Origin of the sequence: Microbacterium sp. NPDC078814 (assembly GCF_040702645.1) — a bacterium.
Taxonomy (GTDB): domain Bacteria; phylum Actinomycetota; class Actinomycetes; order Actinomycetales; family Microbacteriaceae; genus Microbacterium.
On the sequence record NZ_JBFBLT010000006.1, the window covers coordinates 226,006 to 281,890 of the forward strand.

The window sequence follows — 55,885 nt, forward strand, 5'->3', positions numbered from 1 at the left end:
CACGGAGGTCGAACGGGATCACGGTCGCCGGGCCCTCGACGGCGAGCTCCCGCAGCGCACGACGCGCACGGACGAGAGCCGCGTCCCGGGTGTCCGCGTGCACGATGAGCTTCGCGATCATCGAGTCGAACGCGGGCTGCACGGTGTCTCCGGCCTCGATGCCGCTGTCCCACCGCACGCCGGGTCCCCCGGGGATGCGCAGGCCGTCCACCCGTCCGGGGCTGGGCAGGAACCCGCGGCCGGGGTCTTCGGCGTTGATGCGGAACTCGAACGCATGCCCGGTCGGCGCCGGGGTCTCGGTGAAGGACGGCCCCTCGCCGAACGCGATGCGGAACTGCTCGCGGACGAGGTCGGTCCCGGTCACCTCCTCGGTCACGGGGTGCTCGACCTGCAGCCGGGTGTTCACCTCGAGGAACGAGATCGTGCCGTCCGCGGCGAGGAGGAACTCGACCGTGCCGGCGCCGCGGTACTGCACCTCGGCACAGATCGCCCGTGCCGCGTCGTGGAACGCCGTCCGCTGCGCCGCCGTGAGACCGGGCGCAGGAGCCTCCTCGATGAGCTTCTGGTTGCGGCGCTGCATCGAGCAGTCGCGGTCGCCCACGACGACCACGCCGCCGCGCCCGTCGCCGAGCACCTGCACCTCGATGTGCCGCGGACTCTCCAGGAAGCGCTCCACGAAGCACTCCCCGCGGCCGAACGCGGCGGTCGCCTCGCGGGTGGCCGCGTCGAACGCGTCGGCGACCTCCGACAGCTCGCGGACGACCTTGAGCCCTCGGCCTCCGCCGCCGAATGCGGCCTTGATCGCGATGGGCAGACCGTGCTCCTCGGCGAACGCCACCGCCTCCTGCGGCCCGGACAGCGGCTGATCCGTGCCCGCGGCGAGCGGGGCGCCGACGCGCTGCGCGATCCGGCGCGCGGTCATCTTGTCGCCGAGCGCGTCGATGCTCTCCGGCGAAGGCCCGATCCAGACGAGTCCGGCGTCTTCGACGGCCCGCGCGAAGGCGGCACTCTCGGACAGGAAGCCGTAGCCGGGGTGCACGGCGTCGGCGCCGCTGCGGCGAGCCGCGTCGATCAGCGCCTCGATGGACAGGTACGTCGTCGCCGCGGTGTCGCCGTCGAGGCCGATCGCCTCGTCCGCGAGCCGCACGTGCAGGGCATCCGCGTCCTGATCGGCGTAGACGGCGACCGACGTGTAGCCCGCCTCGGCGCACGCGCGGATCACGCGGACCGCGATCTCGCCGCGGTTGGCGATCAGCACAGAGGTCATGAGGTCTCCTTGACGGTGAAGCGCACCCGCACGCCCGGCGGGAGCTGAGCGGCGAGGTCGAGGCTGCAGTCGGTGAGGGCACCGATGATGGGATAGCCGCCCGTGAGCGGATGATCGGGGAGGAAGAGCACGGGCTGGCCGTTCGGCGGCACCTGGATGGCCCCGGTCACGGCGCCTTCGCTCGACAGCTCGCCGCCGACCGCGCGTTCCAGGGGCACGTCGCCGTGCAGGCGGATGCCCACGCGGTCGGAGCGCGGCGTGACCGTCCACTCCTGCCCGGTGAGCGCGTCGAGGCCGGCAGCGGTGAACCAGTCGTCGCGGGGCCCGAGCGTGATCTCCAGCGTGGCCAGCTCCCCGGCTGCGGGAAGGGCGCGCGGCACCGGATCCGGCTCCACGGCGGCCACAGCGGCAGCCCCGATCGGAAGGAGATCGCCGGCGGCCAACGGCGCGGGACCCAGCCCGGCGAGCGTGTCGGTCGCGCAGCTGTCGAGCGCCGCAGCCGGAGCGAAGCCGCCGCGGACGGCGATCACGGACCGGAGACCGCGCTCGGGATGGCCCAGCGTGAGCTCGTCGCCGTCGACGGTCGCGAACGGCACGCCGGGGAGGAGCGTGCGCTCGATGCCGTCGGCGTCGGTGAGCGTGAGCGAGCCCGTGGCTCCGGTGACGGCGGCCACACCTGCGCCGTGGAAGCGCAGCACGGCCCCACCGACGCTCTCCAGCACAGCCGCCGCCGGCGTGTTGCCCACGGCCCGGTTCGCCGCGTGCATCGCGACCCGATCGGCGACGCCGGAGGCCGAGACGCCCAGCGCCGCGAAACCGGGGCGTCCCGCGTCCTGCACGAGGAGCTGCAGCGACGGTCGCACGACCTCGACCGCCGGACCGTCCCCGCGACGGGCGACCCGCGTCGCGTCGGCCGATGCCGGCGACGCCGCGACCGACTCCCGCTCCGCACGCACGAAGCGCACGCGGCGGCCCGGCACGAGCAGAGCCGGCGGGTCGCGGTCGATGTCCCACATCTCCAGGGCGGTCCGGCCGATGAGCTGCCAGCCACCGGGGCTCTCCCGCGGATACACGCCGCTGAACGCCCCGGCGAGGGCGACGGAACCGGCGGGCACCCGGGTGCGGGGCGACGACCGCCGCGGCACGTCGAAGAGGGGGTCGCCGCTCACGGCATAGCCGAAGCCGGGAGCGAAGCCGGAGAAGGCCACGCGCCAGTCGGCGGCGAGGTGACGGGCCACCAGTTCCTCCGCCGAGACGTCGAGGAGCGCGGCCGCCTCGTCCAGATCCTCCCCGTCGTAGCGGACCGGGATGGTGACCTCGCCCGCGTCGGGCAGCGCCGCCGCGTCGACCTCGGTCGCGGCGAGCGCCTCGGCGAGCGCGGCGGCCGAGGTGCGGTGCGGGTCGAAGCGCACGAGCACGGTGCGGGCGCCGGGGATGCGCTCCCGAACGCCGGGCACGTCGCTCCATGCGAGGTTCAGCCGCATGGCCTGCTCGAGGTCGTCCGCCTCGACGAGCAGCGCGCTGTCGGAGGCCGTGAGGATGCGCATCAGACCCGGTACTCCGCATCCGGCACATCGGTGACGAACATGTAGCCCGGGGCGTGGGTGACGGCGAACGGCGGCTTCGACGCCATGATCGCCGCCTGCGGGGTCACGCCGCACGCCCAGAACACGGGGATCTCGCCGGGGCGGATCTCGGGGGCGTCGCCGAAGTCGGGCACCATCACGTCGACGATACCGAGCGATGCCGGGTCGCCGATGTGCACGGGCGCACCGTGCACGGCCGGGGTGCGCCCGGAGATCTGCACGGCATCGGCCACGCGGTCCGCGGGGATCGGACGCATGGAGACCACCATCTCGCCGCGCAGCCGTCCGGCCGGGGTGCAGTCCACCGCCGTGCGGTACATCGGCACGTTGCGTCCGAGCTCCTGATGACGGATCGGGATCCCGGCCTCGACGAGCCCCGTCTCGAACGTGAAGCTGCAGCCGATGAGGAAGGCGACGAGGTCGGGATGCTCGTCCCACGCCGCCATCGCGTCGGACACCTCCTCCACGAGCTCGCCGTCCCGCCAGATGCGGTACCGCCCGATGTCGGTCCGGATGTCGCTGCCCGGCGCGAGCCGCGACTCCACCGCCCCCTGCTCGATCACCTCGAGGACGGGGCAGGGCTTCGGGTTGCGCTGCGCGTAGAGCAGGGTCTCGAAGGCCCAGTCCGCGGGCACCGCGATGAGGTTCGCCTGGGTCAGCCCCGGGGCGACGCCGCTGGTCGGCGCGGAGTGGCCGGCGCGGTGCGCCGCACGGGCGGCCCGGGCGTCGGCGAGCTGGGCGGGAGTCGCGAGCACGGCCATGTCAGACTCCGGCGAACGGGGCGATCGTGATGCCCTCCGCCTGCAGCAGGCGCTTCGTCTCCGCCGCCATCGCGACCGAGCCCGGGCTGTCGCCGTGCACGCAGATCGACTGCGCGAACACGGCCACGTCGGTGCCGTCGATCGCCCGGATCACGCCGTCCGCGGCCAGGCGCACCATCCGCTCGGCCACCGCGGTGGGTTCGTGCAGCACGGCCCCCTCCTCGGTGCGGGAGACGAGCTGACCGTCCGGCTGGTAGGCGCGATCGGCGAAGGCCTCCGCGGCGACCGCGAGTCCTGCTCGTTCGGCGACGTCGAGCACGACGCCGCCGGCGAGGCCGAGCAGCACGAGCGAGGGGTCGATCGCCTTGATGGCCGCCACGACGTCCTTCGACTGCCGCTCGTCGCGGGCGATGGTGTTGTAGAGCGCCCCGTGCGGCTTGACGTAGGAGACCCGCCCGCCGACCGCCGCGGTGAGCCCGAGGAGCGCACCGAGCTGGTACTCCACGTGCGCCTGCAGCGTGGCCGAGTCGATGTCGACCTTCGTGCGCCCGAAGTTCTCGTAGTCGCGGTACCCGGGGTGGGCGCCGATCACGACGCCCCCGGCGACGGCCGCGGCCAGGGTCTCGCGGATCCCCTCCGGACTGCCCGCGTGGAACCCGCACGACACGTTCGCGCTCGTGACGATCTCGAGCATGCTCGCGTCGTCGCTGACGATCCGGTCGGGGACGTTCTCGCCGAGGTCCGAGTTCAGGTCGATGGTCGCCATGTCACGCTCCGATTCCGAGGAAGGCGAAGATGGGGCCGATCGAGACGGCGCCCATGTACCAGGTGAGCGCGGTCACGACGGTGCCCGCGATGAGCAGCCACATCGGGTACTTCCGGTCGCCGAGCAGGTCGCGGCGGAACCAGCCGATGTACATGAACACCGTCAGCCCGATGGGGAGGATCAGGCCGTTGAAGCCGCCGACGAAGACGAGGATCGCGGCCGGGGCCGTGCCGATCGCCAGGTAGACCGCCAGCGACACGACGATGAACGCGACGGTGGCGAGCTGCAGCGGCCAGCCCCCGCGGAGCTTGGCGGTGAAGGTCGAGAGGAAGGTCGCCGAGGTGTACGCGGCGCCGATGACCGAGCTGATCGCGGCGGCCCAGAAGATCGCGCCGAAGATCCGCAGACCGGCGTCGCCGAGCACCGCACCGAATGCCTGCCCTGCCGGGTTGGCGGCCTGCGAGGAGAGGTCGAGCGCCACGCCGGAGGCCACCACGCCGAGGATCGCGAGGAAGAGCACGTAGCGCATGATGCCGGTCACGAGGATGCCGTTGGCGGCGGCGCGCATGACGGGCTTCGCGTACTGCGGGCCCACGTGGCCGGAGTCGAGGTAGCGGTGAGCGCCGGAGTAGGTGATGTAGCCGCCGACCGTGCCGCCGACGATCGTCGTGATGGTGGCGAAGTTGAGCTGGTCGGGCACGAAGGTCTGGCGCAGGGCGTCGCCGATGGGCGGCTGGGCGATGAGGGCGACGACGAGGGTCATCACGATCATGCCGACGCCGAGGATGATGAGGACGACGTCCATCACCTTGCCGGCCTTCTTCACGAGGAAGATGATGATCGCGAGGGCCGCCGTGAGCGTGCCGCCGAGCTTCGGATCGATGCCGAGGAGGGCGTTCAGGCCCAGGCCGCCGCCGGCGATGTTGCCGATGTTGAACGCGAGCCCGCCGATGACGACGAGGACGGCGATGACGTGGCCGGAGAAGGGGATGGCGCTGTTGGCGAGCTCGCCGGCCCGCTTGCCGGACGAGGTGATCATGCGCCAGATGTTCAGCTGCACCGCGATGTCGACGAGGATCGACACGAGGATGGCGAACGCGAACGCGGCTCCCATCTGGGCGGTGAACGTCGCGGTCTGGGTGATGAAGCCCGGACCGATGGCGCTCGTGGCCATGAGGAAGATGGCGCCGATGACGGCACTGCGGCCGGCGCGCTTCTTCGCGTGGGCGGCGCGGGCTTCGTCCTCGGGGGTGAGGGCGGGGGCGGACTGCTCGGACATAGGGGGGTCCCATCGTCGTTGGTGGGTGTCGGGTGACCCCCAGTGTAGAACGGACAGAACCTGATTGTTCAACAATCATGTTTCCGTCGTGCTACAGCGCGATTGCTTTTCGGTAATGATCGGCGTGATGCCGCCCTACGATGAAGGCATGAACCAGCAGGGCCCGCTCGCCGACGTGCTCCGTCAGCGCATCATCGACGGCGACGTCGCCCCGGGCTCCCGGCTGTCGGAGTCGTCTCTGGCCGAGAGCTTCGACGTGTCGCGCAACACCCTGCGCGAGGCGTTCCGGGTGCTCGCGGAACAGGGGCTCGTCGCGCACATCCCGCACCGCGGCGTCTCGGTCGCCTCTCCCACGATCGCCGACGTCATCGACATCTACCGCGCCCGCCGCGTCATCGAGTGCACGGCTCTGCGGCAGTCCGAGCCCGAGCATCCCGCCGTCCAGCGCATGACCGACGCGGTCGCCGCGGCCGAGGCCGCCGTCGCCGGCGTCTCGGCCGACGACGCGTCCGCCTGGCGCGCGGTCGGCAGCGCGAACATGGCGTTCCACGTCGCGCTCGTCGATCTCGCCGACAGTCCGCGTCTCGCCCGCACCTACCGGAACGTCGCGGCGGAGCTGCGCCTCGCGTTCCTGAAGATCGACGACCCCCGCGCGCTGCACGAGCCGTTCGTCCGGAAGAACCGCGCCGTCCTCGACACGTTCCTGACCCGGGGCGCCGAGGCCGGGGCCGCCGAGTTGGAGCGGTACCTCGTGCAGTCGGAGCGGGTCGTGCTCGGCGCGTTCGCGCGGATGCACCTCGACTGATCCGGGTCCGCGGCTCAGGACGCGTCGGTCCGCAGCGCCGCCGTGGCCCGGGGTCGGGGTTCGCCCTGGGGCGAGGCCGGCAGCCCAGGCAGCGCGGCGGTCGGCTCGGGCAGACCGTACCGGCGGTGCAGCCAGCGCCGCGCGTCCTCGAGCGGATACGTGTCGCCGAAGACGCAGTACTTCACGAACACCCCCTCCAGGGTGCTGCGGAGCATGACCTCCTCCAGCGCCGGATCCTCGGCGCCTCGGGCACGGAACATCGCACGCACGGCATCCTCGGCAGCCGTCGCGCCGTCCGCGTATCGCTGCTCCGACTCCGCGAACAGCCGATGCGTCAGCGGCTGCTGCTGCATGGCGAGCACCGCACGCTGCAGGGGCATCGCGAAGGCCGTCGCGCCGATCGCCCCGTCGATGATCGCGGCGAGCATCTCGTCGGGCGTGCCCTCGACCTGCGCGAACCCCAGCACCGTCTCGAACCACCGGTCGATCACCGCGGCGACGAGCTGGTCCTTGCCGCCGAAGTGGTAGTTCACCAACCCCTGGGCGACGCCGGCGCGACGCGTGATCTCGGCGATGCCCGCCCCGGCGACGCCGCGTTCGCTGAAGACCTCGATCGCCGCCTGGAGGATGTTCTCGCGTGCGCGCTCCCGCGCCGCACGGTTCTGCGCATCCGATCGCGCCATGCGGTGTCCACCTCCCGGGTCGTCCGGCGGAATTCCCTCACGGGCCGTCTCGGGATAGATTAATCACTGAATGCTCGTTCAACCTATGGAGGGTGCGAGCACTCGCGGCGCGGGGGTTCGCCGCAGCGGGCCACGGACGCGTCTTCCGCCGATGGAGGGGGTGGCGGAGACGCGTCCGTGGTCATCCTCGACCTCCGGCCTACGACGAGGGACCGACGACCAGGCCCGGGCGTCGACCGCCGGTGCCGACGTCCGGCCGAGCCACGGCGGCACCTTCGACGGCGACGGATGCGGCCGATTCCTGACCTGAGTGCAGAAAGCGGGCGACGGGCCGTGTCGCGCCTTGACCCCGTCGAAATCGCGCGGTTAGCGTGAGCGGGCTTCGGCCCCTCGGTGGCAGCGATGCTCACCGTTCCGGCCGGAGTCCGCTCGCTCACCGGGCGCGCGGCACCGCTCAGATCGAAGAGGATCTTCCATGCGATTCACCAGAAAACTCGCGCTCGCCGCCACCGCGGCGGCCGCGCTCAGCCTCAGCGCGGTCATCCCCGCCACGGCCGCGTCCCCCGACGACTCCGCGCCCTCGTACCAGGAGTTCGCGGCGTCGACCTATCGGGACATCGACGGCGCCTACGTCGTCAACGGCGATGAGGTGATCTCGAACAAGAAGGAGCTGCGCGCGTTCTACGACCGGCTGATCGGCCCGGAGACCCGCACCGACGGCCTCATCGTCAACACGGTCAACAACATCGACGACAAGTGGTCCGCCTCCCAGGTCGCCAACCTCACCTACTGCGTGAGCACGAAGTTCGGCAGCCGTCACGCCGACGTCGTCCGGGCGATGGAGGGCGGCGCCGCACTCTGGGAGTCCGCGTCCTCGAAGATCGACTTCCGCTACGTGAGCAGCGCCGACGCCAACTGCACCACGCGGAACAACGCCGTCGTCTTCTCCGTCGAGCCGGTGGCCACGACGCAGTACATCGCCCGCGCCTTCTTCCCCAGCACGCCGGCCCGGCAGCAGAACGTCCTCATCGACGACTCGATCTGGAGCGCCGGAGCGTGGACCCCGACCAACGTGCTCGGCCATGAGCTCGGCCACGTCCTCGGCTTCCGCCACGAGCACACCCGCCCGGAGGCGGGCACCTGCTTCGAGGACAACAACTGGCGTCCGCTCACGCCGTACGACTCGTCGTCGATCATGCACTACCCGCAGTGCAACGGCAGCTCGGCCGATCTGTCGATGACCAGCGTCGACCGCAGCGGCGTCGTCTCGCTCTACGGGAACTGACGCCCTCGTCGGACCCGTTCCGGCACCACCGAGGCCCGGTCGTTCCGCGACCGGGCCTCACCCGTGTCCGCGGTCGGTGCGGCTCAGGCGGAGCCGCGGACGACGAGCTCGGTCGGCAGGATGGTCGTCCGAGGCGGATCCTCGCCGGCAAGCCGGGAGAGCAGCACCTGCGTCATCGCCTCGCCCTGGGCGTACATGGGCTGGCGCATGGTCGTCAGGGGCGGGTCGGTGCTGAGGGCCACCGAGGAGTCGTCGAAGCCGACGAGCGCGATGTCCTCCGGCACCCGCACCCCGGCGGCGCGGAGGGCCATGAGCGCCCCGCGGGCCATGAGGTCGCTGGCGACGAAGATCGCGTCCGGCCGCCCTTCCGCGAGCAGACGGCGGGCGGCATCGGCTCCGCTCGCCTCGCTGTAGTCGCCCTCCTCCTCCGCGAAGGGGGTCAGCCCCGCGGCGGCGAGCGCGGCGCGGAACCCCTGCACGCGGTCGGTCGACGACGGCATCGTGAGCGGACCGGAGATCGTGGCGATGCGGGTGCGTCCGATGTCGACGAGGCGCTGCGTGGCCGCCCGTGCCCCGGCGACGTTGTCGACGTCGACCACGTAGTCGCCTTCGGCCCGGCGCACCGGACGGCCGCCGTAGACGACGGGGACCGCGTCGGCGATCCGGTCGACGAACGCGTCACTCGTGTGGTGCGACACGATGAGCGCGCCGTCGACGCCGCCGTTGCGCACGAAGCTCGTCATCTTGTCGCCGGGGTCGTCGCTCGCGATCAGCAGGTTCAGGAGGTAGTCGGAGCTGCGGAGCGCGCCGGTGATGCCGGCCACGATCGCCGCGAAGAACGGGTCGCCGAAGAAGCGGGTCGTGTCCTCGGGGACGATGAGGGCGATCGCGTGCGTCTGCCGGGAGGCGAGCGAGCGCGCGGCACGGTTCGGAACGTAGTTGAGCTCGTCGATCGCGGCGCGCACGGCGGCGAGCGCTTCCGGGCTGACCGCGGTCGACCCGTTGACCACCCGCGACACGGTCGACCGGGACACGCCGGCGGCCGCTGCGACCTCCTCGATGGTCGCGCGGGGCGACATCATCGCTTGCTCTCTTCCATCGCCCCATTCTCATCCACCCGGAGCCAGGCCGTGAAAATCCTCGCTTCGAGTCGCCCGATTGGTCCCATTTCGGCCGCAGATGGGACCAATCGGGCGATTCGAACGGGTCAGAGGGACCGGGCGGCGATGATCCGGGCGTACTCGCGGCCGGAGTCCTTGACCGTCCGCTCCTGGGTGTCGTAGTCCACGCGGACGATCCCGAAGCGCTTGTCGTAGCCCCAGGCCCACTCGAAGTTGTCGAACAGGGACCAGTAGAAGTAGCCGCGGACGTCCACGCCGCTGTCCCTGGCGTCCAGCACGGCGTCGAGGTGCGCGCGCAGGAACGCGGTGCGGTCGGCGTCGGGCACCCGCGTCTCCCCGTCCTCCCCCACGACGGTGTCGTCGTAGGCCGCGCCGTTCTCCGTCACCGAGAGCACCACACCCGCGGGCTCGGCGTACTCGGTCCAGAGCCGCTGCAGGAGTCGCGTGAGTCCCTCCGGCTGGACCTCCCAGCCCTGGGCGGTCCGCGGCAGTCCGCGCTCGACCGCGTGGATGCTCTCGTGCGAGGGATACGGGCTCCGCGTCACGTGCGCCGTCTCCGGGCCGCTGGACACCGCCGCGTCGTCGGGCCCCGTGCCGGACACGAGGTCGCCGTGGTAGTAGTTCACACCCTGGGTGTCGATGCGCTGGGCGATCGTGTCGAGGTCGCCCTCGTGCACCGCCGCCTCGAACCGCGCCACGGCCTCGGGGTCCACCGCGCGGATGTCCTCCACGGTGTCGGCGGGGTAGGCACCGCGGTAGATGGGGTCGAGGAACCACCGGTTGAACTGGCCGTCCAGCCGCCGCGCCGCGTCGACATCCGCGGGGTTCTGCGGGTCGGCGGGGTCGGCCACCGTGTGGTTCAGCGTGATGCCGAGGTTGAGGGAGGCGTCGCGGCCGCGGAGCTCCCGCACCGTCGCACCGTGCGCGAGCAGCAGGTGGTGCGAGGCCAGCAGCCCCTCGGCGACGCTCGTGTGCCCTGGCGCGTGCTCGCCCCCGGTGTAGGAGAGGAAGGACGAGCACCACGGCTCGTTCAGGGTCGTCCACACGTTCACGCGGTCGCCGAGGGCGTCGTGCATGGTGCCCGCGTACTCCAGGAAGCGCTCGACGGAGTCGCGGTTCGTCCAGCCGCCGACCTCCTGCAGGGCCTGCGGCATGTCCCAGTGGTACAGCGTGAGCCAGGGCAGGATGTCGGCCGCGAGGAGCTCGTCGACGAGGCGGCTGTAGAAGTCGACCCCCGCCTGGTTGACCGCGCCGCCGTCGGGGCGCACGCGCGACCACGAGGTGGAGAAGCGGTACGTCTGGAGGCCGAGCTGCTTCATCAGCGCCACGTCCTGCGGATACCGGTGGTAGTGGTCGCACGCCACATCCCCGTCGTCGCCGCCGACCACGGCCCCCGGCACCCGGCAGAAGGCGTCCCAGATGGAGGCCGTCCGTCCGTCCTCGAAGGCGGCGCCCTCGATCTGGTAGGCCGCGGTCGCCGCGCCGAAGAGGAAGTCCGAGGGGAAGGCACGCGTCATAGGGGTCATCCTTTCACCGCGCCCGCCATGATGCCACTGACCAGCTGCCGCCCCGCGATCACGAAGAGCACGAGGAGCGGAAGGGTCGCGAGCACCGCGCCGGTGAGCACGATCGAGTAGTCGATGTAATAGCCGGACTGCAGCTGGCTGAGCGCCGTCTGCAGCGTCGGGTTCTGGGGGGAGAGCACGATCAGGGGCCAGAGGTAGTCGGTCCAGGCGGTCATGAACGTGAACAGTCCGAGGATCGCCATGGCCGGCCGCGCCGCGGGCACCCCGACGGTGAGGAAGGTGCGGAACTGGTTCGCGCCGTCGACCCTGGCGGCCTCGATGAGCTCGTCCGGGATCACGTCCACGAGGTACTGCCGCATGAAGAACACCCCGAACGCCGTGACGAGGGTCGGCACGATCACCGCACCGATCGTCCCCGTCCAGCCGAGTTCGCGCATCAGCATGAACAGCGGGATGATGCCGAGCTGCGTGGGGATGGCCATGGTCGCGATCACGAACACCATGAGGCCGTCCCGCCCGCGGAAGCGGAGCTTCGCGAACGCGTAGCCGGCGAGCGTCGAGAACGTGACGACGGAGATCGTGATGATCGTCGAGATGAGGAGCGAGTTGCCGAGGGCGAGCCAGAACGGGATCGCATCGAACACCTTCGCCGCGTTCGTGAGGAAGTTGCCGCCGGGGATGAGGGGCAGGGTCTCGCCGCGGGTCGCGTTCGTCCCGCTTGCGACGACGAACGACCACCACAGCGGGTAGGCGCCGCCGATGACGAAGGCCGCGAGGAGCCCGTAGGTGAGGAAGCCCGGGCGGCTGCCGAGGCCGGCGCTCCCGCTCGCGGTGCCGCGCCGGCGGCGGATGCGCTCCGGCACGCTGAGGGCCTGGGTGGCGGTCATCGCGCCTCCTCCTTCCCGGTCGGGCGGATGCGGCGTCGGGCCGCGCGGTTCTTCGGGGCGTCTCCGGTGGCGATGCGCCGGGAGATCAGGAAGTTGATGAGGCCGATCGCGACGATCAGCAGGAAGAGCAGGATCGCGACGGCCGAGGCCTCACCGAGGTTGCGGCGGAAGAACGCCAGCTCCCAGAGGAACAGCACGGTGGTCTGGAACTGCCGGTCGCTGCCGCCGATGCCGCCCGCGGTGGAGACGTCGAACAGCCGCGGTTCGGCGAAGATCTGCAGGCCGCCGATGGTCGCCGTGATGATGACGAAGATCAGCGTGGGACGGATGGTGGGGATCGTGATGGCGAAGAACCGCCGCACCGCCCCGGCACCGTCGAGTGCGGCCGATTCGTAGAGGTCGCGCGGCACGGCCTGCATCGCGGCGAGGAGGATGAGGGCGTTGTAGCCGGTCCAGCGGAAGTTCACCATGACGGCGATCGCGATGTGCGACAGGACCGTGTCGTGCTTCCACTGCTGATCGGCGATGCCGACGAGGTTGAGGAGATTGTTGGCCAGCCCGTCCGCCTCGTTGAAGATGCTGGAGAAGATGATCGCCACGGCGACCGGGGTGACCACGAACGGGATGAGGACGCTCATCCGCCAGAACGTCGGCGTCCGCAGTCCGCGGTCCAGCAGGTAGGCGATCACCAGAGCGACGGCGAGCTGCGGGATGGCGGAGAGCAGGAAGATGCTCAGCGTGTTCCGGATGGAGTTCCAGAACATGCCGTCGCCGAGGATCGCCGCGAAGTTGCCGAAGCCGACGAACGGTCCCTCGCCCTTCAGCAGGTCCCACTCGTGGACCGCGACCCACACCGTGTACAGCAGCGGGAAGAGGCCGATGAGCCCGAAGAGGAGGAAGAACGGGGAGATGTAGAAGTACGGCGAGGCGCGGTGGTCGAAACGGGAGACGCGGGTGCGCCAGGAGCGTCGCGGCGGCGCGTCGGTCGCTGCGGGGGCGGCGGCCTGCGGCTCCGCCGGCGGGGCGGTGAGGGTCATGGGCGTGTCCTTAGCCGGGCTTCGACAGGCTCAGCCACCCGGTCTTCTGGGTCGCTGAGCCTGTCGAAGCGAGATGATCAGCCGACGAGGTCGTTCAGGAGGCCGATCGCCTGGTCCCAGGCGCCCTGCGTGTCGGTCTCGCCGCGGTCGAGCGCGCTGAGCGCCGGGCCGAAGACGTTCTCCTGGATCACCGAGTCATCGGCGCCCTTGAACTGCGCGACGACGCCCTTGGCACGTTCGGCGAGGATGGCACCGGTCGGCGCGTCGTTGAAGAACTCGTTGGGCGTGGCCTCCTCGGCGAGGGACTCCTGCGCCTTGATGGTCGAGGGGAAGTTGCCCGCGGCGGCGGACTGCTTCACCTGCTGCTCGGGCTGCGTCAGCCAGTCGGCGAGCTCGGCCGCGGCCTCCTTGTGCTCCGACGACTCCGGGATCGAGAGGAACGCGCCGCCCCAGTTGGCCGCGCCGCCGGGGAACACATCGGCGAAGTCCCAGCCGGTCGACGCGTCGCCGCCGCCGGCCTCGACCTGTCCCTGCACGACGCCGAGCATCCAGCCCGGGCAGACGAAGGTGGCGAAGGTGCCGTCGACGAACGACTTGCCGCCGTTCCAGTCCCATGCGGTCTGTGCCGCGGACTGGCCGCCCTCGGTCGCGGCGCCGAGGAGCTCGAAGCGCTCCTGGAGCTCGTCGTTGCCCTCGACGTTGAGCTCGCCGTCGGCGGTGTAGTAGCCCTCGTCGAGCTGGTTCACCATGGCGTTCCAGACGAAGCCGGAGTGGTCGTACCAGGCCTTGCCGGTCTTGGCCGTGTAGTCGGCGCCGACCTGGAAGTAGTTCTCCCAGTCGCCGTTGAGCAGCTCGGCGACCGACTCGCGGTCGCTGGGCAGGCCGGCGGCCTCGAACGCGGCGCCGTTGTAGCAGATGCCGCTCGGGCCGATGTCTGTGCCGTAGCCGATGACGCGGCCCTCGGCGTCGGTCGCCTGGCCGTACTTCCAGTCGACCCAGTCGTCCTTGCGGTCCTCGATGCCGTAGTCGCGCAGGTCGACGAAGGTGTCCGAGACGTCCATGATGGCGCCGAGCCAGCCCTCCTCGATCGCGACGATGTCGCTGAGGCCGGAGCCGGCGGCGATCTTGGTGAAGGCGTCGGTACGGGCGTTGCCACCGGTGTCGATGTTGGTCGCCTCGATCGTCACGTTCGGGTGCGCCTTCTCGTACTCCTTGTAGAGGTCGTCGTAGCCGAAGGTGCCGAAGGTGGTGACGGTCAGTGTGACCTTCTCGTCGGCGCTGCCGCCGGTGTCGCCGTCGCCGCCGGTGCTGCCGGAGCAGCCGGCCAGGGCGAGAGCGGAGACGGATGCCGCGGCGGCTGTCGCCAGGATCCGGGTGCGGGCACGTGAGTTCACGGTTCACTCCTTTGTGGGTTCGTGCGGGTGGTGGTGCGTAGGGGCTCGTGGGAGCGCTCCCACAAGGTTGTCGTGAACTCTATGGGAGCGCTCCCATGATGTCAAGAGCGCCGTCTGCAGGCCCCTCCCGCGCAACCGGCGTACCCTTGTCCGGTGCCCGAAGCCACCCTCTCCCCTGCCCTCGCCCGCGCCGAATCCCTGATCCGCAGCATCCCGGACTACCCGGAGCCCGGCATCATCTTCCGCGACATCACGCCGCTCCTCGCCGACGCCGAGGCCCTCCGCGTGACGACCGAGGCGATCATCGAGCCCTTCGCGGGGCAGTTCGACGTGGTGGCCGGCATCGAGGCGCGGGGCTTCATCCTCGCCGGGGCCGCCGCCATCGCCGCGGGGGTCGGGCTGATCCCGATCCGCAAGGCCGGCAAGCTCCCCCGCCCCGCCGCCTCCGTCGACTACGCCCTCGAATACGGCACGGCGACCATCGAGATGCACGACGACCTCCCCGCCGGATCCCGCGTCCTCCTCATCGACGACGTGCTCGCCACCGGAGGGACGCTGGCCGCCGGCCGGCAGCTCGTGGAGCGTCTCGGCAGCCACGTCGCCGGCATCTCGGTGCTCTTCGAGATCGACGGCCTCGGCGGCCGCGACACGATCGGCGACCTCCACACCGTCTTCCACTCCTGACCCGAGACCCCGGGTTCCCGCCGACGCCCCGGCGTAGCGGCGCGCGCAGGACGGGGTCTGGGCGAGAGCCCGGGGTCTCAGCGGAGCATCGGCGAGCGGTAGACTGAACCCGCCCGTCCGCCCGCGACTCTTGGAGCCGTCATGCCCACCATCGTCGTCGACGTCATGCCCAAGCCCGAACTGCTCGACCCGCAGGGGAAGGCCGTCTCCGGCGCCTTCGCCCGCCTGGGCGTCGAGGGCTTCACCGACGTCCGCATCGGCAAGCGCTTCGAGCTCACCGTCGAGGGCGAGGTCACCGACGAGGTCCTCGCCGAGGCCCGCCGTATCGCCGACGAGGTGCTCTCGAACGCCGTGATCGAAGACGTCGTGGGCGTCGAGGTGGCGGAGTGACCGTCCGCATCGGCGTCGTCACCTTCCCCGGCTCGCTGGACGACGTCGACGCGCAGCGCGCCGTCCGCATCGCCGGAGCCGAGCCGGTCGCCCTGTGGCACGGCTCGCACGACCTCGAGGGCGTCGACGCCCTCGTCCTCCCCGGCGGGTTCAGCTACGGCGACTATCTCCGCGCCGGAGCCATCGCCGCCCTCTCGCCCATCATGAGCGAGGTCAAGGACGCCGCCGCGAAGGGCATGCCCGTCCTCGGCATCTGCAACGGCTTCCAGATGCTCGTCGAGGCGCACCTGCTGCCCGGCGGCCTGATCCGCAACAACCACCAGCACTTCGTGCGCCGCGACCAGAAGCTCACGGTCGAGAACGCCGACACCGCCTGGACCAACGCCTTCCGCACCGGCCAGGAGATCGTCATCCCGCTGAAGAACGCGGACGGCGGCTACATCGCCGACGAGCAGACGCTCGACCGCATCGAGGGCGAGGGTCTCGTGGCGTTCCGCTACGCCGGCGTGAACCCGAACGGCTCGCTGCGCGACATCGCGGGGCTGACGAACGAGGCCGGCAATGTCGTGGGCCTGATGCCGCACCCCGAGCACGCCACCGAGCCCGGTTTCGGTCCGGACACCGCTGTCGCGATGCGCAGCGGCGTGGACGGCCTCGACTTCTTCACGAGCGCGATCGCCGCCGTCGCCCGCGTCGCCGCCTGATACCTCCCTCGACCCACCCCTCTGCGCGCGTCCCACCCCGTTGCGGGCGCGCGGAAGGGGCCGGGTCGACCGCAGAAGGCCGGGTCGACAGGCGGGTCAGGGGAGGCGGAACGGGTTGTCGCCCACGGCCGCGAGCAGGTACCAGGCCGTCGTGCCGGTGTGCAGGCTCGCGTAGTAGAGGTCGCCGAAGCCGGAGTCGAGTCCGTCCGTCGAGGTCGCCACGATGCCCTTGCCGTCGCCGTTCGCCGCGTCGCGCTGCACCAGCCGGATGTCGGCCAGCAGCTCCTCCGCGCGATCCTGGTCGCCGGCGGCCCCCCGCTCCTGCAGCGCGAGCGCGAGGTGCCCGCTGCCCTCGAACCAGACCTTCGACACGTCCGCGTCGCTGATCGACGGGCCCCGGTACGGGCCGTCCTGGGCTACGAGGTGCGCGAGCGTCCAGTCGACGGCCGAGCCGTATCGGGCGTCCCCGGTGCCCAGCAGGCTCCACGTCTGGGCGTCGAGCGGGACGGGACGGGTGTTGACCGTGGTGCCGTCGAGCAGCGTCCCGGTGTCCACGTGCCCGTCGACGCTCTGCATCGCCGCGACGAATCCGGCCGCCACCGCCGCCCGCTCCGCCCACACCCCGTCGCCCGTGAGCTGGCCGAGCTGCGTGAAGAAGCCGGCGATGTCGCTGTTGTGCTCGGTGGACTTCCACTCCAGCGGCACCCCGGCATCGGTCTGCCCGCCGGTGTAGCCGTAGGGTGCCCGCGTCATGTCGGCGGTGTTGTCCTGGATCCACTCCGCGATGCGCACCGCGCCGTCGAGATACCGTGTCTCCCCGGTGGCATGGAAGAGGCGGGTGAGCGCCATGCCCACCCAGGCCTGGTTGCCGGTGAAGGTGCCGGGCCCGGTGATCTCCATCCGGCCCTGACGGATGCCGTGCGGCTCGTACGAGGTGCGGACGCGGCCGTCGCCGACGGGGTCGTTCTCCTGCACGAAGAGGAGGGTGTCGGCGACGGCTCGGGCGCGGCGCAGGTCGTCCGGCAGACCGCGGGCGGTGTAGGCGATCACGACGAGGGCGTCGTCGTACACGAAGGAGGGCGTGAAGTCCCACGACGGCGTGGTGAAGAACCCGCCCTCGTAGCTGCGGGGCAGGCAGCGGCCCTCGCCGTCGCAGAACTCGTCGACCCGCGCGTCGAGGAACTCGTACGCGAACGCGACCGAAGCCGCGGGGTCGTTCACCGGGTCCGCCGGGGGCTGCGCGCGGGCACCGAACGCGTCGGACACGGCGGGGGCGGCGCCGACGAGCACGGCACCGACGACGAGCGCGGCGACGACCGCCCAGGGCGCGGATCGGCGGGCGGAAGCGGACATCACGACCTCTCGACGGCAGGACCCCCGGGGGACATGCCGCGAGCGACAGGGGGGATGCTCGCAACCCTGTCATGACAGGAGGCACCGGGGGAAGTGTCTTTCGGCCACATGCGCGTGTACCAAAGCGACCGGATGCATGCAAGGCGTTTGCCGCGTCCGGGGCACGGCGCGCACGATGGTCCTCCCGTCCCCGACCTCCCGGAAAGGACACCCCATGTCCCGCGACCAGTACACCTTCACCAACCCGGTTGAGCTCTACGCCGGCATCCAGCCGCAGAAGCAGCACATGCGCGAGCCCGGTCTCGACGCCGACCTCACTCCGAAGGCCGACCTCGGCGAGGAGTCGTACCGCGGCACCGGACGGCTGACCGGGCGCAAGGCACTCATCACCGGCGGCGACTCGGGCATCGGCGCGGCCACCGCGATCGCGTTCGCCCGCGAGGGCGCCGACGTCGCGATCTCCTACCTCCCGGAAGAGGAGGAGGACGCGAGCCGCATCGCCGGCATCCTCCGCGAGGCGGGAGCCACCGTCGCCACGATCCCCGGCGACCTGCGCGACCCGGAGTACTGCCGCACCCTGGTGGCCGAGGCCGTCGCGGCGCTCGGCGGGCTCGACATCCTCGTCAACAACGGCGGCAAGCAGGTCTTCCAGGAGTCCCTCACCGATGTGACGGACGAGCAGTTCGACGACACGTTCAAGACCAATGTGTACGCGATGTTCTGGATCACGAAGGCCGCCCTCCCACACCTCCCCGCCGGCTCGACGATCATCAACACGACCTCTATCCAGGCCTACTCGCCGTCGGACATCCTCGTCGACTACGCCTCGACGAAGTCGACCATCAATGCGTTCACGAAGGGCCTCGCCCAGCAGCTCGCGCCGAAGGGCATCCGCGTGAACGCCGTGGCTCCGGGACCGATCTGGACCCCGCTGCAGCCGAGTGACGGGCAGCCGCAGGAGAAGATCGCGCAGTTCGGCCAGGACACTCCGCTCGGCCGGATGGGTCAGCCCGCCGAGCTCGCTCCCGCCTACGTCTTCCTCGCCTCCCCGGAGTCGAGCTACGTGCTCGGCGAGACCCTGAACGTCAACGGCGGCATGCCGACGCCCTGACCCTCATCCCCTCATCCCCCGTCGACCCACCCCCTTCCGTTCCTCCCGGCCCCTTCCGCCCGTTCGCAAGGGGGTGGGTCGGACGGAAAGGGGTGGGTCGGCGGATGGGGGGAGAGAGGCCTCCGAACCGTTTCGATACCTGTGGTGGCGGGACTGTAAGCGTTTGCAGTAGCCTGATCGCATGGCACAGCTCGAACAGATCGCAGCCCCCGGTTCCGAGTGGTGGCGCAGCGCCGTCATCTACCAGATCTACCCCCGCTCCTTCGCGGACGCGTCGGGCGACGGCATCGGCGACCTGCCGGGCATCACGAGCCGCCTCGACGCCCTGCAGGAGCTCGGCGTCGACGCGATCTGGCTCAGCCCTTTCATGACGAGCCCGCAGCGCGACGCCGGCTACGACGTGGCCGACTACCGCGACGTCGACCCATTGTTCGGCACGCTGGCCGACTTCGACGAGATGCTGGCATCCGCCCACGCCCGCGGCATCCGGGTGATCGTCGACCTCGTGCCCAACCACTCCTCCGACCAGCACCCCTGGTTCCAGGAGGCGCTCAAGGCGGCGCCGGGCAGCCCGGAGCGCGCGCGCTACATCTTCCGCGACGGCCGCGGCGAGAACGGCGAGCTGCCTCCGAACAACTGGGAGTCGGTGTTCGGCGGCGGCATGTGGCAGCGCGTGACGGAGGCCGACGGCACGCCCGGCCAGTGGTATCTGCACATCTTCGACGCGACGCAGCCGGACTTCGACTGGAACAACGAGGAGGTGCAGGAGGAGTTCCGCTCGATCCTGCGCTTCTGGCTCGACCGCGGCGTCGACGGCTTCCGTGTCGACGTGGCCCACGGCATGATCAAGACCGAGGGCCTGCCGGATTACACGCCGCCGACCGACGCCGACTCCATGGGCGGCGGCGAGTCGAACGTGCCGTACTGGGGCCAGGACGGCGTGCACGAGATCTACCGCGACTGGCACAAGGTGCTCGCCGAGTACGACGGCGACCGCGCCCTGTGCGGCGAGGCCTGGATGCCGACGCTGAAGGAGACCGCCCTCTGGGTGCGTCCGGACGAGATGCACCAGACCTTCAACTTCCCGTACCTGATGACGGCGTGGGACGCGAAGGCGCTCGGCGACGTGATCCGCGAGTCGCTGGACGCGTTCGGCGCGGTCGGCGCCCCGAGCACCTGGGTGCTGTCCAACCACGACGTCGTCCGGCACGCCACGCGCCTCGCCCTCACGATCGACAACCCGCAGGGCGAGGGCATCGGCCCGAACACCCCGGACAAGCCCGACACCGCCATCGGCCTCGCCCGCGCCCGCGCCGCCACCACGCTGATGCTCGCGCTGCCCGGCTCGGCCTACCTGTACCAGGGCGAGGAGCTCGGCCTGCCCGAGGCCATGGAGATCCCGGACGAGTACCGCCAGGATCCGACCTGGTTCCGCACGAACGGCGAGCGCTACGGCCGCGACGGCTGCCGCGTGCCGCTGCCGTGGGAGGCGGAGGCTCCCGCCTTCGGCTTCAACGACACCGGCCTCTCGTGGCTCCCGCAGCCCGCGGACTGGGCGGCCTACGCCCGGGACGTCGAGGAGGTCGACCCGGCGTCGACCCTCGCCCTGTACAAGCGCCTTCTCGCCGGCCGTCGCGAGTTCGGATTCGGCACCGGGTCACTGGTGTGGGAGGACGCCGGTCCCGATGCCGTCGCCTTCCGTCGCGGCGAGGTGCACGTGCTGGCGAACCTCGGCACGGCTCCGCTCGACCTCCCGGAGGGCGCGGTCGTCCTGCTCCGCAGCCAGCCGTTCGACGGCCCCGAGGTCCCCGTCGACACCGCCGTCTGGTACACCAAGGCCTGACACCCGCTGCGCCCGTGACGCGCTCCACCCGGGGCGTGTCACGGGCGTCTCCGATCCGAAGGACAGACGATGGCGAGCATCGACGAGGTCGCCCGGCTCGCCGGCGTCTCCACCGCGACGGTCTCCCGCGCGCTGAGCGGCCGCGGGCACGTGTCCGAGTCGGCGCGCGAGCGCGTGCAGGCGGCTGCCGCCTCCCTCGGGTACGTCGTGTCCTCCCGCGCCTCGAGCCTCGCGTCGGGGCGTACGCGCAACATCGGGGTCGTCGTGCCGTTCCTCGACCGCTGGTTCTTCAGCACCGTGCTGTCGGGGGTGTCCGCCGCGCTCATGCGCGCCGGCTACGACATCACGCTCTACAACATCACCGCCGACAAAGACGTGCGCCGGCACGTCTTCGACACGTTCCTGCGCCGCCAGCGCGTGGACGCCGTGATCGCCGTGTCCATCGAGCTGGACGACGACGAGACCCAGCAGCTCCTCGATCTCGGACTCCCCGTGATCGCGATCGGCGGCCCGAACCCGAAGCTCGACACCCTCACGGTCGACGACGTCGCCGTGGCCCAGCTCGCGACGGAGCACCTGCTCGGGCTCGGGCACACGGAGATCGCCCACATCGGCGCGAACCCCGAGTTCGACATCGACTTCCACATCCCCACGAACCGCCGTCTCGGCTTCGAGAGGGCGCTGGCGAGGGCCGGCGTCCCCCTGAACCCCGCGTACCTGGAGCCCGCCGACTTCACGGTCGAGGGCGGCTACCGCGCCGCGAAGCAGCTCCTCGGGCGCCCGGGGCCGCGCCCCACCGCGGTGTTCGCTGCCTCGGACGAGATGGCGATCGGGGCGCTCCTCGCCGCCCGCGACCTCGGCTTCGCGGTGCCGGGCGACCTGTCCATCGTGGGCATCGACGGCCATGAGCTCGGCGAGTTCTTCCGCCTCACCACGGTCGACCAGTTCCCGCTCGGCCAGGGCGAGCGGGCGGCCGACGCGGTCCTCGCGAAGCTCACCGACCCCGATGCCGTGCGGCCGCCCGCCGCCCTTCCGTACGAGCTCAACGTCCGCGGCACGACCGCCCGGCTCGTCTGAGCCGGGCGGCGTTCACAACTCAGGAGTACGGCGCGCGGAGACCGCGGTTCCGGCCCTGACGGGCGTAGGTGCGCCGGTTCTCCTGAGTTGTGAACGCGTCGAGCTCAGCACTCTGCGGTCGCGTCCTGCCAGGTCCGGTAACCGCCGTCGAGATTGCGCACCGCGCGCCCGTGCTGCCGCAGCAGCCGGGTGGCGATGTGACCCCGAAGGCCGACCTGGCAGTGCACCACCAGAGGCCCCTCCGGCAGCTCGTCGAGGCGGTCGCGCAGCTCGTCCAGCGGGATGTTCCTGGCGCCGGGGATGGCGCCGTTCGTATGCTCGGCCGCGGTACGGACGTCGATGAGGGTCGATCCCGCCCGCAGAGCGCCGTCGAGCTCGTGCCACTGGAGGGTCGGCGTGGTGCCGTTGCGGGTGTTCTCGGCCACGTAGCCCAGGATGTTCACGGCATCCTTCGCGGAGCCGAACTGCGGAGCATACGCGAGCTCCAGGTGCGCGAGACCGGAGGCGGTGACGCCCGCCTGCAGCGCCGTCGCGATGACGTCGATCCGCTTGTCCACGCCGTCACGGCCGACGATCTGCGCGCCGAGGATGCGGTCGGTGACAGGGTCGGCGAGGAGCTTCATCGACAGGGTCTCCGCGCCCGGGTAGTAGCCGGCGTGCGATCCGGGGTGCACGTGGACGGCGAAGAACGCGCGGCCCGCGGCACGGAGCTGCTTCTCGCTCCAGCCGGTCTTCGCGGCGGCGAGGCCGAACACCTGCACGATGCCGGTGCCGAGGGCGGGGCGCGCCGACTCCTCCCGACCCGCGATGACGTCGGCCACCATGCGGCCGTGGCGGTTGGCGAGACCGGCCATTGTCACCAGCGCCGCACCGCCGCCGATGAGGTCGGTCTTCTCGACGCCGTCGCCGACCGCGAAGACGTCCGGGGCACTGGTGCGGCACGCCTCGTCGACCGCGATGCCGCCGGTCTCGCCGAGACGGATCCCGGCGGCGCGGGCGAGTCCGACCTCGGGCACGACCCCGGAGGCATCGACGAGGAACTCCGCGGGGAGGGTGGCACCGTCGCTCAGGGTCACGGAATCCGCGGCCGTGGCCACGACCTCGACGCCGAGTCGCACGTCGACCCCGCGGCGCCGGACCTCGGCCGCGAGCGGGGAGGCCATCTCCGGATCCAGCGGGGCGAGCAGCTGGGCACCGCGTTGCACCAGGGTGACCGCGGCGCCCCGGGCGACGAGGTTCTCCACCGCTTCGAGCCCCGTGTATCCGCCGCCCACCACGACCACCGGCAGCCCGGGGCGGAGGGCTGCGTCGATCGCATCGGCATCGGCCACGGTCCGCAGGCTCCGCGCGGGGAGGGCTCCGGTCGGCTCGTCGCCGCGGGGCCGGGCACCGGTGGCGAGCACGAGGCGATCGTACGGGTGGGCGCTCCGACGGCCGCTGTCGAGATCGACGACCTCGACCCTCTTGCGCGCGGTGTCGATGCCGACGACGTCGTGACGGACGCGGACGTCGAGCCGGAAGCGGCGGTGCAGCGACTCCGGGGTCTGCAGGAGGAGGGCGTCGCGCTCCTCGATCACGCCGCCCACGTAGTAGGGCAGGCCGCAGTTGGCATACGAGACTTCGGGCCCGCGCTCGAAGACGACGATCTGCGCGGACTCCTCGAGCCGCCGGAGCCGGGTCGCCGCCGACATGCCGCCGGCGACGCCACCGACGATGACGACGCGGAGCGGCACGCTCATCGGCCGAACAGCCGGGACAGGAGACCGCCCTTGGCCTCGTCCTTCGGGTGGCCCGCGCACCAGTCCGACGCCGGCACGGTGCGGCGGACGGCGTCGACGTGCTGGCCGCACCCCGCCCAGGTGGTCTTCCCGCAGGTACGGCAACGGACTGCTCGACACATGTGTTCTCTCCTCACTCGATACCCCGGTGGGTATCCAGACACTATACCCCCGGGGGTATAGTGGAGCGCACAGCCGGCCTTCAGGGAGAGACCATGACCACCGTCGACACCGACACGCAGCGCAAGATCGCCAACCGCCTCAAGCGCGCCCAGGGACAGCTCGGCGCCGTGATCGCCGCGGTCGAGAGCGGCGGCGACTGCCGGGCCGTCGTCACGCAGCTGGCCGCCGTGACCTCCGCGTTGGACAAGGCCGGGTTCCAGATCATCGCCTCCGCCATGAAGACCTGCCTGGAGGACCCCGCGCAGGACGACGCCGTCCCCCTCCCCGACCTGGAGAAGCTCTTCCTCACCCTCGCCTGAACGCGACCCGGCCCCTTGCGGCCACCCCGGCCCGTTGCGGACGATCGCAACGGGCCGGGGCGCACGCAAGGGGCCGGGTCGGCGAAGGGGGATCAGGGGACGAGGAGACCCGTGGCCGCGGTGCGCGCCGTCTCGAAGCGGCGCTGCACGTCGGGCCAGTTCACGAGGTTCCAGAACGCCTTGACGTAGTCCGCCCGCACGTTGAGGTAGTCGAGGTAGTAGGCGTGCTCCCACACGTCGAGCTGCAGCAGCGGGATGACGCCGAGCGGCGCGTTGCCCTGCTGGTCGAAGAGCTGGAAGATCACCGGGCGAGCGCCCACCGAGTCCCAGGCGAGCACGGCCCAGCCGGACCCCTGCACGCCGAGGGCCGTCGCGGTGAAGTGCGCGCGGAAACCGTCGATCGAGCCGAACGAGTCCGCGAGGGCCGCCGAGAGCTCGCCCTCCGGAGCCCCGCCGCCCTCGGGCGAGAGGTTCTGCCAGAACACGGAGTGGTTGATGTGGCCGCCGAGGTTGAACGCGAGGTCCTTCTCGAGCTTGTTCACCGCTCCGAGGTCGCCGCTGTCGCGGGCCGCCGCGAGCTGCTCCAGCGCCGTGTTCGCGCCGGTCACGTAGGCCTGGTGGTGCTTGGAGTGGTGCAGCTCCATGATCTTGCCGGAGATGTGCGGCTCCAGCGCCGAGCAGTCGTAGGGCAGCTCGGGGAGCGTGTACGGAGTGGACATGGGGGTTCCTTTCGTGACGGGGTCAGAGGGCAGTGTCGTGGGACAGGGCGTGGAATCGGCGGTCGATGTAGACGAGCGGGCGGGCGGGACGGCCGGTGAGCACCTCGAGCACCTCGGCGATCACCACGGTCGACGAACCGACGGGCACGGTCTGGATCGCCCGGCAGCGCAGGGCGACACGGGCCTCCGCCAGGTGCGGCTCGCCGGTCGGCAGCGTCGTCCAGCCCTGCTCGGGCGTGAAGCGCTCGGAGCCGCTCACCGCGAAGCTCTGGGCGAGCGCGGAGTGCTCGTCGTCGATCAGGTGCACGACGAAGGTCTCGGCGCCGAGGATGGCCCCGGCGCTCCCGGTCGCCCTGGTCACCGAGAACACGATCGCCGCCGGGTCGACCGCGACCGACGACACGCTCGACGCCGTGAGGCCGACGGGGCCGTCCGGACCCTGCGCCGTGATGATGGCGACACCGGCGGGGTGGGTGCGGAACGCCGCCTTGAGCCCCTCCCCGACCGGCGTGGGCACCGGAGCGGCGGGGTGCGGGGTGGTGTGCGGGTCGGGGGTCATCGGGTGCTCTCCTCGAGAGGGATGGGGGTGGGGGTCGCGTGGGCGCGCATGGCCGCGCGGTCGACGAGCTTCGTGCGCTCCCGGCCGCGGACGGCTCCGGCGCGGCGCTCGGCCTCGTCGATGCGCAACCAACCCTCCCAGTCCACCACGTCGGGGAGGTCCAGGGGCGGGTCACGGTCGATGCGGGCGGACGGCGTCGCGGCGAGGTCCTCCACGAGATGCTGCACGGTCTGCGCGGCGTCGGACTTCGTGGAGCCGATGAGGCCGATCGGTCCGCGCTTGATCCAGCCGGTCGCGTAGAGGCCGGCGACGGGCGTGCCGTCGGCATCGAGCACCCGCCCCTCCGCGTTCGGAACGATGCCCCGTGCCGCGTCGAACGGCACACCGGGCACGGGCGAGGAGAGGTAGCCGATCGCCCGGTAGACGGCGCCGACCTCGTACCGGACGAGCTCGCCGGTGCCGACCATGCGGCCGAGCGGATCGGAGGCCGTGCGCTCGAACTCGATGCCCTCCACGCGGTCCGCGCCCAGGACGCGGACGGGTCGATGCCGGAAGTGCAGGTGGATGCGCCGGGAGGCCCCAGTGGACGGACGCTGCGCCCATTCCGTGAGGGTACGCACGATGATGCGGCGCTGCGAGAACTGCTCCAGCATGCGGGCGGCGTGGTCGTCGAGCGCGAGGTCGGCGGGATCGACGATCACCTCCACGTCGTGCTGCTCCCCGAGCTCGCGCAGCTCCAGGGCTGAGAAGCGCACATCGGCGGGGCCACGACGGGCGAAGAGGTGCACGTCGCGGACCCGGCTCGCGGCGAGCTCGTCGAGGATGTGGTCGGGGGTGTCGGTCGACTCCAGCGCCGCGGCGTGCTTTGCGAGGATGCGCGTGACGTCGAGGGCGACGTTGCCCGCCCCGAGCACGGCCACGGCCTCCGCCTCCAGGCCCCAGCCCCGCGCGACGTCGGGGTGCGCGTCGTACCAGGCCACGAAATCCGCGGCGCCGAACGATCCGGGAAGGTCGGCTCCCGGCACGTCGAACGCCACGTCACGGTCGGCTCCGGTCGCGATGACGACGCCGTCGTACGCCCGGCGGAGCTCGTCGACCGTCACATCGACGCCCACCTCGACGTTGCCGAGCAGCCGGATGCCGGGCTGGAGGAGCACGTCGTGCAGCGCATCGATGATCTTGCGGATGCGCGGATGGTCGGGGGCGACGCCATAGCGGACGAGGCCGTACGGAGCGGGGAGCTTCTCGTACAGGTCGATGGCCGCCTCCGGCACCTGCGCCCGGAGGAGGTCGGCGGCGTAGATGCCCGCGGGTCCCGCGCCGACGATGGCGATGCGCGGCGTCACTCGTGCACCTCCTGCGGCGGGAGCGCGGCGATGAGCGGGTGGTCGTGCCGGATGAGTCCGGTGCGGGCGGCGCCGCCGGGCGAGCCGATCTCGTCGAAGAACTCGACGTTGGCCTTGTAGTAGTCCTGCCACTCGTCGGGCAGGTCGTCCTCGTAGTAGATCGCCTCGACCGGGCACACCGGCTCGCACGCTCCGCAGTCCACGCACTCGTCGGGGTGGATGTAGAGCGACCGCTCCCCCTCATAGATGCAGTCGACCGGGCATTCGTCGATGCACGCCTTGTCCTTGAGGTCGACGCACGGCAGTGCGATCACATACGTCATCGCGACTTCTTCTCTGTCCCACTCACGCCCTCCACCGTAAAACCTCAAGCGCACTTGAGGTCAAATCGAGGCCGTGGAATCAGGACGGGGAGATCTCGAAGGGGGCGGGGAGGAGGTGCTCCTCGCGGGAGCTGGGGCCGACGAGGAGCGTGAAGGCGCCGGCCTCCACGGTCCGGACGCCGGCGGCGGTCACGATCGTGCAGTCCGCGACGGGGACCTCGATCCGCACGCGCGCACTCTCCCCCGGCGCGAGGTCGACCTGCCGGAAGGCCTTGAGCTCGCGGTCGGTCCAGCTCACGCTCGTCACCTCGTCCCGCACGTACGCCTGCACGGTCTCGCGGACGGGCCGGTCCCCCGTGTTCGTCACGGTCACGTGCCCCACCACGGTGTCGCCGAGGCGCAGCCCCGTCTGCTCCAGCTCCAGCTCCGCGTACGCCACGGTCGTGTACGACCGGCCCTCGCCGAAGGCCCACGCGGGCGCCTGGGTCAGGTCGGCGTAGCGGTCGCCGTGCTGACCACGGATCTGGTTGTAGTAGGTCGGCTGCTGCCCGACGTGCCGCGCGAACGAGATGGGCAGCCGCCCCGAGGGTTCCACGGCACCCGTGACGATGTCGGCGAGCGCCCATCCGCCCTGCATACCCGGATTCGCGGCCCAGACCACCGCCGCCGCCCGCTGCACCGACGGCGGGAGCACGAGCGGCTTGGACGCGAGGAGCACCACGACGACGGGCTTCCCGGTGTCGATGAGCGCGTCGAGCAGCGCATTCTGGCCGCCGATGAGCTCCAGCGTGGCCGTGGACCGCCCCTCGCCCACGAGCTCGATGCGATCGCCGACCACCGCGACCACGACGTCGGCGGCCTCGGCAGCGGCCACCGCCTCCGCGATGAGCGCAGGATCCGGCGGGCACGGCTGCACCACGGGAGGACGCGGCTGGTTGTCCGGGAAGTGCGTGCCGCGGGGGTCGTCGGCGAGCGTGAGGATGTCGGCGCCGCGTGCATGCGTGACCGTCCACGCGTCCACCGCACGGAGGCCGTCGAGCACGGTCGTGATCATCTCGCGGGGCTGTCCGTCGAGCCAGCCCGCCTGACCCGAGCCGCCGGCCCAGTCGCCGAGCTGCGTCTGCGCGTCGTCCGCGAGCGGCCCGGTCACCGCCACCCGCAGCGGCGCCGCGGCATCCAGCGGCAGCACGCCGTCGTTCTCCAGGAGCACGAGCGAACGGCGCGCGATCTCGAGGTTGAGCTCCGCGTGCGCGGCGCTGCCGACCACGGCGGACACGTCGTCGCGGGGCAGCCGGGGGTCCTCGAAGAGCCCGAGTTCGAACTTCAGCGTGAGGATGCGGGAGACCGCGTCGTCGAAGGCGTCCTCCGGCAGCAGCCCCCGGGCGACCGCGTCCAGCGCCCCCTCGAAGAACCCGGGCGTGGTCATCACCATGTCGTTCCCGGCGCGCACCGCGGCGGCCGCGGCATGGGTGAGGTCGGGCTGCACCCGCTGCTCCCACACCATCCGGCCCACGTTGTCCCAGTCCGTGATGAGGGTGCCGGTGTAACCCCACTCGCCGCGGAGCACGTCGCTGAGCAGCCACTCGTTCAGCGTGATCGGCACCCCGTCGGTCGTCTGGTACCCGAGCATGAACGTCCGGCAGCCCTCGCGGGCGACCCGCTCGAAGGGCGGCAGGAACCAGGAGCGCAGCTTGCGTGGGGAGATGTCCGCCTCGCTGGCGTCGCGTCCGCCCTGCGTCTCGGAGTAGCCGGCGAAGTGCTTGGCCGTCGCGAGGATGGCCGTGGGGTCGTCGAGCCCGTCACCCTGATAGCCGCGCACCATGGCCGAAGCGAGCTCCCCGATGAGGAACGGGTCCTCCCCGAACGTCTCCCCCACCCGCCCCCAGCGCAGGTCGCGGGCGATGCACAGCACCGGCGAGAACGTCCAGTGGATGCCGGTCACGGCGACCTCCTCTGCCGTCGCCCGCGCCACGCGCTCGACGAGTGCCGGATCCCAGGAGGCTGCCATGCCGAGCTGCGTGGGGTAGATCGTCCCTCCTGGCCAGAACGAGTGGCCGTGGATGCAGTCCTCGCCCACGAGCAGCGGGATGCCGAGCCGTGTCTGCGCGACCAGGGCGGCAGCCCGCCGCAGACGCTCGTCCGAGGCGTGCAGGATCGATCCCGCGTGCCGCCGGAGCACGTGGTCGTCGATGTCGTCGCGGGCGTCGAGCTGGAGCATCTGCCCGACCTTCTCCTCCACCGTCATCCGGCTGAGGAGGTCGGCCACGCGTTCGGGGATCGAGAGGGCGGGGTCCTGATACGGGAGTTGCGTGGTCAGAGTCTGAGAGGTCATCACTTCGTGTTCTGGTTCGTGTGCGGTGTCGCGGTGTTCGAGGAGTCGGTGGCGCCGGAAGCGCCCGGCGAGGTCGCCGACGATACGGGATCGGGGCTCTTCTCCGGCAGGGGCACGCGGCGGACGGCCGTGACGGCGTCGTTCACATTCAGCCCCTTCTTCTTCATCGCCCTGGCCCGCTCACCGGCCGACCGCAGTCGCGGGTTGACGTACTCGTCGATGCCGAAGTTGATGAGCGAGAGCGCGACGCCGATGATCGCGATGCAGAGCCCTGCCGGCACGTACCACCACCACAGCCGCGGGAACGCACCGTTCTGCTGCGCCCAGAACAGGATCGTCCCCCAGTTGAGGTTGCTCACCGGGATCACGCCGATGAAGGCCAGGGTCGTGAGGCCGAGGATGGCCGCGGTCACGGTGCCGACGAAGCTCGAGGCGATGAGCGCCATGAGGTTCGGGAGCATCTCGACCGTGATGATGCGGCGCAGCGGCTCGCCGTTCGCGCGGGCGGCCTGGATGAAGTCGCGGTTGCGCAGCGACATGGTCTGCGCGCGCAGCACCCGGGCGCCCCACGCCCACCCGGTGATCCCGAGCACCGCGGCGATCACGATCAGCGGTGGGTTCTCGAACTGCGAGGCGATGATGATGATCAGCGGGATGCCGGGGATCACCAGGAACACGTTGGTCAGCGCCGACAGCGACTCGCTCTTCCAGCCGCGCACGTAGCCGGCGATCACACCGATCGTGATCGCGATGATCGTGGCGATGAACGCCGCGAGGAAGCCGACGACGATCACCCCGCGGGTGCCGTAGATGATCTGGCTCAGCACGTCTTCGCCCATGTGCGTCGTGCCCAGCCAGTGCTCCCAGGAGGGTGGCTGCCGGAGCGCCGTGCGGTCCTTCTGGGTCGGTCCGTACGGGGCGATCCACGGGGCGAAGATCGCGATGAGCACGAACGCCCCGAGGATGAGGAGGCCGGCGATCGACTTGGAGTTGCGGAACATCGCGAACGCCTGCGCGAGCTGCGACCAGAAGGTCTTGCGGGGCGGCGTCCCGGTCGGCGGGGTGCGCAACGTGGCGGTCTCGGGCATGCCGGAGACGACGGCCGATCCGTCCGGCGCTGTGTTCGCTGCGGTGGTGGGGACGGTCATGTCAGGACTCCATCTGGCGCGTGCGCGGGTCGAGGTAGGCGTAGACGACATCGGCGAGGATGTTGGCCACGAGCACCGACAGCGTGATCACGAGGAACACGCCCTGCATGAGGGCGAAGTCCTTGGCGTTGGTCGCGTCGAGCAGCAGCTTGCCGACACCCGGATAGCTGAACACCATCTCCATCACGATCGTGCCGCCGACGATGAAGCCGATCGACAGCGCGAAGCTCTGGATCTGCGGCAGCACCGCGTTGCGGGCGGCGTAGCCCCAGAGCACGCGCTTGTTGGGCATTCCCTTCGCCTGCGCGACCGTGATGTAGTCGTCGTCGAGCACCGTCAGCATCATGTTGCGCATGCCGAGCACCCACCCGCCGAGCGAGGCGACCACGATGGTCAGAGCCGGGAGCGTGCCGTGCATGATCACCTGGCCGATGAAGTCGAGGCTCCATTCCGGCGACTGCCCCTTGTCGTAGGCGTGCGATGAGGGGAACCACTTCAGGGTCGAGGAGAAGATCGCGATCGCGATGAGTCCCAGCCAGAAGTACGGGATCGTGTTGAAGAACGTCGTCACCGGGATGATCGCGTCGAGCTTGCTGCCGCGCTTCCACCCGACGACGGCTCCGAGCAGCGTGCCGATCGCGAACGAGATGATGGTCGCGATGCCGACCAGTCCGAGCGTCCAGGGCAGGGCGGCGGCGAGCACCTCGGCGACCGGCCGCAGACCGTGCAGGGTCGAGATGCCGAGGTCGCCGCGCAGCAGCATCCCCCAGTACTCGAGGTACTGCTGCCAGATGGACTTGTCGGTGTCGATGCCGAGGAGCACGCGCAGAGCCTCTGCCGCCTCGGGGCTCACGGTGCGGTTGCGCGCGAGGTACGAGCTGACCGCGTCGCCCTTCATGAGGCGGGGCAGGAAGAAGTTGATCGTGATCGCCGCCCACAGCGTGAACAGGTAGAACGCCGCGCGACCGGCGAAGAAGCGCCACGGCACCGGCCGCCTGGTGCGCTCTGCCCTGGTCGCCGTGGTGCCGACCTCCAGGGCATCGCGGGCGATGAGGTCGTTGTCGTCGAGCTGGGGGAGAGCGGAGCTCACAGCGCGCCTCCGTTCGATGCCGCCGCGACGAAGTGCTTCTCCGGATCAGGAGAGGCCGCGCGCAGCTCGCGGGTGTACGGATCCTGCGGGTTGAGGATCACATCGTCGGCGGTGCCGTACTCGACCACGCGCCCCTGGTTGAGGACCATGATCTCGTCGCTGAAGTGCCGGGCGGTGGCCAGGTCGTGCGTGATGTAGAGCACACCGAGTCCCTCCTCGCGCTGCAGGTCGGCGAGCAGGTTCAGCACGCCGAGCCGGATGGAGACGTCGAGCATCGACACCGGCTCGTCGGCGACGAGGAGCGAGGGACGCGAGGCCAGGGCGCGCGCGATGGCCACGCGCTGCCGCTGACCGCCCGACAGCTCGTGGGGGCGGCGGTCGATCACCGCGTCCGCATCGAGGCGCACCCGGTCGAGGAGCCGACGCACCTCGTTCTCGGTGTCCTTCTTCGGCACCACATCGTCGAGGCGGATGGGCCGCTCCAGGTGGTAGCGGATGGAGTGGTACGGGTTGAGCGAGGCGAACGGGTCCTGGAACACCATCCGCAGCTGCTGGCGATACCTTCGCAGGCCCTTGCCGCGGCGCGGGATCGGCGTGCCGTCGAGCAGCACCTCGCCGCTGGTCGGGGTCTCGAGCTGGGTGAGGATCTTCGCGATCGTGGACTTGCCGCTGCCGGACTGGCCGACCAGGCCGATCGTCTGGCCCGACGTCAGGGTGAAGCTCACGTCGTCGAGGGCTTTGATCTGCCCTGCGCCTCGGACGTTGTACGCCTTCGTGACATGGCGGAACTCGAGGGTGGTCATCGCACCAGCACCCCTCTCTCCCCGGTGAGCCGGGGGAACGACGACAGCAGCGTCTTCGTGTACTCGTGCTCCGGCTGCGTCCAGATGCGCTCCGCCGTGTCGAGCTCGATGATCTCTCCTTCGCGCATGATCGCGATCCGGTCGCTGATCTCCAGCAGGAGCGGCAGGTCGTGGGTGATGAAGATCACCGAGAAGCCGAACTCGTGCCGCAGCTGGGAGATCTGCTTGAGGATCTCCCGCTGCACCAGCACGTCGAGCGCGGTCGTCGGCTCGTCCATCACCATCAGCTGCGGACGCAGCGCCAGGGCCATGGCGATCATGACGCGCTGGCGCATGCCGCCCGAGAGCTCGTGCGGGAAGGAGCGCACGCGCTGGCGGCCGACCTTGACGATCTCGAGCAGTTCCTCGGCCTCGGCACGCCGCTGCCTGCGGTTCATGTCGGGGCGGTGGATCTCGAACACGTCCTCCAGCTGGGAGCCGATCGTGGCCACGGGGTTGAGGGCGTTCATCGCGCCCTGGAACACCATCGACACCTTGTCCCAGCGGAACCGCTGCATCGCGTCGACGTCGAGGGCGTTGATGTCGATGTCGGTGCCGGTCGCGTCGTGGAAGGTCACGCTGCCGCCGGTGATGACGGCCGGAGCGCGCAGCAGGCGCTGCACCCCGTAGGCGAGCGTGGTCTTGCCGCATCCGCTCTCCCCGGCGAGGCCCAGGATCTCGCCGCGCTGCAGTTCGAGGGTCACGTTCTTCACCGCCTCGACGGGGGGATCGACGTCGTACACGACGGAGAAGTCGCGCACGGTGAGCAGGGGATCTGGCATGGGGGTGTCCTTCGTGGGGGGCGGGCCCTTCGACAGGCTCAGGGACCCAGTTGGGTGGCTGAGCCTGTCGAAGCCCACCGTGGGTGGCTGAGCCTGTCGAAGTCCTACTCGGCGGGCTTCAGCTTCGTGAGGATCTGCACGATGTTCGGCTGCGTCGGGTCGGCGGACGCGTACGTGTCGGTCTCCGAGGGCCAGCCGACGTAGTTGCGCGTGTTGAACTCGCCCAGAAGCGGGTGGGCGCCCAGCGGGATGGCCGGCACCTGCTCCGAGAAGATCGTCTGCAGCGTGTCGATCGCGGTGGTGCGCTCCTCGTCGGATGAGGCGTTGGCGTAGGTGTTCAGTGCGGCGGTCGCCTCCGGGTCGTCGAAGCGGCCGAAGTTGAAGCCGGCCTTGCCCTCGGGCGAGATCCAGCGCGGGTCCATGGTCGAGGTGTACAGGCCGTACGCCGTGCCGCTGTCCTCCAGCCAGTGGATGATCGCGGAGAACGTGCCGTTGTCGCGGGGGTCGGCCCAGCCGCCCCAGTCGGGCATGTCGATCTTGACCTCAGCGCCGATGCTGTCCTTCACGTCCTCGGCGATGAGCTCCTGCGCCGTGTTCCAGTCGCTCCAGCCGGAGGGGACGGAGAGCGTGAACGAGACGGGCGTGCCGTCCGGGTCGATCAGGGCGTCGTCCTTCCACGTGTACCCGGCGGTCTCCAGCAGGTCACGCGCCTTCTCGGCGTCGACCTTGTAGTCGACGCCCTGGAACTCGGGCTGGATCTCGTCTTCGAGGATCGACGACAGGCCCGTGACCGACCAGACGGCCTCGCTGGCGCCCTCGCGCGCGATGTCGACGTAGGCGTCGCGGTCGATCACCCAGGCGAGCGCCTGACGGAAGGCGGGGTCGTCGAACGGCTTCTGCTGCAGGTTCATGAACAGCGTGGCCGAGCCGGTGGTCGGGGAGGCGAGGAACTTGTTGTGCTCGGGGTCGGCCGAGAGGAACTGCTCCTCGATCTGCGGGATGAACGCCTGCGCCCAGTCGGCGTCGCCGTTCGCGAGGGCCGTGGTGAGGGCGGTGTTGTCGCCGTACGAGACGTAGTGCAGCTCGGGCACGGCGAGGTCGCCGCCCCAGTAGTCGTCGCGCGCGTCGAGCGTGACCGACTCGGTCGACCAGTTCGCCATCGCGTAGGGGCCGGTGCCGACGAGGTCGTCACCCGTGACGGGGTCGGTGGCCGGGTCTTCGAACTTCTCCCAGATGTGCTTGGGGACGATGGGCACGTGCAGCACGCGGGCCTGGTTGACGTACTTGGAGTCGCCGAAGCTCAGCACGACCGTGTCGCCGTCGACCTCGGCGCCCTCGAACTTGAGGCCGGCCGTGTCGAGGGCGGGGATCGAGGCGGTCTCGAAGGAGAAGACGATGTCCTCGGCCGTGAACGGCTCGCCGTCGCTCCAGGTGACGTCCGCGCGCGGGACGACCGTGAGCTGCGTGTAGTCGTCGTTCCACTCGAGGCTCTCGGCGAGCCACGGCGTGACACCGCGGTCGCCGGTCTGGTTCACCAGCGCGAGGGTCTCGAACACGACCTTGGCATAGCCGTACTTCGACGCGGCGGAGTCGCCGACGAACGGGTTGTTCGACTCGGTGGTGATCGCACCGTCGGGCTTCGCGATGGTGAGGGAGGCGGAGCCGGCGTCATCGCCGGAACCACCGCCCGCCGAGCATCCGGCGAGCGCCGAGACGCCCAGGACGGCGACCGCGCTGGCGGCGATCAGGGTTTTCGTGAGCTTCATTGCTTCTCCTTGGGCACGGGTCCTTGTGCGGCGTGGCGGCCGACGGATCGCCTCCGACCGCTGCTTTTGCTTACTGTCGAGAAAGTAAGCTGTGGAGAGGTTACCGAGGAGTAAGTTGGTTGGCAAGCAGAGCGGGACGAGGGGAGGTGGGTTCATGACGGACGACGTGCACGCTGTCCGGGTGCGCCCGGCCACGCGGGAGAAGCGCGAGCAGATCCTCAAGGCGGCCGTGGAGATCTTCGGCAACAAGGGCTCCACGAACGGCACGCTCGCCGACGTCGCCGAGCAGGTCGGCATCACGCATGCCGGCGTGCTGCACCACTTCGGCTCGAAGCAGAAGCTCCTCCTCGAGGTGCTCGCCTACCGCGACCAGGCCGACGTGGCCGACCTCGCCGAGAAGCACATCCCCGACGGACCGGAGCTGTTCCTCCACCTCGTCCGCACGGCGTTCGCCAACGAGAAGCGGCCGGGCATCGTGCAGGCCTACACGGTCCTGTCCTCCGAGTCGGTGACCGACGACCACCCCGGTCGCGAGTACTTCGAGGAGCGCTACACGACCCTGCGCCGAGAGGTGACGGCGGCGTTCGGCGAGCTCTGCGCCCAGGAAGGCGTGACCGAGCCCGCGACCGTCGCCGCCGCCTCGGCCGCCATCCTCGCCGTGATGGACGGCCTGCAGCTCCAGTGGCTCCTGCACCCCGAGGTGATCGGACTCGGGGAGACGAGCGAGTTCGCGATCCAGGCGATCGTGAACGCCGTGCTGCGTCCCGGACCCGAACTGCCGACCTACGTGCACTGACCCTGCCGAGACCCCGCGTTCCCGTCGAGACCCCGCGCTCCCGGCGCGGCGAAGCCGGGGTCTCGGCGGAACGCCGGGGTCTCGGCGCGCACCCGGCTAGGCTCTGGCCATGACGATCGACCTCGAAGCGCTCTACATCGACCTGCATCAGCACCCCGAGCTCTCGTTCCAGGAGACGCGCACCGCCGGCATCGCCGCCCAGCACCTGCGCGACCTGGGCCTCGAGGTCGAAGAAGGCGTCGGGGTGACCGGCGTGGTCGGGGTTCTTCGCAACGGCGAGGGTCCGGTGGTGTGGGTGCGCGCCGACATGGACGCGCTGCCGGTCGAGGAGCAGACGGGGCTGGCGTACGCGAGCACCGCGAAGGGCGTCGACCCGGCCGGCACCACCGTGCCGGTGATGCACGCGTGCGGCCACGACATGCACGTCACCGCGATGATCGGCGCCGTCGAGAAGCTCGTGGCCACGCGCGCGGAGTGGTCGGGCACCCTCGTCGTGCTCATCCAGCCCGCCGAGGAGTACGGCGCCGGCGCCAGGGCGATGCTCGACGACGGCCTGCTCGACCGCTACCCGAAGCCCGACGTGGTGCTCGGTCAGCACGTCACCCCGCTGCCCGCCGGAATCATCGGCGTGCGCAGCGGCACCCAGATGGCCGCGTCGGACGGTCTCACCGTCACCCTGCACGGCCGCGGCGGCCACGGCTCCCGCCCGCACGCCACGATCGATCCGGTCGTGATGGCGGCCGCGACCGTGATGCGCCTGCAGACGATCGCCTCGCGCGAGATCGACCCGCAGGGCGTGGCCGTGGTGACGGTCGGCTCGATCCACGCCGGACTCAAGAACAACATCATCCCGGCCGAGGCGAAGCTCGAGCTCAGCCTCCGCTACCCGAACGAGGGCGTGCGGGAGAAGGTGCTGGCCAGTGTCGAGCGGATCGTGCGCGCCGAGGCGATGGCCTCCGGCGCGGAGCGCGAACCCGAGATCCACACGCAGCACACCCTGCCCGCCACGATCAACGACGAGGAGGCGACGGCGCGGGTCTCGGCGGCGCTGCGTCGGGCGCTCGGGGAGTCGGCCGTCGTCGACCCCGGCATGTTCACCGGCAGCGAGGACGTCTCCTGGTTCGCCCGCGACGCCGAGGTGCCGCTCGTGTTCTGGTTCTGGGGCGGCGTCGACCCCGCCCGGTTCGCCGAGGCCGTCGCCGCGGGCACCGTGGAGAAGGACATCCCCACGAACCACTCGCCGTTCTTCGCGCCGGAGATCCATCCGACGATCGAGGTCGGGGTCACGGCGATGTCCGCCGCCGCCCGCGAGTTCCTCGCCTGACGCGGGTCGGGCTGCTCAGACCTCGACGATCCCCGGCGCGGGCGGAGGGGGCGGCGCGAGCTGCCGCTGCGGCACGCCATGGGCCTCGCGGTGCAGCCGCTCCATGCGGGTGTCGAGTTCGGCGGCGGCGTCGGCGGCGTCGCTGAGACTGTCGACGAGGTGCGCGGGCACCTGGTTGGAGAACTTGTAGTAGATCTTGTGCTCCAGGCTCGCCCAGAAGTCCATCGCGATGGTGCGGAACTGCACCTCGACCGGCACGGACAGCGCGCCCGTCGAGAGGAAGACGGGGACCTCGATGATGGCGTGCAGGCTCTTGTACCCGTTCGGCTTCGGGTTCGCGATGTAGTCCTTCACCGTGCGGACGGTCACGTCGTCCTGCGCGGTCAGCAGATCGAACAGCCGGTAGACGTCCGCGACGAAGCTGCACGTCACCCGCACTCCGGCGATGTCGGTGATCTCGGCACGGATGCGGTCGAAGTCGGGGTCGTCGATGCCCTTCCTGGCGATCTTCTCGACGATGCTGTCCGGCGACTTCAGCCGGCTCTTCACGTGCTCGATGGGGTTGTACGCGTGATCGTGGGTGAACTCGTCGCGGAGGATCGAGATCTTCGTCTCCACCTCGCGCATCCCGAACTCGTACTCGCGGAGGAAGCGCTGCAGCTGGTCGCGGAGCTCCTTCGCCTCGGAGATCAGGTGCTCGTCGACGGGGATCACGCTCATGAGGACGACGTTATCGATCCGTGATCGGAAACCCCTGTGGATTCGAGAGCGCGACGCGGGCGTCCTCGAGGTGCTGGCCGGAGAGCAGACCGGGGAGGCCGCGCCCCTGACGGGTGGTGAACAGCAGCACGACCGCGACGAGGATCAGCACCGAGGAGAGCGCGTCGAACACCCCGCCGAGCATCCCGAGAGCCGTGAGTCCGCCGATGCCGCCCGCCCAGCGCAGCATCCGGGCGAGCGCGGCCGGCAGGGGCGACCCGGTGTAGCGCAGCTGCACGGCGAGGTCTCCCACCGAGCGGCCGGTGACGAGGATGACCACGAGCCACAGCGCACAGGCGACCGCCGTGCTCACCGTGCCGGCGAGGGTGCCGTCGAGAACGGCCTGACGGTCCTGCACGACGTACTCGAGCCAAAGCTGCACCGCGACGCCCCCGGCGAGCACGACGAACCCGTTCGCGAGTCCGTCGCACAGCATCGCCAGCGCGCGGCGACCCCGGGTGACCGGGCGCGGCTCGTCGGCATCCGCCCGCGCCTGCAGGCCGCGCAGCGACCGGGGCACCACGAGAGCGAGCACCGAGCCGAGCACGGCTCCGGTCGTGTTCGTCATCAGGTCGCCGACGTCGAAGAAGCGGTAGGCGCACGGGTACAGACCCCAGACGCCGGTGAGCTGCGTGGTCTCCACGAGCAGCGAGAGCCCGAAGCCGGCGAGGAGCGCGGTCGGGAGGCCGCGGCCGCCCAGCACGCGGAGGAACGCCCCGAGCGGGACGAACAGCAGCACGTTGAACACGAGCTGGAGCAGGGCGGGCTGGCGCAGCGGGTTGCCCGGCGCCGCGAACGCCTTCTGCACGTCGCGCACGACGGACATCGGGTCGGTGATCGCCCCCACGCAGCGGATGGCGTCCGGATCGGGCAGCGGCAGCAGCGTGTACGTCCAGATGGCCCAGAAGTAGACGAGCGCCGCGAGCCAGAGCAGCGTGCGGCCGAGCGAGAGGCGTCCGCGGCGGCGGTAGCTGATCGCGACGAAGGGCACGAAGAGGACGACGCCCGCGGCCAGGCCGATCGCCACGGCGATGACCCCCAGAACGACCTGATCCCCCACTGACGCAAGGATACCGGCAGGCCGTGAGGATTCCGTGAGGGAGCGCCACCGGGCCGTAGGGATTCCGTGAGGATCGCGTGAGGGCGTCCCCGGTCGGCGTAGTGTCGCCGGACGTGTCAGAACAAACGAGGCCGACCCCGGACGCGCCGCCGCGCGCCAAGCGCATCTTGCTCGGCGACCCGCTGACGAGCGCCCAGGTCGACGAGCAGCTCCTCCCCAAGCGCATGGCGCTGCCGATCTTCGCCTCGGACGCGCTGAGCTCGGTGGCCTACGCCCCGCAGGAGCTCGTGATGATCCTGCTCATCGGCGGCCTCACGTTCCTGTCGTTCACCCCGCTCGTCGCCGCGGCCGTCGTCGTGCTGCTGCTCGTGGTGGTGCTCAGCTACCGGCAGCTCATCAAGGCGTACCCCTCCGGCGGCGGCGACTACGAGGTCGCGTCGAAGAACCTCGGCGAGATCCCCGGGGTGATCGTGGCCGCGGCCCTCCTCGTCGACTACGTGCTCACGGTGGCCGTGTCGGTCGCGTCCGGGGTGGACAACATCATCTCGGCGGTGCCGGCGCTCGACCCGCTCCGCGTGGAGCTCGCGGTCGGCTTCGTCGTGCTCATCATCATCGTGAACCTCCGCGGGGTGCGGGAGGCGTCGCTGGTGTTCGCGATCCCCACGTACGTGTTCATCGGCTCGGTCGGCATCATGATCGTCACCGGGCTCGTCCGGACGGCACTCGGCGACGCCCCGATCGCGTCCAGCGCGGAGTTCGCCGTGCAGGCCGAGAGCCTCAGCCAGGCGGCCGTGCTGCTGCTCATCCTCCGGGCGTTCTCCAGCGGCTGCTCCGCGCTGACCGGGGTCGAGGCCGTGTCGAACGGCGTCCCCGCGTTCCGGGCCCCGAAGGTGCGCAACGCCCAGTCGACCCTCGTGCTCATGGGGACCATCGCGATCTGCCTGTTCTCCGGACTCACCGCCCTCGCCCTCATCGCCGGCGTGCACTACGCCGAGAACCCCTGCGACCTCATCGGGTTCGACTGCACGACCCCGCAGCCGAGCCTCATGGCGCAGATCGCCGCGGCGACGTTCGGCGGCGGCAGCATCCCGTTCTTCATCGTGCAGGCGGCCACGGCCTGCGTGCTGCTCCTCGCGGCGAACACCGCCTTCAACGGCTTCCCCCTGCTCGGCGCCGTGCTCGCCCGCGACGGCTACGCCCCGAAGTCGCTGAACACCCGCGGCGACCGGCTCGTGTTCTCCAACGGCATGATCCTCCTCGGGATCGCCGCGATCGCCGTGCTCGTGGTGTTCCAGGCCCGGTTGACGACGCTGATCCAGCTCTACATCATCGGCGTCTTCGTCTCGTTCTCCCTGGGCCAGATCGGCATGGTGCGGCACTGGCGACGGCTGCTCCGGGCACCCGTCCCGCCGAACGGAGACGGCGCCGCAGACCGGCGTTCCGCACGCGTGGGGCTGCTCATCAACTCCGCCGGGGCGACGCTCACGGTGCTCGTGCTGGTCATCGTGACGATCACGAAGTTCACGCACGGCGCCTACCTCGTGTTCTTCGCCATCCCGGTGCTCGCGTTCCTCATGATCGGCGTCAAGCGGTATTACCGGGACGTCGAGCACGAGATCGCCATCGACGACACCACCCGCTTCGGCGCCTCCGGCGACGTCGCGATCGTCCTCGTGAACCATCTGCAGAAGCCGGTGATGAAGGCCATCGACTACGCGATCGCCGCCAAGCACGACAAGACCCTCGCCGTGCACGTGGCCGTGTCGCAGGACGACGCCGCGCGCCTGCAGCAGGAGTGGACCGACCACCTCGTGCCGGTGCCGCTCGTGATCGTCGAGTCGCCGTACCGCTCGTTCGCCCAGCCCGTGACACAGTTCATCCGGCAGTACCGCGAGAAGCACGGCTCCTCCGTCGTCACGGTCTACCTGCCGCAGTACATCGTGGGGCACTGGTGGGAGAACTTCCTGCACAACCGGCGCGCCCGCCGCCTCGCGAACCAGCTCATGCTCGTGCACGGGGTGTCGATCACCCTGGTGCCGTGGCTGCTCGATTCGTCCGAGCTCATCTACGGCCGGCGCTCGCGTCCGCTGCCCGGTCAGGAGCGGGCGGGGCGGCCGGTCGTGGTGTCGGGGCGCCGGGCGCACCGCCCCGCCGGGCCGCCGTCCGAGTCCTGACGGCGGCGGTCAGGAGCCGGCGAGGACCGCGCCGAGGATCGTCGCGGCCTCGGGGAAGCGGGACGGGTCGGCGCTCGCGTAGTTGAGCCGGACGTAGGAACCGGACGGCTCTGCGGGGAACCACTCGCTCCCTGGCGCGATGACGAGGCCGCGGGCCGCGCACTCCCGGACGACGGCTGCGGCGTCGGTGCCGTCGGGCAGCCGCAGCCAAAGGTTCAGCCCGCCGACCGGCACGGCCTCGACCAGCGCGGTCGGCGCCTGGGCGGCCAGGCACGACAGCAGGAGGTCGCGCCGCGAGCGCAGCTGCTCCCGGAAGCCGCGGAGGTGTGTGTGCCAGGCGGGCTGCGTCACCACGTCGAGAGCGGCGGCCTGCAGGAGGCCGCTGACGTACATCGACTCCGCCGCACGATCGGCGAGGATGCGATCCCTGGCGGGACCGCGCGCGATCACCGCCGCCACCCGCAGGGACGGCGACACGCTCTTCGTCAGCGAGCGCAGGTACACCACATGGCCGTCGTGGTCGGAGGCGGCCACGGGGCGCGGGTCGGCGTCGATGCCGAGGTCGTGCGCCCAGTCGTCCTCGATGAGGAAGGCGCCGTGGCGACGGACCGCGTCGAGCACGGCCTCCCCCGTCGCCGCCGGCCACTGCGCGCCGGTGGGGTTCGCGAACGTGGGCTGCGCGTAGAACGCCCGGGCTCCGGTCTCGGCGAGCGCCCTGTCGACGGCGTCCGGATCCGGACCCTGCGGCCCGGAGGGGACGGGAACGAGCACGACCCCCGCCTGCTCCGCCGCGAGCAGGGCGCCCCAGTAGGTCGGCGACTCGATGAGCAGCGGCCGGCCGACGCCGACGACCGCCCGGAAGATCGAGCTCAGTCCGCTCTGGCTCCCGGAGATGACGACGGCGTCGCGGGCGGTCGGAACCGTGATCCCCGCCGGGGCCGCCGCGGCCAGCTCCGCCGCGAACCACTCCTGCAGCCCGGGCTCGCCGGCCGCGGGCGAGCGGGTGAGGGCGGACGCGGTCCGGGAGGCGCGAACGAGGGCCTGGCGCACGAGCCGCTCGGGGAGGAGATCCGGAGCCGGATACCCGGAGTGCAGCCCGATCGCGTCCGGCGAGGTCGGGCGCTGCGCCGAGGAGAGGCCGTCCAGGCGTACGGCGGCTGCCCCCAGCGCTCCGGACTGCCAGCCGTAGTCCGCCGGCAGGACCGTGCGCGCGGCGCGGACGAACGTGCCGACGCCGGGTCGCGCGTCCACGAGCCCGAGGCGGACGAGCTGCTGCACAGCCTTCTGCACGGTCACGGGGCTCGCGGCGTACTCCGCCGTCAGCGCGCGGTTGGAGGGGAGGCGGGCGCCGGGAGCGGCGGTGGCGATCCACGCCCGCAGGCCGGCCACGATCCGCGCGGTGCTATCCTGACTCATGAAAGAACACAGTAGCGTTATCCGTCCGAACGGAACACTGCTATCCCGCACCGCCGGTCCCGGTTGGGGGCTGCTGGGCGTCGTCGCCTTCTCGTTCACACTCCCGTTCACGCGGATCGCGCTCGGCGGCGGATTCTCGCCGCTGTTCATCGGCTCCGCCCGCGCGGTCGTCGCCGCCGTGCTCGCCGCGGTCGTCCTCCTCACCACCCGTCAGCAGCCGCCGAGCCCGATCCAGTGGGCCCGCCTGGCGGTCGTCGCGCTCGGTGTGGTCGCCGGCTTCCCGCTGCTGACCTCGTTCGCCATGACCACGACACCGGCGAGCCACGGCGCGGTCGTGATCGGCCTCCTCCCCGCCGCGACCGCCGTGGCCGTCGTGATCCGCACCCGCGAGCGCCCGTCCGCCTCGTTCTGGGTGTTCGCGCTTCTCGGGTCCGCGGCGGCCCTCGTCTTCGCGACGGTGCAGAACGGCACGCCCGGCGCCCTCCGCCCCGCCGACCTCCAGCTGTTCGGCGCCGTGATCGCGGCGGCGGTCGGCTACGCGGAGGGCGGCCTGCTCGCGCGCGAGCTCGGCGCCTGGCAGACGATCTCCTGGGCCCTGGTGCTCGCAGCTCCCGTCATGCTCGCGGTGGCCGTGGCCGCCGGGGTCGCCGCCCCGCCCGTCGCCAGCCCGACCGCGTGGCTCGCGTTCGCCTACCTGGCCGCGGTCAGCATGTTCCTCGGATTCTTCGCCTGGTACCGCGGCCTCGCCATCGGCCCGATGGCGCAGGTGAGTCAGATCCAGCTCGTCCAGCCCGTCATGGGCATCACCTGGGCCGCCTTCCTCTTCCATGAGGACGTCGGTGGGGCCACGGTGCTCGGCGGGCTCGCCGTCGTCGTGTGCGCCGGACTCGCCGTCCGCACCCGCAGCTCTTCTCCCACCCCCACCCCCACCCGACAGGAGGCGCCATGCGTCACACCCCCCGCTACCTCATGACCGACCCCGACGAGGTCAAGCGCCTCATCCGCGCCCACCCGTGGGCGACGTTCGTCTCGCCGACCTCCGCCGGACTCGTCGCCTCGCACTACCCGGTGCTGCTCGAGGAGGACGAGGACGACATCGTGCTCGTGAGCCACTTCGGGCGTCCGGACGACGAGTTGCACGAGCTCGGTCGCCACGAGATCCTGGTGATCATCCAGGGGCCGCACGACTACGTGTCCTCGAGCCTCTACGCACCCGGGGACCTCGTGCCGACCTGGAACCATGTCACCGCGCACCTGTCCGGCACCCCGGAGATCCTCACCGCGGAGGAGAACTACGCCATGCTCACGCGGCTCACCGACCACTTCGAGGGTGGGCAGCCGCACGGGCGGAGCCTCGCGGAGGACGAGCCCGGCACCCGACGAGCCGCGAAGGGCACGGTGGGCCTGCGGCTCCGGGTCACCCGGTTCGATGCGCGTGCCAAGCTCAGCCAGAACAAGGCCCCCGAGGTGCGGGAGCGCATCGCCGCCCGGTTCGACGCGGTCCACCCCGCGCTGGCCGCCGAGATGCGTCGCGTCTGACCCCCGTTCGAATCGCGCACTGTGCTCCATCTCGGCCGGATGTGCAGCAAAGCGAGCGATTCGAAACGGGGTCAGAGGACGAGGGTGGCGAGGGCGACGGTGGGCACCGCGGCGACGGCCCCCCAGAGCGCGAAGCGGCCCCAGCGGATCTCGACGCCGAGCGCCGTCACGCGATGGTGCCAGAGGAGCGTCGCCAGCGAGGCCCACGGCGTGACGAGCGGACCGAGGTTCACGCCGATCAGCAGGGCGATCAGGGCGACCGGGTCCCCTGCCGCGGGTTCGAGCACGAGGTAGGCCGGGAGGTTGTTGATCGCGTTCGCGCTCACGGCCCCGAGCGCCGCGAGCCGGAACAGGTCGCCGAGAGAGTCGCCGTTCGCGGTCGGTGACGTCAGGAAGTCGAGCAGCCCCTGCGCGTGCGCGGTCTCGACCAGGACGAACAACGACGCGGCGAGCGCGAGCGCCTGCCACGGGACGAGCGACAGTCGCAGAGCGTGGCGGCGGCGGACGGCGAACAGCGCGACCAACGCGAGAGCCGCGACCGTGGCGGGGATCCACACGTCGGGGGTGAGCGCGAGCAGCGGCATCAGCACGACGAGGATGCCGGTGGCGCTCCAGAACAGCGTCGGATCGGCGGGTCGACGGGCCTCGGGCGTCTCGTACGTGCCGAAGACCGTGCGCCTATGCAGGATCGTGAGGATCGCGACCGGCACCAGGATCCCCACGAGCGTGGGTGCCCAGCTCAGCGCGATGAACGCCCCGGGGCCTTCCCCCATCGCGGGCGCGGCGAGCAGGTTGGTGAGGTTCGAGACCGGCAGGGCGAGGGACGCGGTGTTGGCGAGCCAGACGGTGGCCAGGGCGAACGGCAGCGGGGAGACGCCGATGCTCTGCGCCAGCACGACGACCACCGGGGTGACGATCACGGCGGTCGTGTCGAGCGAGAGGAACACGGTGCTCACCACGGCGAGCACGACCACCAGCGCCCACAGCACGACCACGCGGCCACGCCCCCACCGCGCGAGGCGCTGCGAGACGACGTCGAACACCGCCGCGTCGCGGGCGAGCTCGGCGACGATCGTGATCGCGACGACGAACCCCAGCACGGGCGCGATCCGCTCCCCGAGCGCACCGGCGTCCGTGGGCGGAAGGAACCCGGCGAGCACGCACACGAGCGCGACAATCACGAGCCCGGCGACGATCCCCGTCCCGACGCCGATCCGCATCCTTCTGATTCCCACCTCGTGAGCATAGGGCCGGCGCCCCCTTTTCGAATCGCGCACCTGGCTGCATCCGCCGCGGGTTGGGGACCAGGTGCGCGATTCGAAGGCCGTCCGTGAGCAACCCGCATGCATCCGGGGAACGGGGCGTAGGGGAAACGTGAGGATCGACGGATGCGGCGGGGCGGCGCAGTTGGATCGAGGACGTGCTCGACATCATCTACCTCGCGCTGACCCTGGCGCTGTTCGCCCTCGTGTCCCTCATCGCCAAGGCGGTGGACCGCGCATGATCGTCTTCGAGATCCTCGCCGCGGTCCTCGCCGTCGCCGCGGTCGCCTACCTGGTTGTGGCGCTCGTCGCCCCGGAGCGCTTCTGATGGACGCGACGGTCCTGTACGGCGTCCTCCAGATCACGGCCGTCGCGGTCGTGCTCGTGCTCCTCTACCGCCCCCTCGGCGACTACATCGCGCACGTCTACACCTCCGGACGCGACCTGCGCATCGAGCGCGGGCTCTACCGGGTGATCGGCGTCGACCCCCGCTCCGAGCAGACCTGGCGCGCCTACGCCCGCAGCGTCCTGCTCTTCTCCCTCGTCGGACTCCTGCTCGTCTACGGGCTGCAGCGGCTCCAGGCCTTCCTCCCCGCGTCGCTCGGCCTGCCCGCCGTGCCGGAGGGACTCGCGTTCAACACCGCCGCGTCCTTCGTCGCGAACACCAACTGGCAGTCGTACTCGCCCGAGCAGACCCTGGGCTACACGGTGCAGCTCGCGGGCCTCACGGTGCAGAACTTCGTCTCCGCCGCCGTCGGCCTCACCATCGCCATCGCCCTGATCCGCGGTCTCGCGCGCCGTGGCTCCGCGACGATCGGCAACTTCTGGGTCGACCTCACCCGCGGTCTGGGGCGGCTGCTGCTCCCGCTCGCCCTGATCGGCGCGGTGGCCCTGCTCGCGGGCGGCGTGATCCAGAACGTGAACGGCTTCACCGACGTCGCCACGGTCTCCGGCGGCACGCAGACGATCCCCGGCGGTCCGGTCGCGTCGCAGGAGGCCATCAAGCTGCTCGGCACCAACGGCGGCGGCTTCTTCAACGCCAACTCCGCCCACCCCTTCGAGAACCCGACCGGGTGGACCAACCTCCTCGAGGTGCTGCTGATCCTCGTGATCCCGTTCGCGCTCCCCCGCACGTTCGGCCGACTGGTCGGCGACCACCGGCAGGGGTACGCGATCGTCGCGGTCATGGGCACCCTGTTCCTCGCCTCGCTCGCCGCACTCTCGGCCCTGGAGCTGGCGGGACGCGGGGCCGCGCCCGAACTCGCCGGGGCCGCGATGGAGGGCAAGGAGCAGCGCTTCGGCATCCTCGACTCGACCCTCTTCGGCAGCGCGAGCACCCTCACCTCGACCGGGGCCGTGAACTCGATGCACGACTCGTACACCGCGCTCGGCGGCATGATGCCGCTGCTGAACATGATGCTCGGCGAGGTCGCCCCGGGCGGCGTCGGCTCCGGTCTGTACGGGATGCTCGTGCTGGCGATCGTCGCGGTCTTCGTCGGCGGGCTGCTCGTCGGCCGCACCCCGGAGTGGCTCGGGAAGCGCATCGGCCCGCGGGAGATGACCCTCGCGAGCCTCTACATCCTCGTGGTCCCCGTGCTCGTCCTCGGCGGCACGGCCCTGAGCTTCGCGATCCCCGGCATCCGCGAGGACGTGGAGTCCACGAGCATCCTCAACCCCGGTGTGCACGGCATGAGCGAGGTGCTCTACGCGTTCACCTCCGCCGCGAACAACAACGGCTCCGCGTTCGCCGGCCTCACCGCGAACACCCCGTGGTTCAACACCGCCCTGGGCGTCGCGATGCTGCTCGGGCGCTTCCTCCCGATCGTGCTCGTGCTGGCCCTCGCGGGATCGTTCGCCGCCCAGGAGTGCGTGCCGGCCACGACCGGCACGCTCCCCACCCACCGGCCGCAGTTCGTCGGCCTGCTCCTCACCGTGACCGTCGTCGTGACGGCCCTCACCTACTTCCCCGTGCTCGCACTGGGACCGCTCGCCGAAGGACTCTGACCATGACCCTCCTCACCACCCCTCCCGAACAGCAGGACGCCCCCGCCGTCCCGGCCCGTCCTCCGCGTTCCTTCGGCGGCGCCCAGCTCGCTCAGGCGCTCCCCGGCGCGCTCCGGAAGCTCAACCCCGCGACGCTCGTGCGCAACCCCGTGATGCTCCTCGTGTGGGTCGGCGCCGCGTTCACGACCGTCCTCGCGATTGCGGAGCCCTTCCTCGGCGGACCCGCCTCCTCCGGCGGCACCCCCGTCCCGGCCGCGTTCACCTGGGGCATCGCGATCTGGCTCTGGCTGACCGTGCTCTTCGCGAACGTCGCGGAGTCGGTCGCCGAGGGGCGGGGCAAGGCCCAGGCCGCGAGCCTGCGGAACACCCGCACCCAGACGATGGCGCGGCGGGTGGTGGGCCCTTCGACAAGCTCAGGGACCCAGGGGGGCGCGGAGTGGGTCGCTGAGCTTGTCGAAGCGCCGACGGAGACGGTGTCGTCGGCGGAGCTGCAGCGCGACGACCTCGTGATCGTCTCCGCGGGCGAGCTGATCCCGGGCGACGGCGACATCGTCGCGGGCATCGCCACCGTGGACGAGTCGGCCATCACCGGCGAGAGCGCCCCCGTGGTCCGCGAGTCCGGCGGCGACCGCAGTGCCGTCACCGGCGGCACGCGGGTGCTGTCCGACCGGATCGTCGTCCGCATCACGTCGAAGCCCGGCGAGACGTTCGTCGACCGCATGATCGCCCTCGTCGAAGGGGCGAGCCGGCAGCGCACCCCGAACGAGATCGCCCTGAACATCCTCCTCGCGAGCCTGTCGATCGTGTTCGTCGTGGTGGTCCTCGCGCTGAACCCGATCGCGTCGTACGCGGCGTCGCCGGTGAGCATCCCGGTCCTCATCGCCCTGCTCGTCTGCCTCATCCCGACCACGATCGGCGCGCTCCTCTCCGCCATCGGGATCGCGGGCATGGACCGGCTCGTGCAGCGCAACGTGCTGGCGATGTCGGGGCGGGCGGTGGAGGCCGCGGGCGACGTCACCACGCTGCTCCTCGACAAGACCGGCACCATCACCCACGGCAACCGCCGCGCCCACGCCGTGCTGCCGCTCACCGGGGTGGACGCCGCGGAGCTGCTGCGCACCGCCGCCCTGTCCTCCCTCGCCGATCCGACGCCGGAGGGCGCGTCGATCGTCGAACTCGCCGCCGCCCGCGGGATCCGGGTCGAGGCCCCGGCGGACGCCGTCGTCGTCCCGTTCACGGCGCAGACGCGCATGAGCGGTCTCGACCTCGCCGACGGCACGCAGATCCGCAAGGGCGCCGCCTCGGCCGTGGCGGCCTGGCTGGGGCAGACCCCCGATGACGAGCTCACGACCCTCACCGACGACGTCGCCTCGGGTGGCGGCACGCCCCTCGTCGTCGCGGTGCAGGGCCCTTCGACAGGCTCAGGGACCCATCGGATCCTCGGGGTCGTGCACCTCAAGGACATCGTCAAGGACGGCCTCCGAGAGCGGTTCGACGAGCTGCGCAGCATGGGCATCCGCACGGTCATGATCACCGGAGACAACCCCCTCACCGCGAAGGCGATCGCGGCCGAGGCCGGCGTCGACGACTACCTCGCCGAGGCCACCCCGGAGGACAAGCTCGACCTCATCCGCCGCGAGCAGGAGGGCGGCCGCCTCGTCGCGATGACCGGGGACGGCACGAACGACGCCCCCGCACTCGCCCAGGCCGACGTCGGCGTCGCGATGAACACGGGCACCTCCGCGGCCAAGGAAGCGGGCAACATGGTCGACCTCGACTCCGACCCGACCAAGCTCATCGACATCGTCCGCATCGGGAAGCAGCTGCTCATCACCCGCGGCGCGCTGACGACGTTCTCGCTCGCGAACGACATCGCGAAGTACTTCGCCATCATCCCGGCGATGTTCATGGGCGTGTTCCCCGGACTCGCGGTGCTGAACATCATGCAGCTGCACTCGCCGGCCTCGGCGGTCACGAGCGCGATCATCTTCAACGCCATCGTGATCGTGTTCCTCATCCCGCTCGCGCTGCGCGGCGTGACCTACCGGCCGGCGAGCGCCTCGCAGATCCTGCAGCGGAACCTGCTGGTCTACGGCCTCGGCGGCGTCATCGCCCCATTCGTGGGCATCAAGCTCATCGACCTCCTCGTCAGCCTCCTCCCCGGCTTCTGACCGGGCTCGAAAGGAACGCCATGTCGTCCACCACCCGCACCACGGTGCGCACCGCCGGTGTCGCCGTCCGCGCGATGCTCGTCCTCACCCTCGTCCTCGGCGTCGGGTATACGCTGCTCGTCACCGGCATCGGCCAGCTCCTCCTCCCCGCGCAGGCGAACGGCTCGATGCTCCCCGGCGACCGGGGCAGCGCGCTCATCGGCCAGTCCTTCACGGATGCCGACGGCGAGGCCCTGCCCGAGTACTTCCAGTCCCGCCCCTCGGCGGCGGGCGACGGATACGACGGAGCAGCGTCGAGCGGCAGCAACCTCGGGCCGGAGAATCCCGACCTCGTCGCCGCCATCGCCGAACGGAAGGCCGAGATCGCCGCGAGGGAGGGGGTCGATCCGTCCGCGGTGCCCGCGGATGCCGTGACCGCGTCCGGCTCCGGTCTCGACCCGCACATCAGCGTCGCGTACGCCCTGCTGCAGGTGCCGCGGGTGGCGGCCGCCCGCGACCTGCCGGAGGACGAGGTCCGGGCGCTGGTGGAGTCTAGGATTCAAGGGCGGGACCTGGGGTTCCTCGGCGAGGAGCGCATCAACGCCGCGGAGCTGAATCTCGCACTCGACGACCGGGAGGGTGCATGAGCGCAGAGCGGCCGCCGCGCCCCGCGACGGACCGGAACCGCCGCGGACGACTGCGCGTCCTCCTCGGCGCCGCGCCGGGGGTCGGGAAGACCTTCGAGATGCTCGCCGAGGGCCGGAGGCTCCGCGACGAGGGCCGCGATGTGGTCATCGCGATCGTCGAGACCCATGGCCGTGCGGCCACGGCCGCCCTGACCTCCGGACTGCCCGAAGTGCCGCGCCGGGAAGACGCCCACCGCGGGGTCGTCCTCTCCGAGCTCGACCTCGACGCGGTGCTCGCCCTCGGCCCCGAGATCGCGCTCGTGGACGAGTTCGCGCACACGAACACCCCCGGCTCGCGCAACCCCAAGCGCTGGCAGGACGTCGAGGAGCTGCTGGACGCGGGGATCGACGTCGTCACCACCGTGAACGTGCAGCACATCGAGTCGCTGAACGCGGTCGTGGAGAAGATCACCGGCATCGCCCAGCGCGAGACCATCCCGGACGCGGTCGTCCGCGCCGCCGACGAGATCGAGGTCGTCGACTTGGCGCCGCAGACGCTCCGCGACCGCCTCGCCGCGGGCCTCGTCTACCCCGCGGAGCGCATCGATGCCGCGCTCTCGCACTACTTCCGCCTCGGCAACCTCACCGCCCTGCGGGAGCTCGCCCTGCTGTGGCTCGCCGACGAGGTCGACAGCGCGCTCCGCAGCTACCGCGCCGAACAGGGCATCGCCGGAGCGTGGCAGGCACGCGAACGCGTGGTCGTCGCCCTCACCGGCGGCCCGGAGGGCGAGACGCTGCTGCGCCGCGGGGCCCGCATCGCCGCCCGGTCCGCCGGCGGGGAGCTGCTCGCCGTGCACGTGACCGCCCAGGACGGGCTGCGCGACGAGACCCCCGGCGCCCTCGCCGCGCAGCGCTCCCTCGTCGAGTCGCTCGGCGGGACCTACCATCAGGTGGTCGGCGACGACATCCCCGCGACGCTCGTCGAGTTCGCCCAGGGCGCCGACGCGACGCAGCTCGTGATCGGGGTGAGCCGCCGCGGCCGCCTCGCCGCCGCGCTCACCGGACCGGGGATCGGCGCCGAGGTCATCCGCCGCTCGGGCGACATCGACGTGCACATCGTGACCCACGCCGCGGCGGGCAGCCGTCTCGCCCTCCCCCGCATCACCGGCGGCGCGCTCGGCTGGCGGCGTCAGGCGCTGGGCTTCGGCGTGGCCCTGGTGTTCGGTCCGCTGCTCTCCTGGCTGATGTTCACGGTCCGCAGCCCGGAGTCGATCACGGCCGAGGTGCTCGCCTACCAGCTGCTCGTCGTGGTCGTCGCCCTCATCGGCGGGATCCGCCCCGCCGTGTTCGCGGCCGTGCTCTCCGGCATCACCCTCGACTTCCTCTTCGTCGCCCCGCTGTTCACGATCACGATCGCGCACCCGCTGCACGTGCTCGCCCTCACCCTCTACGTCATCATCGCGATCCTCGTGAGCCTCATCGTCGACCAGGCCGCCCGCCGGGCCAGGACCGCGCAGCGGGCGACCGCCGAGGCGGAGCTCCTCGCGGCCGTCGCCGGGAACGTGCTCCGCGGCGACAACGCCGTGCTCGCCCTCGTCAGCCGCACCCGGGAGGCGTTCGGTCTGAGCGGCGTGCGGCTGCTCACCCCGTCCGGAGAGGTGCTGGCGAGCGACGGCGAGCCCGTGCCGGACGGCCGCGCCACGACCATCCCGGTCGGGGTCGCGTCCGGTGGGGGCCCGCGCGCCGTGCTGGAGCTCAACGGCGAGCCGATCGCCGGTCCGGAGCGCCGCCTGCTCGACGCGATCGTCGCCCAGCTCGCCGCCGCCATCGAGCACACCGACCTGCGAGCCACGGCACGGGAGGCGGAGGCTCTCGCCGAGACCGATCAGGTGCGCAGCGCCCTCCTCTCCGCCGTCAGTCACGATCTGCGGCGGCCGCTCGCCTCGGCCGTCGCGGCGATCGGCGGCCTCCGCGGCGCGCACGGCCTGTCCGCCGAAGACCGCGCGGAGCTGCTGGAGACCGCGGACGAGAGTCTCGCGACCCTCTCCACCCTCGTCACCGACCTCCTCGACGTGAGCCGGGTGGAGGCGGGGGTGCTCGCGGTCTCGGCGCAGCGGATCGACGCAGCCGGCCCCGTGCTCGCCGCGGTGGACGAGCTCGGCCTCGGCCCCGCCGACGTCGAGCTCGCGCTCGATCCCGACCTCCCGCCGCTGCACGCCGACCCGGTGCTGCTCCAGCGCGTGCTCGTGAACGTGCTCGCCAACGCCCACCGGCACGCGCCGGCGGGCAGCCGTGTGCTCGTGTCGAGCAGCCGGCTGGGCGATCGGGCGGAGATCCGGATCGTCGACCGCGGCGAGGGGATCGCCCCCGAGCGGCGCGATGCGATCTTCCAGCCGTTCCAGCGCTTCGGCGACACCGACAACACGACCGGGCTGGGGCTCGGGCTCGCCCTCTCCCGCGGATTCACCGAGGGCATGGGCGGTAGCCTGACACCGGAGGACACCCCCGGGGGCGGACTCACCATGGTCATCTCCCTGCCGCTCGCCGCAGGGACCGCCGACACGGAGGGCACGGAGTGAAGCTCCTCATCGCCGACGACGACCCCCAAATGGTGCGGGCGCTGCGGATCACCCTCGCGGCCCACGGGTACGAGGTCGTCGTGGCCGCCGATGGCGCCGCCGCGATCGCCGCCGCGGCGCAGACTCACCCCGACCTCATCATGCTCGACCTCGGCATGCCCCGGCTCGACGGCATCGAGGTGATCCAGGCCCTCCGCGGCTGGACGAGCGTGCCCATCATCGTCGTGTCGGGGCGGACGGGCTCGGCCGACAAGGTCGAGGCGCTGGACGCGGGGGCGGACGACTTCGTCACGAAGCCCTTCCAGGTGGATGAACTGCTGGCCCGGCTCCGGGCGCTCTCCCGCCGCGCGGTCGCCGCGAACGGGGAGTCCGTGGTCGCGTTCGGGGATGTCGTCGTCGACCTCGCGACGAAGACCGTGACCCGCGCCGGCACCCGTGTGCACCTCACGCCGACCGAGTGGCGGATGCTCGAGCACCTCGCACGGCACCCGGGCGCGCTGGTGACCCGGCAGGACCTCCTCAAGGAGATCTGGGGCAGCGCGCAGGTGTCCGACTCCGGCTACCTCCGGCTGTACATGTCGCAGCTCCGCAAGAAGCTGGAGCAGGAGCCCTCGGCGCCCATCCACCTCCTCACCGAGTCGGGGATGGGCTACCGACTGGTGCTCTAGCGGCCGAGCGGCGCGCGGTCGTGCGTGCCGGCGCGGCGCCGCCGACGGAGGACGGCCACGACGCCGACGACGACGAGCAGGACGGCGACGATGATCGCGGTGACGGCGGTGGGCGTGCTCTCCGGCTCGCCCGTGAGACGCCCGATCGCGAGCCAGCTCAGCCCCCAGGCCGTCGCCAGCGCCGGGGCGAGGCGGCCGGTGAACCAGGCCGATGCGGCACCGATCACCAGCACGACGACGAGCACGGCGACGGCCCAGGCGTCGGGGGCATCCGCCCCGATCTCCGGGACGGTCTGCGTGAGCCAGGCGGCGGTGTTGGCGACCGTCGCGATCGTGACCCAGCCGAAGTGCAGGCCGTTCGCGCCGTCGGTGAGGAGGCGGTCGGCGAGGGAGCGGGCGGGGTACCGGCCGAGGAGCACGATGATGCGGGCGAGCGTCGCGAGCAGCAGCGCGATCACGAGCACGGTGAGCCACAGCGTCAGGTACCGCGCGGTCACCAGCCAGAGGCCGTTGAGGACCAGGGAGAGGGCGATCCAGCCGCCGACCGCCTGCTGACGCTCGTCCTGGCGTTGCGCGGGGAGGGCCTGCCACACGGTGTAGGCGAGGAGTCCGAGGTAGATGAGCGACCAGATCGAGAAGGCCGGTCCCGCGGGGGCGAGGTACGACCCCTGGGCCGAGAGCGCGCCGTTCTGCAGCTCGTCGACGGAGTCACCCCCGAACGCACCCGCGCCGATGGCCGCGGCGATCAGCATGAACACGGCGGCGGCGATCACGAGGCTCTGGCGGGCGATGCCCTTCGTCGAGGTCTCCATGCCCGCACCCTACGCGGGGCGGGAGCGGAAGGCAGTGGCCTTGACAGGGCCTCGCGGTTTCGCTAACCAAGTTAGCGAATGGGCATCAGGCCGGGGCGAGGGCGGCGTCGATCAGGACCTCGGCGGCGCGGCGTGCGTGCACGGCGGCCTCCGGGTCGGCGCCGATCGCCGCGGTGCTCTGCGCGCCCTCCGCGAGGAGCGAGAGCTGGGCGGCCAGACCCGCCGGGGCACCGGTGTCCGCGACGAGCTCCGCCATGTACTGCTGGAACGAGGCCTTGTGCGCGCGGACGATCGCGGCCACCTCGGGGCTCGTCCCCCCGAGCTCGCCGAACGCGTTGATGAAGGCGCAGCCCCGGAACCCGTCGCTGCAGAACCAGTCCTCCAGGTAGCCGTAGACCGCGAGGAGGCGGGCGCGCGGGTCGTCGCCGCTCTGCGCTACGGCCGCCGTGAGCCCCTGCTCCCACTCGGCGTGCTTCCGGGTGAGCACCGCGGCGACGATGTCGGTCTTCGCCGGGAACAGCGAGTACACGCGCCGCAGCGACACCCCGGCGGCAGCCCGCAGCTCGTCCATGCCGACCGCCGCGTAGCCCTTGCGGTAGTACAGCTCCTCCGCGGCGGAGAGGATGCGTTCGCGCGCCTCGTCTTCGGTCATGTCCAGAAGTCTACTTGACACGAGAACGAACGTTCTCTAGATTGATCACATCAGGCGAGAACGATCGTTCTCACCGACACCGAAAGGAACACATCATGGGTTACATCACCGTCGGCACCGAGAACACCACCCCGATCGAGCTCTACTACGAAGACCAGGGCAGCGGCCAGCCCGTCGTCCTGATCCACGGCTATCCGCTCAACGGCCACAGCTGGGAGCGCCAGACCCGCGAGCTCCTCGCCCAGGGGTACCGCGTCATCACCTACGACCGCCGCGGCTTCGGGCAGTCCTCCAAGGTCGGCTCCGGCTACGACTACGACACCTTCGCCGCCGACCTGAACACGGTGCTCGAGACCCTCGACCTCCGCGACGTCGTGCTCGTCGGGTTCTCGATGGGCACTGGCGAGCTCGCCCGCTACGTCGGCCGCTACGGTCACGAGCGCGTCGCGAAGCTCGCCTTCCTCGCGTCGCTCGAGCCCTTCCTCGTGCAGCGCGACGACAACCCGGAAGGCGTGCCGCAGGAGGTCTTCGACGGGATCGAGGCCGCCGCCAAGGGCGACCGCTACGCCTGGTTCACCCAGTTCTACACGGACTTCTACAACCTCGACGAGAACCTCGGCACGCGCATCAGCCAGCAGGTCGTCGACGCGAACTGGAACCTCTCCGTCACCAGCGCCCCGGTCGCCGCGTACGCCGTGGTCCCGACCTGGATCGAGGACTTCCGCGACGACGTGAAGGCCGTGGCCGCCGCCGGCAAGCCCACCCTCATCCTGCACGGCACGAAGGACAACATCCTGCCGATCGACGCGACCGCCCGCCGCTTCCGCCAGGCCGTCCCCGAGGCCGAGTACGTCGAGGTCGAGGGCGCCCCGCACGGCCTCCTCTGGACCCACGCCGACGAGGTCAACGCCGCGCTGACGCAGTTCCTGGCCCGGTAACCCCGTTCGAATCGCCCAAATGGCCCCATTTCCCCCGGGAATGGGGCCATTTGCGCGATTCGAAGCGGGTCAGCGGGAGCGCCAGAGCAGCCAGACGAAGTACGGGGCGCCGATCAGCGCGACCACGAGACCCGCCGGAAGCTGCGCGGGGGCGATCACCGTCCGGCCGATCGTGTCCGCGATGCCGACGAGCAGCCCGCCGAGGAGCACCGCCGTCGGGATCACCCGCGAGTGCCGTGCGCCCACCAGTGCCCGCGCGGCATGCGGCGCCACCAGCCCCACGAAGCCGATGACCCCGATCGCCGTCACGCTCAGCGCCGCCAGGACGGCCGCCACCAGCAGCAGCGTCAACCGGACCGGCTCCAGCCGGATGCCGACCAGTCGCGGCGTGTCCTCATCG

Annotated in this window: 52 protein-coding genes (2 of these 52 running past the window's edge); 21 read left to right on the forward strand and 31 right to left on the reverse strand. The window is 71.3% G+C overall.

Features of this window, described 5'->3' with window-relative positions; all coding sequences use genetic code 11:
* The 5 genes in view from AB0300_RS13755 to AB0300_RS13775 are tightly spaced (at most 1 nt apart) and all read right to left on the reverse strand, a layout consistent with a single transcriptional unit that may run on beyond the window.
* On the reverse strand, positions 1-1,267 hold the 5' portion of the coding sequence (locus tag AB0300_RS13755) for a biotin carboxylase N-terminal domain-containing protein (protein WP_366216193.1). It extends 446 nt beyond the left edge of the window; only the first 1,267 of its 1,713 coding nucleotides appear in the window; the start codon lies at positions 1,265-1,267; its stop codon lies beyond the left edge, outside the window.
* Entirely contained in the window at positions 1,264-2,814 is a 1,551-nt protein-coding gene (locus AB0300_RS13760; RefSeq protein WP_366216194.1) for an urea amidolyase family protein, read from the reverse strand. Before AB0300_RS13760 ends, AB0300_RS13755 begins: the two co-directional genes overlap by 4 nt.
* Positions 2,814-3,614: a putative hydro-lyase gene (locus AB0300_RS13765; protein ID WP_126894045.1), complete on the reverse strand. Its 801-nt coding sequence runs from the start codon at positions 3,612-3,614 to the stop codon at positions 2,814-2,816. The genes AB0300_RS13760 and AB0300_RS13765 overlap by 1 nt, the downstream gene beginning before the upstream one ends.
* Position 3,615: 1 nt before the next feature.
* Positions 3,616-4,380, reverse strand: a complete 765-nt coding sequence (locus tag AB0300_RS13770) for a 5-oxoprolinase subunit PxpA (RefSeq protein ID WP_366216195.1) — start codon at positions 4,378-4,380, stop codon at positions 3,616-3,618.
* A gap of 1 nt (position 4,381) precedes the next feature.
* The gene (locus AB0300_RS13775) at positions 4,382-5,659 is read right to left on the reverse strand and encodes an NRAMP family divalent metal transporter (RefSeq protein ID WP_338565313.1); all 1,278 of its coding nucleotides are present in this window, start codon (positions 5,657-5,659) and stop codon (positions 4,382-4,384) included.
* Positions 5,660-5,807: 148 nt separating this feature from the next.
* Here AB0300_RS13775 and AB0300_RS13780 point away from each other — a divergent pair, with 148 nt between their 5' ends.
* Entirely contained in the window at positions 5,808-6,464 is a 657-nt protein-coding gene (locus tag AB0300_RS13780; protein ID WP_025103976.1) for a GntR family transcriptional regulator, read from the forward strand.
* Between the two features lie 14 nt (positions 6,465-6,478).
* Here the strand turns inward: AB0300_RS13780 and AB0300_RS13785 are convergent, their stop codons facing one another.
* Entirely contained in the window at positions 6,479-7,147 is a 669-nt protein-coding gene (locus tag AB0300_RS13785; protein WP_366216196.1) for a TetR family transcriptional regulator, read from the reverse strand.
* A 475-nt stretch (positions 7,148-7,622) separates the two neighbouring features.
* On the opposite strand from AB0300_RS13785, the gene AB0300_RS13790 reads away from it, so the two are divergent.
* Positions 7,623-8,432: a M57 family metalloprotease gene (locus tag AB0300_RS13790; RefSeq protein ID WP_085604743.1), complete on the forward strand. Its 810-nt coding sequence runs from the start codon at positions 7,623-7,625 to the stop codon at positions 8,430-8,432.
* A gap of 83 nt (positions 8,433-8,515) precedes the next feature.
* Here the strand turns inward: AB0300_RS13790 and AB0300_RS13795 are convergent, their stop codons facing one another.
* From AB0300_RS13795 to AB0300_RS13815, 5 genes are all read right to left on the reverse strand, one after another.
* Positions 8,516-9,511 carry a LacI family DNA-binding transcriptional regulator gene (locus tag AB0300_RS13795; protein WP_025103979.1) on the reverse strand — a complete coding sequence of 332 codons (996 nt, stop codon included), beginning with the start codon at positions 9,509-9,511 and terminating at the stop codon, positions 8,516-8,518.
* A gap of 128 nt (positions 9,512-9,639) precedes the next feature.
* Positions 9,640-11,070, reverse strand: coding sequence for a GH1 family beta-glucosidase (locus tag AB0300_RS13800; protein ID WP_366216197.1), 1,431 nt, complete (start codon positions 11,068-11,070; stop codon positions 9,640-9,642).
* 5 nt (positions 11,071-11,075) lie between these two features.
* Entirely contained in the window at positions 11,076-11,966 is an 891-nt protein-coding gene (locus tag AB0300_RS13805; protein ID WP_303709006.1) for a carbohydrate ABC transporter permease, read from the reverse strand.
* Positions 11,963-13,003: a sugar ABC transporter permease gene (locus AB0300_RS13810; RefSeq protein WP_126894051.1), complete on the reverse strand. Its 1,041-nt coding sequence runs from the start codon at positions 13,001-13,003 to the stop codon at positions 11,963-11,965. The genes AB0300_RS13805 and AB0300_RS13810 overlap by 4 nt, the downstream gene beginning before the upstream one ends.
* 77 nt (positions 13,004-13,080) lie before the next feature.
* Entirely contained in the window at positions 13,081-14,397 is a 1,317-nt protein-coding gene (locus AB0300_RS13815; protein ID WP_303709004.1) for an ABC transporter substrate-binding protein, read from the reverse strand.
* A 153-nt stretch (positions 14,398-14,550) separates the two neighbouring features.
* Here AB0300_RS13815 and AB0300_RS13820 point away from each other — a divergent pair, with 153 nt between their 5' ends.
* The 3 genes from AB0300_RS13820 (at position 14,551) to purQ (ending at position 16,175) form a co-directional block, all read left to right on the forward strand.
* Positions 14,551-15,081 carry an adenine phosphoribosyltransferase gene (locus AB0300_RS13820; RefSeq protein WP_025103984.1) on the forward strand — a complete coding sequence of 177 codons (531 nt, stop codon included), beginning with the start codon at positions 14,551-14,553 and terminating at the stop codon, positions 15,079-15,081.
* Between the two features lie 141 nt (positions 15,082-15,222).
* The gene (gene purS, locus AB0300_RS13825; RefSeq protein ID WP_025103985.1) at positions 15,223-15,471 is read left to right on the forward strand and encodes a phosphoribosylformylglycinamidine synthase subunit PurS; all 249 of its coding nucleotides are present in this window, start codon (positions 15,223-15,225) and stop codon (positions 15,469-15,471) included.
* Entirely contained in the window at positions 15,468-16,175 is a 708-nt protein-coding gene (gene purQ, locus AB0300_RS13830) for a phosphoribosylformylglycinamidine synthase subunit PurQ (protein ID WP_025103986.1), read from the forward strand. The genes purS and purQ overlap by 4 nt, the downstream gene beginning before the upstream one ends.
* A 96-nt stretch (positions 16,176-16,271) precedes the next feature.
* Here purQ and AB0300_RS13835 read toward each other — a convergent pair whose 3' ends face one another.
* The gene (locus AB0300_RS13835; protein ID WP_366216198.1) at positions 16,272-17,528 is read right to left on the reverse strand and encodes a hypothetical protein; all 1,257 of its coding nucleotides are present in this window, start codon (positions 17,526-17,528) and stop codon (positions 16,272-16,274) included.
* 214 nt (positions 17,529-17,742) lie between these two features.
* On the opposite strand from AB0300_RS13835, the gene AB0300_RS13840 reads away from it, so the two are divergent.
* From AB0300_RS13840 to AB0300_RS13850, 3 genes are all read left to right on the forward strand, one after another.
* Positions 17,743-18,639, forward strand: a complete 897-nt coding sequence (locus tag AB0300_RS13840; RefSeq protein WP_366216199.1) for an SDR family oxidoreductase — start codon at positions 17,743-17,745, stop codon at positions 18,637-18,639.
* A 181-nt stretch (positions 18,640-18,820) separates the two neighbouring features.
* Positions 18,821-20,482, forward strand: a complete 1,662-nt coding sequence (locus AB0300_RS13845) for a glycoside hydrolase family 13 protein (protein ID WP_144881464.1) — start codon at positions 18,821-18,823, stop codon at positions 20,480-20,482.
* A 69-nt stretch (positions 20,483-20,551) separates the two neighbouring features.
* Positions 20,552-21,559, forward strand: a complete 1,008-nt coding sequence (locus tag AB0300_RS13850) for a LacI family DNA-binding transcriptional regulator (RefSeq protein ID WP_366216200.1) — start codon at positions 20,552-20,554, stop codon at positions 21,557-21,559.
* 104 nt (positions 21,560-21,663) lie between these two features.
* Here AB0300_RS13850 and AB0300_RS13855 read toward each other — a convergent pair whose 3' ends face one another.
* Positions 21,664-23,298 carry an FAD-dependent oxidoreductase gene (locus AB0300_RS13855; RefSeq protein ID WP_366216201.1) on the reverse strand — a complete coding sequence of 545 codons (1,635 nt, stop codon included), beginning with the start codon at positions 23,296-23,298 and terminating at the stop codon, positions 21,664-21,666.
* Positions 23,295-23,459, reverse strand: a complete 165-nt coding sequence (locus AB0300_RS13860) for a hypothetical protein (protein WP_164498176.1) — start codon at positions 23,457-23,459, stop codon at positions 23,295-23,297. The genes AB0300_RS13855 and AB0300_RS13860 overlap by 4 nt, the downstream gene beginning before the upstream one ends.
* 93 nt (positions 23,460-23,552) lie before the next feature.
* Between AB0300_RS13860 and AB0300_RS13865 the strand changes: the two genes are divergently transcribed.
* A complete protein-coding gene (locus tag AB0300_RS13865) occupies positions 23,553-23,819 on the forward strand; it encodes a metal-sensitive transcriptional regulator (RefSeq protein WP_025103992.1) in 267 nt (88 codons plus the stop codon).
* Between the two features lie 92 nt (positions 23,820-23,911).
* Here AB0300_RS13865 and AB0300_RS13870 read toward each other — a convergent pair whose 3' ends face one another.
* The 10 genes from AB0300_RS13870 to AB0300_RS13915 form a co-directional block, all read right to left on the reverse strand.
* Positions 23,912-24,538, reverse strand: coding sequence for a superoxide dismutase (locus AB0300_RS13870; RefSeq protein WP_366216202.1), 627 nt, complete (start codon positions 24,536-24,538; stop codon positions 23,912-23,914).
* Between the two features lie 22 nt (positions 24,539-24,560).
* Entirely contained in the window at positions 24,561-25,097 is a 537-nt protein-coding gene (locus tag AB0300_RS13875; RefSeq protein WP_174521465.1) for a flavin reductase family protein, read from the reverse strand.
* Positions 25,094-26,443 (reverse strand): FAD-dependent oxidoreductase, encoded by a 1,350-nt coding sequence (locus tag AB0300_RS13880; protein WP_366216203.1) that lies wholly within the window; start codon positions 26,441-26,443, stop codon positions 25,094-25,096. Before AB0300_RS13880 ends, AB0300_RS13875 begins: the two co-directional genes overlap by 4 nt.
* Positions 26,440-26,766 (reverse strand): ferredoxin, encoded by a 327-nt coding sequence (fdxA, locus tag AB0300_RS13885; protein ID WP_025103996.1) that lies wholly within the window; start codon positions 26,764-26,766, stop codon positions 26,440-26,442. Before fdxA ends, AB0300_RS13880 begins: the two co-directional genes overlap by 4 nt.
* 79 nt (positions 26,767-26,845) lie before the next feature.
* Positions 26,846-29,098 carry a glycoside hydrolase family 3 N-terminal domain-containing protein gene (locus AB0300_RS13890; RefSeq protein WP_366216204.1) on the reverse strand — a complete coding sequence of 751 codons (2,253 nt, stop codon included), beginning with the start codon at positions 29,096-29,098 and terminating at the stop codon, positions 26,846-26,848.
* Positions 29,098-30,246 (reverse strand): ABC transporter permease, encoded by a 1,149-nt coding sequence (locus AB0300_RS13895; RefSeq protein ID WP_366216205.1) that lies wholly within the window; start codon positions 30,244-30,246, stop codon positions 29,098-29,100. Before AB0300_RS13895 ends, AB0300_RS13890 begins: the two co-directional genes overlap by 1 nt.
* A 1-nt stretch (position 30,247) precedes the next feature.
* Positions 30,248-31,336 (reverse strand): ABC transporter permease, encoded by a 1,089-nt coding sequence (locus AB0300_RS13900; protein ID WP_303708991.1) that lies wholly within the window; start codon positions 31,334-31,336, stop codon positions 30,248-30,250.
* Positions 31,333-32,139, reverse strand: coding sequence for an ATP-binding cassette domain-containing protein (locus AB0300_RS13905; RefSeq protein ID WP_366216206.1), 807 nt, complete (start codon positions 32,137-32,139; stop codon positions 31,333-31,335). The genes AB0300_RS13900 and AB0300_RS13905 overlap by 4 nt, the downstream gene beginning before the upstream one ends.
* Positions 32,136-32,960: an ABC transporter ATP-binding protein gene (locus tag AB0300_RS13910; protein ID WP_312674021.1), complete on the reverse strand. Its 825-nt coding sequence runs from the start codon at positions 32,958-32,960 to the stop codon at positions 32,136-32,138. Before AB0300_RS13910 ends, AB0300_RS13905 begins: the two co-directional genes overlap by 4 nt.
* 104 nt (positions 32,961-33,064) lie before the next feature.
* A complete protein-coding gene (locus AB0300_RS13915) occupies positions 33,065-34,726 on the reverse strand; it encodes an ABC transporter substrate-binding protein (RefSeq protein ID WP_366216207.1) in 1,662 nt (553 codons plus the stop codon).
* Positions 34,727-34,880: 154 nt separating this feature from the next.
* Here AB0300_RS13915 and AB0300_RS13920 point away from each other — a divergent pair, with 154 nt between their 5' ends.
* The gene (locus tag AB0300_RS13920; RefSeq protein ID WP_366216208.1) at positions 34,881-35,522 is read left to right on the forward strand and encodes a TetR/AcrR family transcriptional regulator; all 642 of its coding nucleotides are present in this window, start codon (positions 34,881-34,883) and stop codon (positions 35,520-35,522) included.
* Positions 35,523-35,631: 109 nt separating this feature from the next.
* Entirely contained in the window at positions 35,632-36,846 is a 1,215-nt protein-coding gene (locus AB0300_RS13925) for an amidohydrolase (RefSeq protein ID WP_366216209.1), read from the forward strand.
* 15 nt (positions 36,847-36,861) lie between these two features.
* On the opposite strand, the gene AB0300_RS13930 is transcribed toward AB0300_RS13925, so the two are convergent.
* Both AB0300_RS13930 and AB0300_RS13935 read right to left on the reverse strand, forming a co-directional pair.
* Entirely contained in the window at positions 36,862-37,566 is a 705-nt protein-coding gene (locus AB0300_RS13930) for a GTP pyrophosphokinase family protein (protein ID WP_025104005.1), read from the reverse strand.
* Positions 37,567-37,576: 10 nt separating this feature from the next.
* Complete coding sequence (locus AB0300_RS13935; RefSeq protein WP_366216210.1) at positions 37,577-38,665, reverse strand: VanZ family protein; 1,089 nt, start codon at positions 38,663-38,665, stop codon at positions 37,577-37,579.
* Positions 38,666-38,766: 101 nt separating this feature from the next.
* Between AB0300_RS13935 and AB0300_RS13940 the strand changes: the two genes are divergently transcribed.
* Positions 38,767-40,839 carry an APC family permease gene (locus tag AB0300_RS13940; protein ID WP_366216238.1) on the forward strand — a complete coding sequence of 691 codons (2,073 nt, stop codon included), beginning with the start codon at positions 38,767-38,769 and terminating at the stop codon, positions 40,837-40,839.
* A 9-nt stretch (positions 40,840-40,848) separates the two neighbouring features.
* On the opposite strand, the gene AB0300_RS13945 is transcribed toward AB0300_RS13940, so the two are convergent.
* Positions 40,849-42,255, reverse strand: coding sequence for a PLP-dependent aminotransferase family protein (locus tag AB0300_RS13945; RefSeq protein WP_366216211.1), 1,407 nt, complete (start codon positions 42,253-42,255; stop codon positions 40,849-40,851).
* On the opposite strand from AB0300_RS13945, the gene AB0300_RS13950 reads away from it, so the two are divergent.
* Together AB0300_RS13950 and AB0300_RS13955 are read left to right on the forward strand one after the other, a co-directional pair.
* A complete protein-coding gene (locus tag AB0300_RS13950; RefSeq protein ID WP_366216212.1) occupies positions 42,254-43,228 on the forward strand; it encodes a DMT family transporter in 975 nt (324 codons plus the stop codon). The genes AB0300_RS13945 and AB0300_RS13950 overlap by 2 nt on opposite strands.
* A complete protein-coding gene (locus tag AB0300_RS13955; protein WP_366216213.1) occupies positions 43,201-43,794 on the forward strand; it encodes an FMN-binding negative transcriptional regulator in 594 nt (197 codons plus the stop codon). The genes AB0300_RS13950 and AB0300_RS13955 overlap by 28 nt, the downstream gene beginning before the upstream one ends.
* 71 nt (positions 43,795-43,865) lie before the next feature.
* On the opposite strand, the gene AB0300_RS13960 is transcribed toward AB0300_RS13955, so the two are convergent.
* Positions 43,866-45,014 carry an SLC13 family permease gene (locus AB0300_RS13960; RefSeq protein ID WP_366216239.1) on the reverse strand — a complete coding sequence of 383 codons (1,149 nt, stop codon included), beginning with the start codon at positions 45,012-45,014 and terminating at the stop codon, positions 43,866-43,868.
* 280 nt (positions 45,015-45,294) lie between these two features.
* Between AB0300_RS13960 and AB0300_RS13965 the strand changes: the two genes are divergently transcribed.
* The 6 genes from AB0300_RS13965 to AB0300_RS13990 are packed head-to-tail and all read left to right on the forward strand — an operon-like array spanning position 45,295 to position 53,083.
* Positions 45,295-45,384, forward strand: coding sequence for a potassium-transporting ATPase subunit F (locus AB0300_RS13965; RefSeq protein ID WP_366216214.1), 90 nt, complete (start codon positions 45,295-45,297; stop codon positions 45,382-45,384).
* Positions 45,384-47,060: a potassium-transporting ATPase subunit KdpA gene (gene kdpA / locus AB0300_RS13970; protein WP_366216215.1), complete on the forward strand. Its 1,677-nt coding sequence runs from the start codon at positions 45,384-45,386 to the stop codon at positions 47,058-47,060. The genes AB0300_RS13965 and kdpA overlap by 1 nt, the downstream gene beginning before the upstream one ends.
* Before the next feature lie 2 nt (positions 47,061-47,062).
* The gene (kdpB, locus tag AB0300_RS13975) at positions 47,063-49,231 is read left to right on the forward strand and encodes a potassium-transporting ATPase subunit KdpB (protein ID WP_366216216.1); all 2,169 of its coding nucleotides are present in this window, start codon (positions 47,063-47,065) and stop codon (positions 49,229-49,231) included.
* Positions 49,232-49,251: 20 nt separating this feature from the next.
* Positions 49,252-49,857, forward strand: coding sequence for a potassium-transporting ATPase subunit KdpC (gene kdpC, locus AB0300_RS13980; RefSeq protein WP_366216217.1), 606 nt, complete (start codon positions 49,252-49,254; stop codon positions 49,855-49,857).
* Positions 49,854-52,415: an ATP-binding protein gene (locus AB0300_RS13985; protein ID WP_025104015.1), complete on the forward strand. Its 2,562-nt coding sequence runs from the start codon at positions 49,854-49,856 to the stop codon at positions 52,413-52,415. The genes kdpC and AB0300_RS13985 overlap by 4 nt, the downstream gene beginning before the upstream one ends.
* The gene (locus tag AB0300_RS13990; RefSeq protein ID WP_085604679.1) at positions 52,412-53,083 is read left to right on the forward strand and encodes a response regulator; all 672 of its coding nucleotides are present in this window, start codon (positions 52,412-52,414) and stop codon (positions 53,081-53,083) included. Before AB0300_RS13985 ends, AB0300_RS13990 begins: the two co-directional genes overlap by 4 nt.
* Here AB0300_RS13990 and AB0300_RS13995 read toward each other — a convergent pair.
* Both AB0300_RS13995 and AB0300_RS14000 read right to left on the reverse strand, forming a co-directional pair.
* Positions 53,080-53,895 carry a TspO/MBR family protein gene (locus AB0300_RS13995; RefSeq protein ID WP_025104017.1) on the reverse strand — a complete coding sequence of 272 codons (816 nt, stop codon included), beginning with the start codon at positions 53,893-53,895 and terminating at the stop codon, positions 53,080-53,082. The two genes, AB0300_RS13990 and AB0300_RS13995, sit on opposite strands and share 4 nt — an antisense overlap.
* 85 nt (positions 53,896-53,980) lie before the next feature.
* Complete coding sequence (locus AB0300_RS14000; protein ID WP_025104018.1) at positions 53,981-54,547, reverse strand: TetR/AcrR family transcriptional regulator; 567 nt, start codon at positions 54,545-54,547, stop codon at positions 53,981-53,983.
* Positions 54,548-54,642: 95 nt separating this feature from the next.
* Between AB0300_RS14000 and AB0300_RS14005 the strand changes: the two genes are divergently transcribed.
* Complete coding sequence (locus AB0300_RS14005; protein ID WP_025104019.1) at positions 54,643-55,485, forward strand: alpha/beta hydrolase; 843 nt, start codon at positions 54,643-54,645, stop codon at positions 55,483-55,485.
* Between the two features lie 69 nt (positions 55,486-55,554).
* Here the strand turns inward: AB0300_RS14005 and AB0300_RS14010 are convergent, their stop codons facing one another.
* Positions 55,555-55,885, reverse strand: the 3' portion of a protein-coding gene (locus AB0300_RS14010; RefSeq protein WP_366216218.1) for an iron ABC transporter permease. Its footprint extends 1,748 nt past the window's final position; the window shows 331 of its 2,079 coding nt (coding positions 1,749-2,079); the start codon falls outside the window, past its right edge; the stop codon is at positions 55,555-55,557.

Bases quoted from the DNA above. Each gene is read 5' to 3' on its own strand.
- AB0300_RS13860 (WP_164498176.1), bottom strand. From the start codon at position 23,459: ATGTGTCGAGCAGTCCGTTGCCGTACCTGCGGGAAGACCACCTGGGCG.
- AB0300_RS14005 (WP_025104019.1), top strand. From the start codon at position 54,643: ATGGGTTACATCACCGTCGGCACCGAGAACACCACCCCGATCGAGCTC.
- AB0300_RS13895 (WP_366216205.1), bottom strand. From the start codon at position 30,246: ATGACCGTCCCCACCACCGCAGCGAACACAGCGCCGGACGGATCGGCC.
- AB0300_RS13845 (WP_144881464.1), top strand. From the start codon at position 18,821: ATGGCACAGCTCGAACAGATCGCAGCCCCCGGTTCCGAGTGGTGGCGC.
- AB0300_RS13995 (WP_025104017.1), bottom strand. From the start codon at position 53,895: ATGGAGACCTCGACGAAGGGCATCGCCCGCCAGAGCCTCGTGATCGCC.
- AB0300_RS13965 (WP_366216214.1), top strand. From the start codon at position 45,295: ATGATCGTCTTCGAGATCCTCGCCGCGGTCCTCGCCGTCGCCGCGGTC.
- AB0300_RS13950 (WP_366216212.1), top strand. From the start codon at position 42,254: ATGAAAGAACACAGTAGCGTTATCCGTCCGAACGGAACACTGCTATCC.
- kdpA (WP_366216215.1), top strand. From the start codon at position 45,384: ATGGACGCGACGGTCCTGTACGGCGTCCTCCAGATCACGGCCGTCGCG.
- kdpC (WP_366216217.1), top strand. From the start codon at position 49,252: ATGTCGTCCACCACCCGCACCACGGTGCGCACCGCCGGTGTCGCCGTC.
- AB0300_RS13890 (WP_366216204.1), bottom strand. From the start codon at position 29,098: ATGACCTCTCAGACTCTGACCACGCAACTCCCGTATCAGGACCCCGCC.
- AB0300_RS13800 (WP_366216197.1), bottom strand. From the start codon at position 11,070: ATGACGCGTGCCTTCCCCTCGGACTTCCTCTTCGGCGCGGCGACCGCG.
- AB0300_RS13785 (WP_366216196.1), bottom strand. From the start codon at position 7,147: ATGGCGCGATCGGATGCGCAGAACCGTGCGGCGCGGGAGCGCGCACGC.
- AB0300_RS13775 (WP_338565313.1), bottom strand. From the start codon at position 5,659: ATGTCCGAGCAGTCCGCCCCCGCCCTCACCCCCGAGGACGAAGCCCGC.
- AB0300_RS13875 (WP_174521465.1), bottom strand. From the start codon at position 25,097: ATGACCCCCGACCCGCACACCACCCCGCACCCCGCCGCTCCGGTGCCC.
- AB0300_RS13805 (WP_303709006.1), bottom strand. From the start codon at position 11,966: ATGACCGCCACCCAGGCCCTCAGCGTGCCGGAGCGCATCCGCCGCCGG.
- AB0300_RS13985 (WP_025104015.1), top strand. From the start codon at position 49,854: ATGAGCGCAGAGCGGCCGCCGCGCCCCGCGACGGACCGGAACCGCCGC.
- AB0300_RS13905 (WP_366216206.1), bottom strand. From the start codon at position 32,139: ATGACCACCCTCGAGTTCCGCCATGTCACGAAGGCGTACAACGTCCGA.
- AB0300_RS14000 (WP_025104018.1), bottom strand. From the start codon at position 54,547: ATGACCGAAGACGAGGCGCGCGAACGCATCCTCTCCGCCGCGGAGGAG.
- AB0300_RS13795 (WP_025103979.1), bottom strand. From the start codon at position 9,511: ATGTCGCCCCGCGCGACCATCGAGGAGGTCGCAGCGGCCGCCGGCGTG.
- purS (WP_025103985.1), top strand. From the start codon at position 15,223: ATGCCCACCATCGTCGTCGACGTCATGCCCAAGCCCGAACTGCTCGAC.
- AB0300_RS13765 (WP_126894045.1), bottom strand. From the start codon at position 3,614: ATGGCCGTGCTCGCGACTCCCGCCCAGCTCGCCGACGCCCGGGCCGCC.
- AB0300_RS13780 (WP_025103976.1), top strand. From the start codon at position 5,808: ATGAACCAGCAGGGCCCGCTCGCCGACGTGCTCCGTCAGCGCATCATC.
- kdpB (WP_366216216.1), top strand. From the start codon at position 47,063: ATGACCCTCCTCACCACCCCTCCCGAACAGCAGGACGCCCCCGCCGTC.
- AB0300_RS13770 (WP_366216195.1), bottom strand. From the start codon at position 4,380: ATGGCGACCATCGACCTGAACTCGGACCTCGGCGAGAACGTCCCCGAC.
- AB0300_RS13920 (WP_366216208.1), top strand. From the start codon at position 34,881: ATGACGGACGACGTGCACGCTGTCCGGGTGCGCCCGGCCACGCGGGAG.
- AB0300_RS13835 (WP_366216198.1), bottom strand. From the start codon at position 17,528: ATGTCCGCTTCCGCCCGCCGATCCGCGCCCTGGGCGGTCGTCGCCGCG.
- AB0300_RS13840 (WP_366216199.1), top strand. From the start codon at position 17,743: ATGTCCCGCGACCAGTACACCTTCACCAACCCGGTTGAGCTCTACGCC.
- AB0300_RS13870 (WP_366216202.1), bottom strand. From the start codon at position 24,538: ATGTCCACTCCGTACACGCTCCCCGAGCTGCCCTACGACTGCTCGGCG.
- AB0300_RS13790 (WP_085604743.1), top strand. From the start codon at position 7,623: ATGCGATTCACCAGAAAACTCGCGCTCGCCGCCACCGCGGCGGCCGCG.
- AB0300_RS13955 (WP_366216213.1), top strand. From the start codon at position 43,201: ATGCGTCACACCCCCCGCTACCTCATGACCGACCCCGACGAGGTCAAG.
- AB0300_RS13865 (WP_025103992.1), top strand. From the start codon at position 23,553: ATGACCACCGTCGACACCGACACGCAGCGCAAGATCGCCAACCGCCTC.
- AB0300_RS13810 (WP_126894051.1), bottom strand. From the start codon at position 13,003: ATGACCCTCACCGCCCCGCCGGCGGAGCCGCAGGCCGCCGCCCCCGCA.
- AB0300_RS13930 (WP_025104005.1), bottom strand. From the start codon at position 37,566: ATGAGCGTGATCCCCGTCGACGAGCACCTGATCTCCGAGGCGAAGGAG.
- AB0300_RS13960 (WP_366216239.1), bottom strand. From the start codon at position 45,014: ATGCGGATCGGCGTCGGGACGGGGATCGTCGCCGGGCTCGTGATTGTC.
- fdxA (WP_025103996.1), bottom strand. From the start codon at position 26,766: ATGACGTATGTGATCGCACTGCCGTGCGTCGACCTCAAGGACAAGGCG.
- AB0300_RS13760 (WP_366216194.1), bottom strand. From the start codon at position 2,814: ATGCGCATCCTCACGGCCTCCGACAGCGCGCTGCTCGTCGAGGCGGAC.
- AB0300_RS13915 (WP_366216207.1), bottom strand. From the start codon at position 34,726: ATGAAGCTCACGAAAACCCTGATCGCCGCCAGCGCGGTCGCCGTCCTG.
- AB0300_RS13945 (WP_366216211.1), bottom strand. From the start codon at position 42,255: ATGAGTCAGGATAGCACCGCGCGGATCGTGGCCGGCCTGCGGGCGTGG.
- AB0300_RS13850 (WP_366216200.1), top strand. From the start codon at position 20,552: ATGGCGAGCATCGACGAGGTCGCCCGGCTCGCCGGCGTCTCCACCGCG.
- AB0300_RS13925 (WP_366216209.1), top strand. From the start codon at position 35,632: ATGACGATCGACCTCGAAGCGCTCTACATCGACCTGCATCAGCACCCC.
- AB0300_RS13855 (WP_366216201.1), bottom strand. From the start codon at position 23,298: ATGAGCGTGCCGCTCCGCGTCGTCATCGTCGGTGGCGTCGCCGGCGGC.
- AB0300_RS13910 (WP_312674021.1), bottom strand. From the start codon at position 32,960: ATGCCAGATCCCCTGCTCACCGTGCGCGACTTCTCCGTCGTGTACGAC.